Source organism: Hydrogenophaga sp. GW823-FHT04C09, assembly GCF_058796355.1.
In genome coordinates, this window is the sequence record NZ_JBXAIO010000010.1 from 1 (window position 1) to 54,559 (window position 54,559).

The window sequence follows — 54,559 nt, forward strand, 5'->3', positions numbered from 1 at the left end:
GAGCTGCTTTGCTCACAAAGCGGTGGGTCAGTATTCGATGGAAATCTCGGGTCAGAGATCGGCGGAATTCAACAGCGATGGTGCTGAAACTGCTTTTCCTTGGCCAAGTACTCATCAATCCCGTGCCTGAGAATGAGCATCGCCTTGAGGCACGTCTCAAGGCTGTAGCCAACCAGCATCAATGCAACCGCGCAATATTGGGTATCGCAAACGCCGCTCACGAGAGGTGGCATCGTTTCCCACTTGGGCTCTGCCCTCACAAGGATGGCCGCAGCTTCAGTCAGAGCTTGCGCCTGCGTGAGCCAAAGAACTGGGTGCTTGAGATCTTCCTTTGTCGGTGCATCGCGTGGCTGATAGCCAGGTTCGGCAATCATCCTGGCGGTTTCCCATTTGAGCCAGGCAAGACCACCATATCCGATTGGGTCGGCGTCGAATGCCTTGCGGTCTGGGCCAATCATCTTGTCGAGCATGTCCATGTAAGACGCCTAACGCAAAGTATTCCGCAGAATCGGCGGGAAGAGTTGGACGGGACGAGCCCTTCTGGTCACATTGCTTCTCTTAAAAAATGCAACTAGACCAAAGAGTCCCGCACCACGATCTGCTTTTATACAGGCAGAGATAAAGGCGGTCCGTCACGCACATCTGCCGCGACACCACAAGGCTCATCTCGTCGAGGAACTCGCGCTTGTGCATCCTCTTGACCCTTGCGCTCGAATCGGTCTGCCGCTGCAGGGTGGTGGGTGTGCCGGTGATGAGGCCAGTGCGGGTGTCCAGGCTCAGGCCGCCAGGCAAGGCGGGTGTGGCGGCAAAGGTGGCCGTGCCGCTGTCGCCGGTGAGGCGCGGTGTTGGGCGTGATGGATTCGCCCACCACATAGAGCGCCTGCTCGGTGTCGTAGCTAAGGGCGGTGGGGGCCGCAGGGATCACAGGGACCGCAGGGGCTACGGGCGTGTGGCTGCTGCCACCGCAGGCGGAAAGGAGCGCCAGAGCGCACACGGGCAAGGCCCATGACCATGGGTGGTGCAGCCGGGCGCGCGTGGCGTTGATGAAGGTGCAGTGGTCGCGTGGTCCATGCAATGATGCCTCGGGTCGGGTTGCTATGCAGAATCTAGCATTGATGGCTTAGCCAACAACCCCAAGGGCCTCACCCAGGCACCGACGACTCAGAACGGATAGTGCCTAGGCGTCGTCTGCATCGTGATCCACCGCAGCTCGGTGAATTCGTTGATGCCGGCCTTGCCGCCGAAGCGCCCGATCCCCGAGCCCTTCACGCCGCCGAAGGGCATCTGCGCCTCGTCGTGCACAGTGGGGCCGTTCACGTGGCAGATGCCGGAATCGATCTTGCGCGCCACGTTGAAGGCGCGCGCGATGTCGCCGCCGAACACGGCGGACGACAGGCCGTACTCGTTGTCGTTGGCGCAGGCAATGGCCTCTTCCACGCCGTTCACGCGCACCACGCATTTCACGGGGCCAAACGTTTCCTCGTGGTAGATGCGCATGGCGGGCGTCACGTGGTCGAGCACGGTGGCGGGCATGAGGGTGCTGTCGGCCTTGCCACCGCAGAGCAGCTTGGCGCCTTTGGCGAGGGCGTCGTCGATGAGGGCGTTGCAGTGGTCCACCGTGCCCTGGCCGATGACGGAGCCGAGCACCACGGGCTCGGGTTTGCGCGGGTCGCCGAGCGGCAGGGCCTTGGCCTTGTCGCTGAATTTCTTCACGAATTCGTCGGCGATTTTCTGGTCGACGATGAGGCGCTCGGTGCTCATGCAGATCTGGCCGCTGTTGGCGAAGCAGCCGAAGGCGGCACCGTTGACGGCGTCTTCGATGTTGGCATCGTCGAGGATGACCATGGGGGCCTTGCCGCCGAGTTCGAGCACCACGGGTTTCAGGTATTTCGCGCAGGTCATGGCGATGATCTTGCCGACCTTGGTGGAGCCGGTGAAGTTCACGCGGCGCACGGCGGGGTGGGCCACCATGGCTTCGACCACGGCGCCGGCGTCGGCGGGGGCGTTGGTGATGTAGTTCACCACGCCAGGGGGGAAGCCCGCGTCCTGGAAGGATTCGACGATGAGCTGGTGGGTGCGCGGGCAGTTTTCGCTGCCTTTGAAGATGACGGTGTTGCCGCAAGCCAGGGGCACGCAGATGGCGCGCACGCCGAGGATGATGGGCGCGTTCCACGGGGCGATGCCGAGCACCACGCCGGCGGGCTGGCGCACGCCCATGGCGAGCGAGCCGGGCACGTCGGACGGGATGACCTCGCCGGCCACTTGCGTGGTGAGGGACGCGGCCTCGCGGATCATGCTGGCGGCGAGCATGTTGTTGAAGCCGGCCCACATGCCGGTGGCGCCGGTCTCGGCGGCCACGGCTTCGATGAATTGGGGCAGCTTGGCTTCGAGCGCATCGGCGGCCTTGAGCAGCAGGGCGCGGCGCTCGTTGGGGCCGGTTTCGCTCCAGGTCTTGAAGGCTTCGGCGGCGGCTTCGACGGCCATCACGGCGTCGGCCGGGCTGGCGGCGGGGGCGCGGGTGGCCACGCTGCCATCCAGCGGGTTGCGGCGTTCGAAGGTGGCGCCCTTTTCGGCCGTGACTTTGAGGCCGTTGATGAGCATGGACAGGTCGGACATCGGGTTTTCTCCTGGGTGTTTGGGTTGTTCAATGGGTGGCGGCAGCCACGGCCACGGCCTTGCGGCGTTGCACGGCGTCGGCCGCGCTGGTGGTGCCGCTGGCGGGGTCCTTGTCGGCGCCGAGGTAGGCCTCGCGGATGACGGTGGAGCGCGCGAGCAGCTTGGCCGGGCCGCTGGCGACGAGCGTGCCGCGTTCGAGCACGTAGCCCCGGTCGGCGACGGCGAGGGCCTTCTTCACGTTCTGTTCGACCATGAGCACGGTGGTGCCGGCGTCGGCGATGCGGCGCACGATGGCGAGCAGTTCATCGACCATGCGCGGCGCGAGGCCGAGCGAGGGCTCGTCGAGCATGAGCAGGCGCGGCGCGCACATCATGGCGCGGGCCACGGCCACCATCTGCTGTTCGCCGCCGCTCATGGTGCCGGCGAGTTGCGTGGCGCGTTCCTTGAGTTTGGGGAAGTCGGCGAAGGCCTGTTCGAGCCGTTGGGCGCGCGCGGCCTTGGGCACGAGCCAGCCGCCGAGTTCGAGGTTTTCCGTCACGGTCATCTGCGGGAACAGCTGCCGGCCTTCGGGCACCAGGGCCACGCCGGCCTGCACGATCTCGTGGGTTTTTTCGGCGAGTTCCTGGCCGTCGAGCAGCACGGTGCCGCTGCGCGGGATCAGGCCGTTGAGGGCCTTGAGCAGCGTGGTCTTGCCCGCGCCGTTGGGGCCGAGCACGACGGTGAGGCCGGGCTGGATGTCGAGCTTGATGCCGCGCAGCACGAGGAAGGCGCCGTAGCCGGCGGACAGGCCGTCGACCTTGAGGCGCGCTCGCGCGCCGCCGCCGAGTTCGAAGGGGGTGGGTCGGTACCACATCATGCGGCGGCCTCTTCTTCTGCGGCTGCTTCGTTCATCTCGTCGCCCAGGTAGGCCTCGATCACTTCGGCGTTGCGCACCACTTCGGCCGGTGTGCCGTCGGCGATCTTGCGGCCCTGGTGCAGCACGATCACGCGCTCCACGTGGCGCAGCAGCGTGGTGACGGCGTGTTCGATCCAGACCACGGTGAGGTCGAGTTCGTCGCGCAGGCGGCGGATGAGGCGCGCCATTTCCTCCACCTCGTTTTCGGTGAGGCCGGCGGCCACTTCGTCGAGCAGCAGCAGGCGCGGGCGCGTGGCCAGGGCCATGCCGATTTCGAGCAGGCGCTGCTGCGAAGGCGTGATGGCGGCGGCGGGCAGATCGGCCTGCGCGCTCAGGCCGATGAGGCCGAGGATGCTTTCCGGCGTGCGCAGCACCCAGGGCACGGAGGCTTCTTCGCCCCACAGGATGTACTTGCGCGGGCGGCGGCCGGCGAACTTGAGGCCGAAGGCGATGTTGTCGCGCACGGCCATGTCGCCGAAGACGCGCGGCGTCTGGAAGGTGCGCGCCAGGCCGTTGGCGGCGAAGCGGTGCGGGCCCTGGCCGGCGAGTTCGCGCCCCTGCACCGAGAGCGCGCCGCTGGTGGGCTTGGTCACGCCCGAGATGGCGTTGAAGAAGGTGGTCTTGCCGGCGCCGTTGGGGCCGATGATGCCGACCAGCTCACCGGGCAGGAAGCGCGCGCTGACGGCGTCCACCGCCGTGAGGCCGCCGAAGCGCACGGTGACGTCGCGGGCGTCGAGCAGGGCTTGCCGTTCAGTAGACATGGCTGCGCTCCCGCTGGTCTTTCTCGCGCTGCTTGCGGCGTTTGGTTTCGCCGCTCAGGTCGTCCTTGATGTCTGCCCACCAGGCCTTGGCGCCGTCGCGCCAGCCGCGGAAGGTGTCGGCGCGCAGCGAGGCCAGGCCGCCGGGCAGGTAGAGCACGGCGAGGATGAGCAGCAGGCCGAGCGACATCATGTAGACCTGCGGCACCTGCAGGCGCAGGGTTTCGGCGAGCACGCTGAAGACGATGGCCGCGATGAGCGGGCCCCACAGCGTGGCCGCGCCGCCGATGAGGGCGATGAGCACGGTCTGGAAGCCGATGAAGGGGTTGAAGACGGTGTGGGGGTCGATGTAGGTCCAGCGCACCGACATGGCCGCGCCCACCGCGCCGGCCACGGCCGCCGTGAGCGCGAAGCCGGCGATCTTGACGAGGCGGGTGTTCACGCCCAGGGTCTGCGCGCGCTGTTCGTCGGCCCCGATGCCGAGCATGGCCAGGCCGAAGCGGGTGCGGCGGATGGCGATGGAGAGCGCCACCGTGCCCACCGCGAGCAGCAGCACGGTGAAGTAGATGGTGTCGCGCTCGGGCACGACCATGAGCACGCGGCCCACGGTGCCGGTGACGGATTTTTCGAAGTAGCTGATGGCGTGGCGGATGAGCTCGGTCATGCCGAAGGTGAGCACGGCGAAGTAGGTGCCGCGCAGGTGCAGCACGGCCGCGCCCATGACGATGGCCACGCCGGCCGCGATGAGCGCGCCCAGGCCGATGGCCTGCGCCCAGGACACTTTCTCGAGCAGGATGGCGCTGGCGTAGGCGCCGATGCCAAAGAAGGCCGAGGTGGCGAGCGAGAGGTAGCGCGTGGTGCCGCAGAAGAGCGCCCAGCTGGAGGAGAGCGCGACGTACATCAGGCAGGTGAGCGCCATGGAGACGACGAACTCGCTGGCGAAGCCGGGCAAGGCCACGGCCCAGCCGGCGAAGCCGAAGAGGACCAGCAGGTCGCGAATGAGGAACTGGCGGGAATTCATGCTTTGCGACTCTTTCGAGCGAAGAGTCCTTCGGGCCGAAGCAACAGCACGCCGATGAAGACGACGTAACTCAGCAAGGCCTTGAGTGAGGGGTTGGTGAAGTGCATGCCCAGGGCTTCGATGACGCCGAGCAGCAGGCCACCCGCGAGAGCGCCGCCCATGCTGCCGAAGCCGCCGAGGGTGATGACGATGAGCGCGGTGACGGTGTAGGGCTCGCCCATGGAGGGGCTGATGGTGTAGGCCATGGAGAGCAGGCAACCGGCCACGCCCGAGAGGCCCAGGCCGATGCCGAACATCATGGGGTGCAGGCGCTTGGTGTTGATGCCCATGAGCTGCGCGCCGGTGGGCGACTGCATGAGCGCGCGCACGCCCTTGCCCAGCAGCGTGGTGCGCAGCAGCAGGATGAGCGCGCCCGAGAACAGCAGGGCCAACCCGAACACCACCAGCTTGTTGACGGCGAACTGCGCGCTGCCGCCCGGCAGGGGAATGGCCAGCGGCTGCGTGAGGTAGTCGTAGCCGCGCAGGTCGCCGCCCCACACGTAGGAGATGAAGTTCTGCACCAGGAACATGAGGCCGAAAGCGACCATGAGGCCGCGGGCCTCGAACACGTCGAGGTTGGGCGAGGTGGCGGTGAGGCGGCGGAAGCACAGCCAGTGCACCGCCACGCCGAGCGCGAACAGCAGACCGAACGAGACCGGGATCATGAGCAGCGGCGAAAGGCCGAAGGAGGTTTGCACCATCCAGGTGAGGAAGGCCCCCACCATGAGGAACTCGCCGTGCGCGATGTTGAGGATGCGCATGAGCCCGTACTGAAGGTTCAGCCCGAGCGCGACGAGTGCGTAGATGCCTCCGGTGATGAGACCGGAGGCGATGAGTTCTAGCCAGACGGAAAAGGACATACAGAGGACAGAAGGACACGGTCAAGGATGCCGTGGGTCCGGCTTTGCCGGCCCACGGGCATCGCCCCTTGAGGGGAGACGCGCCGCAGGCGCGGCGCAGGGTGGGCCTATTTCCACGCGGGTTTGCTGGGGTTGAGCTTGGCGGTGGCGACCTTCTGCGGCCACACCACCTCGAACTCGCCGTTCTGCCACTGGCCCACGGTGCCGGGCGTGCCCACGTTCTCGCTGCCGCTGAACTTGATGTCGCCGATGATGGTTTTGTGGGTGGTGTTGGCCACGTAGTCGCGGATGGCCTTGCGGTCCAGGCCCTGCGCCTTCACGGCGTTGGTGAGGATTTCCAGGCCGGCCCAGCAGGCGCCGCTGGCCCAGCGATCGGGTTCCTTCTTCTGGCTGGCGACGTGGGCGTCGAAGTAGGCCTTGGCACCCGGGCTGGTCTTGCCGTTCCACGAGCCCATGCCGAGCACGCCTTCGGCGCCGGCGGGGGTCATGACGTTCTTGTAGAGCGGGAAGGCGGTGCCCACCGAGGCGTAGAAGAACTTGGGGTTGAAGCCGATTTCCTTGGCCTGGCGGCTGGCGAGGATGGTGTCGGGCGGGTAGGTGAAACCGACGAAGGCGTCGGGGTTCTTGTCCTTGATGCTGCGCAGCGTGGGCGAGAGGTCTTTCACGCCACCGGGGTAGCTGGTTTCCTGCACGAGGTTGATGCCGGTGCCTTGCAGCGCGACCTTGAGGGCGGAGTAGTTTTCGAGCCCGAAGAGGTCGTCCACGTAGACGACGGCCACGGTCTTCACGCCGTTGGCCTTGAACATCTCCACCAGCGCGTCGCACATGGGCTTGGGCTGCTGCAGCAGGAGGAAGAAGTAAGGCAACTTCATCTCGGCCAGGCGGCGCGAGAGCGCGGTGGGCGCGAGGAAGGGGTAACCCAGGCGGTTGGCCAGCGGGGCGACGGCGAAGTTGGCGTTGCTGCCCCAGGGCGGGAGGACGAGGTCGACCTTGTCGCTGCCCATGAGTTTTTCGTAGGTGCGCACGACGGTTTCCATGTCGCTGCGGTCGTCGCTGCTGATGAGCTCGATCTTGCGGCGCACGCCTTTCACATCGAGGCCGCCCGCGGCGTTCTGCTGTTCGGCCCACAGCAGGTAGTTGGGTTCCTGGCTGACCTGGGCACCGCCCGTCCACGGGCCGGTGCGCGACATGGAGTAGCCGACGCGCACGGGCGCGGATTGCGCGAGCAGCTGGGGCGCGAAGGACATGGCGCCCACCGTGGCGGCGGCGCTTTGAATGACCAGACGGCGATTGGGATGGGCCATGGTGTGTCTCCTGGAGTTGTGGTGGACCAAGCCGCATCGTAGGGAGAACCGGGGCGCGCCGCTATGCTGGCCGTGCACTGCCTGCTTGTCGGAATGTGCACGCCGATTCGGGTTAACCCTTGACCTCGCGCGCCGCGCCTGGGCGGACCGCGCCCGATAATCCGGCCCATGACCGCCCCCACCCCGTCATCCACCATGACCACCGATGCCGTCGCCCCGGGCGAGCGGGCGGCGATCTGGCGCGACTGGGTGTGGACGCATTTCGGGGGCCTGGAGTCGGACCTGTATGGCGACGTGGGTTTCGACGGCCACATGCATGCCTCGCACGCGGGCGACGTGGTGTTGACCAAGCTGGAGGCGAACCGGCACCGGGTGCTGCGCAGCCCGCAGTTGGCGCGGGGCAGCGAGCGGGCTTATCTGAAGATCGTGGCGCCATGGCAAGGCAGTGCGGGGGTGCAGCAGCACAACCGCGAGGCCTGGGTGCGGCCGGGTGGCTGGGCGATTTACGACACGACGGGCAGTTACGAGATCGCGAACCCGGAGCGGGTGGAGCATTTGATCGTGATGTTGCCGAAGGAGCAGCTGGCGGAGCGCGGTTTGCGGCTGGAGCCTTTGATGGCGCGGCATGTGGGCGGCGTGAGCGGGATCGCGCGGGTGGCGCTGGAGACGATGCGCACGACGTACCAGGAGTTGCCGGGGATGAGCGAGAACGCGGCGCGGGGGGCGGGTGAGCTGATCGTGGAGTTGGTGCGTTTGTCGTTGCAGGAGTTGTCGGGGCGCGAGAACGGCACGACGCAGCTGGAGGCGTTTCGCGATCGCATCCGTGAGCACATCGGGCAGCATTTGCGCGATCCGTCTTTGACGTTGGACCACATTGCGCAGGCGCTGAATTGCAGCAAGCGGCATCTGCACAAGGCGTTCAGCGCGGAGGACGATACGCTGGCGCATTACATCCAGCGGCAGCGCATCCAGGCTTGCATGCGGGAGCTGGCGCATCCTTCGCGGGCGCATCACACGATCACGGAGATCGCGTTTTCCTGGGGCTTCAACAATGGGGCCCACTTCAGCCGCGTGTTTCGCGAGCACACGGGGCAGTCGCCGAGCGATTTCCGGGAGTCGGCTTTGCGGTCCAGTGCTTCGGCTGCTTGAGGTTTGTCGCTCTCATTGCGTTTCTAACTGAGACCTCGCGTCAGGCCAGTGGCGGGATCCGACTGCTCCGGCCCTGCTCGCGGGCGTCTGCCTAGGTCCGCCCCCTCCCCTTCGTCAACACCGTTGTTGGCACGCCCCCTCTGCGGCAACCGCGAATGGGGGCCTGCGCATTCGGACGCCGCCACTGTCCTGCGAAACAACGTAGGCACACCCAGCTTGGTACGCCACCACTTCTTTGGGGCGGGTGGTTTGGTCATGAGGGCGCTGGCCCCATTCGCGGTTGCCACAAAAGCTTGCGCGCTCACCCGGTGTTGATGAAGTGATGTCTGCGCGCTCGGGCAGTCGCCCGCGAGCGGCCGGCGCCAGCATGACCGGACCACCCGACCTCGCCAACCCCTTGGAGTGAAAAACTACCGTACCGAGCAGGCCAAAGAAACCTTCATGGCCATCTGCTGCAAAGCCTGCCAGGGATCGGCCGGCCAGGTAGGCACCTTGAGGCCCTTGACGATGCCATCCACCGTGTGCGCATCGTCGAGCCAGCGCGAGAGGGTGGCGATGCTGAGCAGAGGAATCGCCCGCTCCATGAGCTTCTCCTTCACCCCCCACACCCGGTTCTCGCGCAAAGCCATCGGCAACGGCCGCCCCGCATCCATCGCGGTGCGGATGCGGTGCAGCGTGCGGATGTCTTCCGACAAAGCCCAATGCACCAACACCGGCGCCTCGCCCTCCGCCTGCAAACCGTCCAGCATGCGCTGCACCCGCTGCACCTGCCCCCCCAGCACCGCCTCGGCCAGCTTGAAGGCGTCGTAGCGGGCCACGTTGAGCACCGCCCCCTCCACCTGCTCGAAGCTGAGTTCACCCGCGGGATGCAACAGCGCGAGCTTCTGGATCTCCTGGTGCGCCGCCAGCAGGTTGCCCTCCACCCGGTCGGCGAAGAACTGCAGCGTGCGCTGCCCCTCCTCGCCCGAGGCCACGCGTTGCCCCTGCTGCTGCAGGCGCTGCGCGATCCACTGCGGCAAAGCCTTGCGGTCCACCGGGTCCAGCTTCACCGTGGCGCCAAAACTCTCCAGCGCGGCGAACCAGGCGCCCTTCTGCGTCGCCATGTCCAGGCGCGGCAACAGCACCAGCGTGAGTGTGCTGTCGTTGCCCTGCGAGGCCTCGGCAATCTGCTGCAACACCTGCGAGCCGTCCTTGCCCGGCTTGCCGGAAGGGATGCGGATTTCGATCAGCTGCTTGTCGGCGAACAGGCTCATCGAGCCGCCACTGGCCAGCACCTCGCCCCAATCGAAATGCGCGCCCGCCACGGTGTGCACCGTGCGCTCGGTGTAGCCCTGCTCGCGCGCCACCGCGCGAATCGCATCGGCCGCCTCCTGCACCAGCAAGGGCTCGTCGCCGTGCAGGGTGTACAGGCTCTTGAGCCCGCGCTGCAGTTGGGCGGTGAGTTGGGGTGCGGCGATCTGCATGGGTCTCGCGGGGCGCTGTTCGTCAGAGGGATTTCACCGCCGCCATGCGGCGCACGACCTGCTGCACGGCATCGCTCACCATGTCCCGATACAGCAGCTCTTCTTCGGCCGCCTTCGAGAGCACGACCGTTTCGTTGAAGCTCAGGTCGCGTTCGAGCAGCAGCTCCGTGTCCTCGATCAGTTCCTTGTCCATCGCCGTGCGCAAGCGGAAGGTGAAGCGCGTGCGCAGCTGCAGTTCGCGCACCTGGCCGGCGGCCGTCTGGCCCACGGCGATGCGCTCGCGCTGGTCGGCAACCACGGTCAACACCACGTCGGCGGGTGCCGCACCGCTCACCACCTGCAGGCCGTTGGTGAGCAGCGCCTTCCGCAACTCGTACGCCACGGGTGTGCTCGCGGCACTGGCGAAGCGCACGGTCTTGAAGGCGAAGGTGGGCGCCTGGCGCAGCTTGAAGCCGCAGCCGGCAACGCCGCCCGTCAGCACCACGGCGCCCGCCGCCAGTTGCAACAGCGCGCGGCGGCGCGTGGCGGAAGGGGACGAAGGGAGCGCGCGGTGGGTTGGCATGTATCGACTTTCAGATGACCACGTTGACCAGACGGCCGGGCACGACCACCACCTTTTTCGGCGCGGCGCCCGCGGCCTGCTTGATGAAGGCTTCGCTGGCCAGCGCCGCCGCCTCGATGGCGGCCTTGTCCGCGGCGGCGGGCACGGTCACGCTGCCGCGCAGCTTGCCGTTGATCTGCAGCATGAGTTCGATCTCATCGCGCTGCAGCGCGGCGGGGTCGGCTTCGGGCCAGGGCGCATCGAGCAGCTCGCCCGCGTAGCCCAGGTCGCTCCAGAGCGTGTGCGCGATGTGCGGCGTGGCCGGGTAGATCGAGCGCAGCAGGATGCCGAAGCCTTCGGCCAGCGCCGCGTTGTCGCCCGCGGAGCCGTCGGGCTTGAAGTCTTCCAGCGCGTTGAGCATCTTCATCGCGCCCGAGACCACGGTGTTGTATTGCATGCGCTGGTAGTCGTAGTCCACCTGCTTGAGCACGGTGTGAATTTCCAGCCGCAGCGCCTTGGCGGGCTTGGACAATGCCTGGCCCGCCACGCCGGCGGCGAGCGCGCCCAGGCCAGCGGTGGCCGAGAGCTTCACGCCGAAGGCCCACACACGGCGCAGGAAGCGGTAGCTGCCCTCCACCGCCGCGTCGTTCCACTCCAGCGTGGCTTCGGGCGGCGCGGTGAACATGGTGTACAGGCGCGCGGTGTCGGCGCCGTATTTCTCGATCAGGTCCTGCGGGTCCACGCCGTTGTTCTTGGACTTGGACATGGTGCCCACGCCCTCGTAGTCGATCGGCGTGCCCACGGGCAGCATGCCGTCGCCGCTGGTGGCGGGGTTCTTGAGCTTGGCGCCCACGACCTTGCCGGTGTCGTCGAGCACGTGCTCCACGTCGTGCGGCCAGAAGTAGTCCTTGCCGCCCTTGGCGGTGCGCCGGCTGTAGATGTGGTTGAGCACCATGCCCTGCGTGAGCAGGTGGGTGAAGGGCTCGTCCACCTTGACCAGGCCGAGGTCGCGCATGACCTTGGTCCAGAAGCGCGCGTACAGCAGGTGCAGGATGGCGTGTTCGATGCCGCCGATGTACTGGTCCATCGGCATCCAGTAGTCCGCGCCACCAGCGACCATCTGCTCGTCGTTGGTGGGGTCGCAGTAGCGCATGAAGTACCAGGACGAGTCCACGAAGGTGTCCATGGTGTCGGTCTCGCGGCGCGCGGGCGCACCGCACACGGGGCAGACCACGCCGGCGTGGAAGCCCTCGTGCTTGTGCAGCGGGTTGCCCGAACCGTCGGGAATGCAGTCCTGCGGCAGCACGACCGGCAGGTCCTGCTCGGGCACGGGCACGGCACCGTGTTCGGCGCAGTGGATGATGGGGATGGGGGTGCCCCAGTAGCGCTGGCGGCTCACGCCCCAGTCGCGCAGGCGGAAGGTGGTCTTCTTCTCGCCCATGCCCTTGCCGGCCAACAGCTCGGCGACCTTGTCGACGGCGGCCTTGTAGCCCAGGCCGTCGAGCACGTCGGAGTTCACGCACACGCCGCGCTGCTTGTCGCCGTACCAGTCGGCCCAGGTGTCGGTGCTGAAGGTTTCGCCATCCACCGCCACGACCTGCTGGATCGCGATGCCGTACTTGTTGGCGAACGCGAAGTCGCGCTCGTCGTGCGCGGGCACGCCCATCACGGCGCCGTCGCCGTAGCTCATGAGCACGTAGTTGCCGACCCACACGTCCACCTCCTTGCCGGTGAGCGGGTGGGTGACGGTCAGGCCCGTGGCCATGCCCTTCTTTTCCTGCGTGGCGAGTTCGGCTTCGGTGGTGCCGCCGGTTTTGCACTCTTCGATGAACGCGGCCAGGGCCTTGTTGCCTTCGGCCGCGTGCGTGGCCAAGGGGTGTTCGGGCGCCACGGCGCAGAAGGTCACGCCCATGATGGTGTCGGCGCGCGTGGTGAAGACGTACATCCGGCCGCCGCCGATGGGCGCGCCACCGGCGTCCTGGATCGTGTGGGGGAAAGCGAAGCGCACGCCCTCGCTCTTGCCGATCCAGTTTTCCTGCATCAGCCGCACCTTGTCGGGCCAGCCGTTGAGGGTGGCCTTGGGGTTGCCGATCTGCACGTGGTCGAGCAGCTCGTCGGCGTAGGCGGTGATGTTGAGGTAGTAGCCCGGGATCTCGCGCTTCTCGACCACGGCGCCGGTGCGCCAGCCCTTGCCGTCGATCACCTGCTCGTTGGCCAGCACGGTCTGGTCCACCGGGTCCCAGTTGACGACCTGGGTCTTGCGGTAGGCGATGCCCTTTTCCAGCATGCGAAGGAACAGCCACTGGTTCCACTTGTAGTAGCTCGGGTCGCAGGTGGCGACTTCGCGCGACCAGTCGATGGCCAGGCCCATGGCCTGCATCTGCTGCTTCATGTACGCGATGTTTTCGTAGGTCCACTTCGCGGGCGGCACGCCGTTCTTGAGCGCGGCGTTCTCGGCCGGCAGGCCGAAGGCATCCCAGCCCATGGGCATGAGGACGTTGTGGCCCTTCATGCGCAGGTGGCGCGCGAGCATGTCGTTGATGGTGTAGTTGCGCACATGCCCCATGTGCAGCTTGCCACTGGGGTAAGGCAGCATCGAGCAGGCGTAGAACTTCGACTTGCCCGCATCCTCGCTCACGCGGTAGGCGTCGATGGCGTTCCAGTGGGCGTGCGCGGCGCGCTCGACTTCCTTGTGGGCGTATTTGTCTTGCATGAACCAGGGGCCGGACCAGCCGGGGACGGGGTGAAAGGAGAGAGGGCGCGCGGTGGCGCGGGGAGATGCGGGATTTTAGGCCTTGGCCCGATCCGCACGCCCGTGCCCCGGCATTCAGCGCGCGGCGGGGGGCGCACTGTCGGCCACGAAGCCGATGCGAGAGAGGCCGGCGCTCTGCGCCAGGCCGATCAGCTGCACCACGCGGCCATAGGGCGCGGCGGCGTCGGCGCGCAGCTGCAGCTCGGTGGCGGGGTTGCGCCGGGCAGTCTCCTGCAGGCGCTGGCGCAAGGCGTCCTCGGCCAGGGGTTCGTCGTTCCAGTGCAGCTGACCCTGGGCGTCCAGGGCCAGGGAAACAAAGGCATCGGCCGCCGCCGGGGCGGTGGCGGGCACCTCGGCCTTGGGGAGTTCCAGGGCCAGCCGGCTGGCCATGAAGGGGGCGGCAATGATGAAGATCACCAACAGCACCAGCATCACGTCCACCAGGGGCGTGACGTTGATATCACTCATGGGCCGGTCGCCCGTGGGGCGCTCCAGCCTGCCGAAGCTCATGCCCCCACGCTCCGCCGCTGATGCGGGTCGCTGCCCCCCGAGGGGGCTGACCTGCCTTGGGGCAGCCCGGCGGCAGGTCTCACGATGGACTCCCTGAATGCGCCAGCAGCTCGCGCAGGTCGCGCGCGAAGCCTTCCAGGTCGGCCTCGATGCGGGCGATCTGGCGGCCCAGCACGTTGTAGGCAAGCACGGCGGGAATCGCCACCGCCAGGCCGGCGGCGGTCATCACCAGCGCCTCGCCCACCGGGCCGGACACCTGCTCGATGCGGAAGGGCCCGTCCAGCCCGATGCCGGTGAGCGCGTGGTAGATGCCCCAGACGGTGCCCAGCAGGCCCACGAAGGGCGCGGTGGAGCCCACGGTGGCCAGCAGCACCTGGCCGAACTGCAGGCGGTGCAGCACGCGGTGCAGGGCATCGCGCAGCACACGGGTGAGCTGCTGCGAGCGGTCGCCGGCAGCGGCCAGGGTGTGGGGTGCTGCGCTGTCCAGGCCGCGCGCGGCCTGCAGCAGGGGCAGCACGATCCGTTGCGGGTCGAACCGGCCCAGGCGCGCCTGGGCGTCGTCCAGGTCGCTGGCCTGCCAGAAGGCGGCGGTGCTCAGGCTCAGGTCGGCTGCGGCGCGGCGCAGCAGCCAGGCCTTCCAGAGAATGACCACCCAGCTCGCGACCGACATGGCCAGCAGCAGCAGGGCCACGGCACGGCCGAGCGCGTCGGCCTGGCTCAGGGTTTGCAAAAGCCCGACCGGGGCGCTGGCGTCCATGGCGCTGGGGTTCTTCTGCTGGGACCCGGGCTCAGCGCAGGCTGAGCACGTCGAACATGTCGTACAGCCCGGCCGGTTTGCCCGCCAGGAAGCGCACGGCGCGCAGGCTGCCCTGCGCGTAGGTGGTGCGGCTGCTGGACTTGTGCGTGATCTCGATGCGCTCGCCGGTGCCGGCGAACAGCACGGTGTGGTCGCCCACGATGTCGCCGCCGCGGATGGCCGCGAAACCAATGGTCGACGGGTCGCGCTCGCCGGTGACGCCTTCGCGCGCGTAGACCGCGCATTCCTTGAGGTCGCGGCCCAGCGCGTCGGCGATCACCTCGCCCATCTTGAGGGCGGTGCCGCTGGGCGCGTCCACCTTGTGGCGATGGTGCGCCTCGATGATCTCGATGTCGTAGCCCGTGGCCATGGCCTTGGCCGCCATCTCCAGCAGCTTGAGCGTGACGTTGACGCCCACGCTCATGTTGGGCGCCATGACGATGGGGATCTGCTTCGCGATCTGCGCGATCTCGGCCTTCTGCGCGTCGGTGAATCCGGTGGTGCCGATGACCACGGCCACGCCCAGCTTCGCGCATTCGCGCAAATGCGCCATCGTGCCCTCGGGGCGGGTGAAGTCGATCAGGAACTGGCTGCCCGAGAGGCCGGCGGTCAGGTCGGCGGTGATGGCCACACCACTGGCCTGCCCCGCAAAGCCGGCCGCGTCCTGGCCGATGGCCGGGCTGCCGGCGATGTCGAGCGCGCCGGTCAGGGTGCAGTCGCCGCTGTCGCGCACGGCTTCGACCAGCATTTGGCCCATGCGGCCGCTGGCGCCGGCCACACACACGCGCAGGGCGGCGTTCACGGCGGCGCTCAACGTGCCGCTCCCGAGCTCTCCAGCGGTGGGTAGACGGTGTCGGGCGATGGTGCCGGCGGCGTCGGCTCGGGCGCCAGGGGGGTGTTCTTGTCCTGGAAGGATTTCAGCTGGGCCTCGGTGGCCTGCAGCGGCGGCACCTTGCCGAACTTGCGCCGCGCGTCGAGCGAAGCCACGAATTCCACCTCGCTGGGCAGCTCGTCGCCTTCAAAACGTTCGAGCGTCTCGCCCTTGAAAAACGCCGTCAGCTTGCGCTGCTGGGGCTCCTGGCCCTGGCGGCGGAAGGTGAACACGTAGTCCCAGCGGTCGGCATGGAACACGCTGGACAGCAGGGGCGAGCCCAGGATGTCGCGCACCTCGGCCCGCGACATGCCGGGCTTGAGCGCCTGCGCCTGCTCACGCGTGACCACGTTGCCCTGCACGATGTCGATCTTGTAGGGGGTGATGATGGTCGGGACGTAGCTGCAGGCCGAGAGCGAAGCCACGGCCATCAGCGCGCACAGGGCGTGCGCCAGACGCGGGGACGGCTTCGTGGAACGGGCGCGGCGGGGTGAGAGGAAATGCATGTGGGCTGACCCTGGAGGCGTAACGCCGTGTGCCGCACAGGGAAAAATGCGGCAGCCGGCGGACGCTGGCGATATGATCCGGTCATTGTAGCCCCGGGGTCCTGCACCGGAGGGCACCCCACCCCAGGGGTCGGCGATGCCCGGTGGCGCTCATTTGCGCCTGTTTCAACCCCTTGCACCTGCCTGCCATGACCAACATCGAAGAACTCAAGAGCACGGGGCTCAAGGCCACCCTGCCCCGGCTGAAGATTCTGGAGGTGTTCCAGAACGCCAAGCAACGGCACATGACGGCCGAAGACGTGTTTCGCGTGCTGCTCGAAGAACGCTCGGACATCGGCCTGGCCACGGTCTACCGCGTGCTGATGCAGTTCGAGCAGGCGGGCCTGCTCACGCGCAGCAACTTCGAGTCGGGCAAATCGGTGTTCGAACTCAACGAAGGCCAGCACCACGATCACCTGGTCTGCCTGGACTGTGGCCGGGTCGAGGAGTTTTTCGACGCCGAGATCGAGAAACGCCAGCAGATGGTGGCCAAGGCCCGTGGCTTCGTGCTGCAAGAGCACGCGCTGTCGCTCTACGCCAATTGCAGCAAGACCGACTGCCCGCACCGGGGCAACGTGCACCGCGTCACCTGACGAACGCACCCGGGTTTTCTTCTCAAGAAGCGCCGCGGAACTGGCTTTGCCAGGCCGCAGGCACTGCCCCCTGGAGGGGGTGACGCCGCAGGCGGCGCGGGGGTGTTCCTTCTACTCACTGCGCGACATGGCCGCGCGGTGGCGTGAGACGAACTCCTGGTAGGTGTCGATGCCGCGCAGCTGCAGGATGGTGTTGCGCACGGCCGCTTCCACCAGCACGGCGATGTTGCGGCCGGCCACCACCTGGATCACCGCCTTGCGCACCGGCACGCCCAGCACGTCCTGGTACAGCGGCTCGTGGGGCATGCGCTCGTAGTCCCGCTCCATGGTTTCTCGGCGCACCAGGTGCACGATCAGCGAGAGCCGCATCTTGCGGCGCACCGCGGTCTCGCCAAAGATGGCCTTGATGTCGAGCAGGCCGATGCCGCGCACCTCGAGCAGGTTCTGCAACAGCTCGGGGCAACGGCCCTCGATGCTGGTCTGGTTGATGCGGTAGAGGTCCACCGCGTCATCGGCCACCAGGCCGTGGCCGCGCGAGATCAGTTCCAGGCCCAGTTCGCTCTTGCCCAGCCCGGATTCGCCGGTGATCAGCACGCCCATGCCCAGGATGTCCATGAACACACCGTGCATGGAGGAACGGTCGGCGAAGTGGCGCGAAAGATAGGCACGCAGCACGTCGATGACAAAAGCCGCCGACTCCTGCGTGGAGAACATCGGGATCTGGGCCCGCTCGCACATCGCGGTGAGGGCGTCGGGCGCGGTCTGCCCGTCGGCCACCACCAGCACCGGCGGCTCCAGCGTGACGATGCGCGCCACGCGGCGTCGGTTGTCGTCCTCACTGGGGCTGGTGAGGTAGGCGACTTCGCGCTCGCCGAACACCTGCACGCGGTAGGGGTGGATGTAGTTGAGGTACCCGACCAGATCGGCGCCGGAACGCGCGGCGCGAATGGCAACCTCGTCAAAACGGCGCTCGGAGGCCCCGAGGCCGGCGATCCACTGCCATTTCAGGGCGTCGCGATGGTCCTCGAACAGGACATCGGCGCTGACGACGGTGGGTTTCAAGGCGAGTGGCCAGCCGCAGGGCCGCCCCAAGGCTGGTCAGCCCCCTTGGGGGGCAGCGACCCGTGAAACGGTGAAGCGTGGCGGCTCAAAATTCAGGCGGCGGCGTGGGCCGACTGCCAGGACGTGATCAGCTTGTGCAGCTCGGCAGCATCGGTGGAGGTCTTCATCTGCTCGCGCAGGGCACTGTCGCTGAGCATCTCGGCGATCTCGGACAGGATTTCGAGGTGCTTCTGCGTGGCCACTTCGGGCACCAGCAGGAAGATCATGAACTGCACCGGCTGCTCGTCGGGCGCGTCGAAGCCGATCGGGCTGGCGAGCTGGAACACCGCGGCCAGCGGCTGCTTGAGACCCTTGATGCGCCCGTGGGGGATGGCCACGCCATGGCCGAGCCCGGTGGAACCGAGGCGCTCGCGCGCGAAGAGGCTGTCGGTGATCAGGGCGCGGTTGAGTCCGTGCTCGGTTTCAAACAGCAGGCCTGCCTCTTCGAATGCGCGTTTCTTGCTGGTGGCGTCAACGCCAACGAGCACTTGCACGGCGGGCAATATGGCGGAAAGTCGGTTCATGTGGGCCCTTTCGGACCGCAAATTATGCCGAGTTGGTGTCCCTTGGCTAGACTGCGGGCACAAAAAAGCCGCTTGACATATCAAGCGGCTTGCTGCAATGCAACATTCTTCACGCTCCCGGCGCCGGGAGCCGTGAGCGGGGTCACATCAAACGTTTGACCGTACCGTGGTGATGGTCTTGCGTCTTGTCCTTGTAGCGCAGCACCTGGCGGTCCAGTTTGTCGGCCAGTTCGTCCACCGCCGCATACAGATCGGCATGGACGCTTTCCGCAAACAGGTCGCGCCCTTTGACGTGGACATTGCACTCGGCCTTTTGTCGCAGGTCCTTCTCCTTGAGGTTGTCCACCGTCAACAGCACCTTGATGTCGACCACTTGATCGAAGTGTCGGGAGATGCGTTCCAGTTTGGTGGTGACGTAACCGCGCAAGGCGGGGGTGACCTCGAGGTGGTGACCGCTGATCGTCAGGTTCATAGATGAGCCTCCATTTGCTCCGGGTTGACACAAGCCGCCTGGGGCAAGACCTCCCGACGGCCACGGGGATGTCTTGAGACCACTATGCCCATGAATGCTCGCCGGCGCAAGCCACACGGGGCAACAAAGCGTGATAAACCGATGAAACGCCGCAGTGCCAGAAGCGTAAACTGGCAGCCACACGGGAGTTGGCACGCGACCGAGGGGTGGCCTCAGGTACGAATTTCTTCATGCCCGACACCGTCGACACGTTGAAGCTGGAACAGCGCCTGTTGCAGGAGCAGGTAAGCATTCTCTTGCGCCACCTGCCGGGCATGGCGGTGGGCACCGTGTTGCTGGCCAGTGGCGCCGCCTGGCTGCTGATCCTGCAGCATCAACCATCGAACTTGGTGCTGGGCTGGTGGGCAGGGATGGCGCTGTATTCGGCCTTGCGCCTGGTGCTGTACGGTGGCCGGCACCGATACCCCGTCACCGACGCCAACGCCCGCCGGTGGGCGCTCGTGCTGGTCGCGGCCTCGGGCGGCGCCGGCCTGATGTGGGGCTCGATCACGCTGCTTTTCTTCACCCCCGATGACCTGTACACGCAGGCCATCATCGCGATCGTGCTGTGCGGCATCCTCTCCAGCGCCACCCAGTCGATCGGATCGTACTGGCCCGCGCACCTGGCATTTGCCATTCCCTGTTCGTTGCCCTTTTCGATCCACTGCCTGATCGCGGGCGGTTCGGCCTTGACCATCCTGGGGCTGCTGTCGCTGCTCTTTCTGGTGTTCACCGCCTCGTTCGCGCGCAGCATTCCCCTGTCGCTGCGGCAATCGATCCACTTGCGCATGGAGAACGAGGCACTGATGGACCACCTCACCCGGGCCAAGGAGCATGCCGAAGCGTCCGAGCGCCGAAAGACGCGGTTTCTCGCCGCGGCCAGCCACGATCTGCGGCAACCCATCCACGCCATGGGCCTGTTTGTCCCCGCGCTCCAGCGCCTGGTGCGGCACGCTCGGCCGTCCCCTCAGGCGCTGGCCGATATCGCCGATCGCATGCATTCGGTGCTGGAGAGCATGGGCCAGTTGCTGCAGGTGCTGATGGAAATCTCCCGGCTGGACTCTGGCGCCGTCATGGTTCGAAGGGCCCCCTGTGCGATCAACCCCGTCCTGTTGCAGGTCGGCGAGGTCTTGCGCGGCCAGGCGAAGGCAAAGGGCCTTCGGCTTCGACTGATGGAAACCCCTCTGTGGGTGCAGGCCGATCCCGCGGTCTTGCACACGGTTCTGCTCAACCTCGTGGCCAACGCGGTGCGCTACAGCGAGCGCGGCGGGGTGCTGGTGGGTGCCCGGCGGCGGGGCGACGAGGTGGAAATTCAGGTCTGGGACACCGGCATCGGCATTCCGGAAAGCGACATGCCCCGGGTGTTCGACGAGTTCTACCAGGCCAGCAATGCGCGCCGGGCATCGGCGCAGTCGCGTGGCTTCGGCCTGGGCCTGTCGATCGTCCATCGCTCGGCGGAGTTGCTGGACGCGCGCCTCAACGTGCGCTCGCGCGTGGGCCGGGGCTCGGTGTTCTCGGTGTTCCTGCCACGCTGCGATCCCGTGATCGAGGCGCCCGCCCCCACCAGGACATCTGCACCGGCTGCGCCCACTCAGGTGGTGCTGGTGCTGGACAACGACGAGCAGGTGGTTCGCGCGCTCACGCATTTGCTGAGCGGCCTGGGCCATCGGGTGCTGGGCGCGCAGACGATGCGCGGCGCCCTCGTCCTGGCATGGAACAACAGCGCCTCGATTTCGCTGATCGTGGTCGACTACCACCTGAGCGAGACCTTCGATGGCCTTCAGGCCATCTCCCGGCTTCGGGGCATTCTCGAACGCGAGGTGCCGGCCCTGGTGATCACCGGCGACGCGAGCGTGCACTTGACAGACGAGGACCTGCGGCAGGACATCACCCTGCTGAACAAGCCCGTCGATCCGCGCGCGCTGCAGCGCTGGATGGCCGAGGCCGCCCCATCGGTCGCGGCGATTGATTAGGATGTGACGATTCACACCTTTCGACACCCCTTTGTCCCTCGACACCCTCATCACCCACAACACGCTGCTGCCTGCGTCACCCGAATACGGTGACGGCGCCTGCGCGCTGGTGCTCATGGGGGGCGGCGCGCGCACCGCGTACCAGGTGGGCGTGCTCAAGGCCGTGGGCGCCCTGCTGGCCACCCGAGCGACCGCGGGCTCGGCGGTGCCGGTCTTTCCCTTTCAGTGGCTGTTCGGCACCTCGGCCGGCGCGCTCAACGCGAGTTACCTGGGCAGCATCGCCACCCAGGGCCTGCCCGCGCTGTCGCAACTGGCCACGTTCTGGAGCGGCCTGCGCTCGGAACGCGTCTATCGGCTCGAAGCGCCCGGCTGGGTGCGAGCGAACCGCGTGGTGGCCGGGCTCACACTGGCGCGGCAGGTGCGCCGGCACCGAGCACTGCTCGACACGCTTCCGCTGGTGGACACCCTGCACCGCGCGATCGACCTGCAGGGCCTGGAACGCGCGCTGGAGCAACGGCTGATCCATGTGCTGGGCGTCACGGCATCGAGCTACACGACCGGCGAGCACTGGACCTTCTGCCAGACCCGGCTTGGCCACCCGGTGCAGCCCTGGCACCGGCCGGGGCGGCGCTCGGAGTTCCAGCCCATCACCATCGAGCACCTGATGGCTTCGAGCGCCATCCCCTTCCTGTTCCCGGCCGTGCCACTGTGGGTGGACGGGCACAAGGAGCATTTCGGCGACGGTTCGATGCGGCAGCTCTCGCCGCTCTCACCGGCGATCCAGTTCGGCGCGCGCCGCATCCTGGTGATCGGTGTCGGCCAACCCCAGCGCGCCGGCCTGGCCGCGCGCAACGGCAGCGAGCCCACCGCAGGCACCATCGCCGGCCACGCCATGGCCAGCGTGTTCCACGACACCCTGCAGGCCGACGTGGAGCAGACCCAGCGCGTGAGCCAGACCCTGGCGCGGCTGCCACCAGCCCTGGCCACCGCCTTGCCCTACCGGCCGGTGGAGGTGCTGGCGATCCAGCCCAGCTTCTCGCTGGACGAGCTCGCGAGCAAGCACATCCGCGAACTGCCCGCGCCCACCCGCAACACGCTGGCGGGCCTGGGCGCACTGGACACGCGGCGCGGCGCGGCCGGCAGCGCAGCCGCGCTGGCGAGCTACCTGCTCTTCGAACCGGGCTTCGTCAACGCCCTGATCGAGTTGGGCGAACATGACGCCTGGCGGCGAAAGGACGAACTGATGCGCTTTTTTGGCGCATCCGAAGACCTCGGGGCCGGCACCGCAGTGCCATAATTCGGCCTGTTTCACACATGGAGACCCGCATGGAAAGCACGCCCCCCAGTTGCGTGCTTTCAGCCACCCCCGCGACCGTCTGAGCGCCGCCCCCGAGCGGCTTTGGGTCAGGCGGCCGGACGGCTGAAAGCAGCACCCGAACCGCCCCCGAGGCCCGCGGAGCCGGCCTCGACCCTTTGCCAGACAGCACGAAACCGCCGGGAGCGCCGTCATGCTCAACGTATTCACCCTGGCCAATGGCCGCCTGTTCCAGGAAGAAATCGAGTCGCTCGAAGAGCTGGCCCGCTTCAAACCCATCTGGGTCGACCTGGAAGACCCCACCCCCGAAGAACGCCGCTGGGTCAAGCAGCACTTCGGCCTGTCGATTCCCGAAGACGCGATGGACGAGGACATCGAGGAATCGGCGCGTTTCTTCGAGGAAGACAACGGCGAGCTGCATGTGCGCTCGGACTTCCTGATCGACGACGACGAAGACCCGCGCGCAGTGCGCGTGGCCTTCATCCTGAACGAGCACAACGACACGCTCAAAAGCCGGGGCGTGCTGTTCTCCATCCACGACGAGGACGTGCCGGTGTTCCGCCTGCTGCGCATGCGCGCGCGCCGCATGCCGGGCCTGATCGAGGACGCCAAGGACGTGCTGCTGATGCTGTTCGACGCCGACGCCGAGTACTGCGCCGACACGCTCGAGGACATCTACGACGAGATCGAGACCGTGAGCAAGAAGGTGCTCGACAGCAACGCCTCGGACAACCTGCTGAGCGAGGCGCTCTCGGCCATCGCGCGGCACGAGGACATGTCGGGCCGCATCCGCCGCAACGTGATGGACACCCGCCGCGCGGTGAGTTTCATGATGCGCAGCCGCATGCTCAGCGTTGAACAGTTCGAGGATGCGCGCCAGATCCTGCGCGACCTGGACTCGCTCGACAGCCACACGGCCTTCCTGTTCGACAAGATCAACTTCCTGATGGACGCGACGGTCGGTTTCATCAACATCAACCAGAACAAGATCATCAAGATCTTCTCGGTGGCCAGCGTCTCGCTGCTGCCCCCGACGCTGGTGGCCAGCAGCTACGGCATGAACTTCGACTTCATGCCCGAGCTGAAGTGGCACTACGGCTACCCGCTGGCGCTGGCGCTGATGGTGCTGTCGGCGGTCTTGCCGATGCTCTACTTCCGCAAACGAGGCTGGTTGAGGTAGACCTGCTCAGCGCTGCGTCAGCAGCGCGTCGATGACCGCGCCGCTGTAGCGGCTCGCCACCTCGCGCAGGAAACGCGGGAAATCCACATGGGCCGCATCGTCGGCCCGGTCCGAGATGGTGCGCACCACGGCCAGCGGCACGCCGTAGTCGTGGCAGACCTGGGCGAACGCGGCGCCTTCCATTTCCACCGCGAGCGCATCGGGCAACGCCCCACGCAGGGCCAGGCTCTCGGCGGTGGTCGAGACGAACCGGTCGCCGCTGATCAGCAGGCCCTGGTGGCAGCGGGGCGTCTCCAGACCAAAGGCCTGCATCACCTCGGCACCGAGGCGTGCGGGCAATTCGTGCAGCACCCGCTCGCTCGCCTGCACGAGCTGCGTGGTCAGCGTGGGGTCGGCATCGAAGCGGGAGCGGCCATAACCCGGCACCTCGTGGCGCGGAAAGAGCGGCAAAGCGTCCATGTCGTGCTGCAGGAAGTGCCGGGCCACCACCACATCGCCCACGTTCACGCCCGGCGCCAGCCCGCCGGCCACGCCGGTGAACACGATGCGCTGCACGCCGAAGCGCTCGATGAGCACAGCGGCGGTGGTGGCCGCCGCCACCTTGCCGATGCCCGAAAGCACCGCCACCACGTCGTGCCCGTGCAGATGGCCACGCCAGAACGCGCGCCCGCCCACCACTTGCTGCTGTTCGTCGGGCATGAGCGCGAGCACGGCGGCCAGCTCTTCGTGCAGGGCGCTGACGATGGCGATGGTGGTCACGGAACGGTCCCTCCTGGACGGGCAAAAGAAAAGGCGGCCGAAGCCGCCTTGCATTGTGGCGCAGCGCGCCGGGGCGTCACTTCTTGTCGCGCAACTCGCGCCGCAGGATCTTGCCCACGGGTGTCTTGGGCAGTTCGGTGCGGAACTCCACCACCTTGGGCTGCTTGTAGCCGGTGAGGTTGGTCTTGCAGTACTCGCGCACCTGCGCCTCGGTGAGGCTCTCGTCCTTCTTGACGATCACGAGCTTGACCGCCTCGCCCGACTTCTCGTCCGGCACGCCGACCACGGCGCATTCCATCACGCCGGGCAACAGGGCCACCACGTCCTCCACCTCGTTGGGGTACACGTTGAAGCCGCTGACCAGCACCATGTCCTTCTTGCGGTCCACGATCTTGAAGTAGCCGCGCGCGTCCATCACGCCCACGTCGCCGCTCTTGAAGAAGCCGTCGGCCGTCATGACCTTGGCGGTCTCGTCGGGGCGCTGCCAGTAGCCCGCCATGACCTGCGGGCCCTTGATGGCGATCTCGCCCGGCTGGCCCATCGGCACCTCGTTGCCATCGTCGTCCAGGCACTTCATGTAGGTGTTGGGCAGGGGCACGCCGATGGTGCCGCTGTACTCGGTGCTGGTGGTCGGGTTGCAGCTGGCCGACGGGCTGGTCTCGCTCAGGCCATAACCTTCGCAGATCGGGCAGCCGGTCTTCTCCAGCCAGAGCTTGGCCACCGCGCTTTGCACCGCCATGCCACCACCCACCGAGACCTTGAGGTTGCTCCAGTTGACGGTGTTGAAGTCGGGGTGGTTGGCCAGGCCGTTGAACAGCGTGTTGACCGCCGGGAAGCTGTGGAAAGTGTGCTTGCTGAGCTCCTTGAGCACGGCCGGCAGGTCGCGCGGGTTGGGGATCAGGATGGTCTTGCCGCCCGTGCGCATGGCCAGCATCATGTTCACCGTGAACGCAAAGATGTGGTACAGCGGCAGGGCGCACACGCTGGTGGGCTGCTCGCCAGCCGGCACCTTCTTCATCACGGGGTCGTTCCAGGCCTCGGACTGCAGCACGTTGGCGATCACGTTGCGGTGCTGCAGCACCGCGCCCTTGCTCACGCCGGTGGTGCCGCCGGTGTACTGCAGCACGGCCATGTCGTCGGGCTTGATCTCGGGCCGCTTGAGCGTGCCACGCGTGCCCTTGGCAATGGCGTCGTTGAAGCGCACCGCCTGCGGCAGGCTGTAGGCCGGCACCATCTTCTTGACGTTGCGCACCACGTAGTTCACCAGCGCGCCCTTGAGCAGGCCCAGCTGGTCGCCCATGGCCGTGAGCACCACGTGCTTGGTCGGCGTGTTGGCGATGCACTGCTGCAGCGTGTGCGCGAAGTTCTCGATGATCACGATCGCCTTGGCGCCCGAGTCCTTGAGCTGGTGCTCGAGTTCGCGCGGCGTGTACAGCGGGTTGACGTTGACCACCACGAAGCCTGCGCGCAGGATGCCGGCCACCGCCACCGGGTACTGGGGCACGTTGGGCATCATGATGGCCACGCGGTCGCCCTTGACCAGTCCCAGGCCCTGCAGGTAGGCCGCAAAGGCCTGCGAGAGGCTGTCGGTCTGCGCGAAGCTGACGTCCTTGCCCATGAAGCTGTAGGCGGTGCGACCGGCGTGCTTCTGGAAGCTTTCCTCCATCAGGTGCACCAGCGAGGGATATTGCGCCACGTCGATGTCGGCAGGCACGCCGGCGGGATAAGCCCCCAGCCAGGGACGGTTGGCCGTCGGTTCGCTCATTCAGAATCTCCTCGTTCTTGTGGATACAACAACCGGGCATTGTCAGTGGGAAGCAAGGCACGGGGCCTCGTGTTTTTCCCTTACGCGGTTCTGACAGCCCACTCTAAAACCCGCGACTGGCTGCAAGCATGCTACAAAAACCGAAGGGCCGGTGTCGCCACGGGCCCTTCGGGTATCGCTCGGAAATGGACGCTTTCGATTTACTCGACGGCCTTGGTCATGTCCTCGACGACCTTCTTGGCGTCGCCGAAGACCATCATGGTCTTGTCCATGTAGAACAGCTCGTTGTCCAGGCCCGCGTAGCCGGCGGCCATGGAGCGCTTGTTCACGATCACCGTCTTGGCCTTGTAGGCCTCCAGGATCGGCATGCCGTAGATCGCGCTGCCCTTCTGCAGGGCGGCCGGGTTCACCACGTCGTTGGCGCCCAGGATGATGGCCACGTCGGCCTGGCCGAACTCGCCGTTGATGTCCTCCATCTCGAACACCTGGTCGTACGGCACCTCGGCCTCGGCCAGCAGCACGTTCATGTGCCCCGGCATGCGGCCGGCCACCGGGTGGATGGCGTACTTCACGGTGATGCCCTTCTCGGTGAGCTTGTGCGCCAGCTCCTTCACCGCGTGCTGAGCGCGTGCCACGGCCAGGCCGTAGCCGGGCACGATGACGACGGTCTCGGCGTTGCCCAGGATGAAGGCCGCGTCGTCGGCGCTGCCGCTCTTGGCCGTGCGCTGCACGCCGCCGCCGGCCGCGGCCGCCGTGGCGTCGCCACCGAAGCCGCCCAGGATCACGTTGAAGAACGAGCGGTTCATCGCCTTGCACATGATGTACGAGAGGATGGCACCGGAGGAGCCCACCAGCGAGCCGGCGATGATCAACATGGAGTTGTTCAGGCTGAAGCCGATGCCGGCGGCCGCCCAGCCCGAGTAGCTGTTGAGCATGGACACCACCACCGGCATGTCGGCGCCGCCGATGGGGATGATGATGAGCACGCCCAGGATGAAGCCCAGCGCGATCACCAGCACGATGTCCATCCAGCTCTGCGAATGCCAGAAGCCGAAGATGAAGAAGGCCGTGGCCAGGCCCAGCACCAGGTTGAGCTTGTGCTGGCCGGCGAAGGTGACCGGTGCGCCCTGGAACAGGCGGAACTTGTACTTGCCCGAGAGCTTGCCGAAGGCGATGACCGAGCCCGAGAAGGTGACGGCCCCGATGAAGGCGCCCAGCGCGAGTTCGATGCGGTTGCCGCCCGGGATCGCTTCGCCCTTGGCGACGATGGCGAAGGCCCAGGGCTCGGCCACCACGGCCACGGCGATGCAGACCGCGGCCAGGCCGATCATGCTGTGCATGAAGGCGACCAGCTCGGGCATCTTGGTCATCTCGACCCGGTTGGCCATGAGCGCGCCGATGGCGCCACCGACCACCAGGCCACCCAGCACCCAGACCATGCCCTGTGCCTTGCCGCCGGAGAGTTCGACGATGAGCGCGGCGGTGGTCAGCACGGCGATGGCCATGCCGGTCATGCCAAAGATGTTGCCCCGGATCGAGGTGGTGGGGTGCGACAGGCCCTTCAAGGCCTGGATGAAGCAGACGCTGGCGACCAGGTACAGCAGCGTGACGAGGTTCATGCTCATTTGTGCGCTCCCTCAGCTGCGGGCGCCTTGCGCTCTTTTTTCTTGAACATCTCCAGCATGCGCCGGGTGACCAGGAAGCCACCGAAGACGTTGACCGCGGCCAGCGCCACGGCCAGCACGCCCATGGTCTTGCCCAGGTGGGTTTCCGTGAGCGCGGCGGCCAGCATGGCACCCACGATCACGATGGCCGAGATGGCGTTGGTCACCGCCATCAGCGGCGTGTGCAGCGCGGGCGTGACGTTCCACACCACGTGGTAGCCCACGTAGATGGCCAGCACGAAGATGATGAGGTTGAGCACGGTGGGGGATACGGCGTCCATAGGAGTCTCCTCGCTTCAGGTTTTCTTGATCTCGTTGATGCGGTTGCCCTCGCCGAGCAACACGACACGCGGCTTCCACTGCGGCACGGCCGCGTCGTCCACCGGGGAGTAGGTGCAGATGATCAGCAGGTCGCCCACGTGCGCCTTGCGCGCGGCCGCGCCGTTGAGCGAGATGGCGCCCGAACCTCGCGCGGCCTTGATGATGTAGGTCGAGAAGCGCTCGCCGTTGTTGACGTTGTAGAGCTCGATCTTCTCGTACTCGCGCATGTCGGCGGCATCCATCAGGTCCTCGTCGATGCCGCAGGAGCCTTCGTAATGCAGGTCGGCCTCGGTCACGGTCGCGCGGTGCAGTTTCGCGCGCAGCATCACACGGCTCATTTGCGCTTGACCTCGCCGCCTTGCGCCATCAGGCAGGCCGCCACGATGTCGTCTTCCATGTCCACGTGCAGCGCACCGTCCTTGTTGACGATGAGCTTGAGGAAATCGAGCACGTTGCGCGCGTACAGCGCCGACGCATCGGCACCGACCATGGCCGCCAGGTTGGTCTCGCCGACCAGCGTCACGCCATGTTTGACCACCGTCTTGTCGGCCTCGGTCAGCGGGCAGTTGCCGCCCACGCCGTCCGCGCCCTTGCCGGCGGCGATGTCCACGATCACGCTGCCGGGCTTCATGGACTTGACCATGTCCTCGGTGATGAGCACCGGCGCGGCCCGGCCCGGGATGAGTGCGGTGGAGATGACCACGTCGGCCTGCGCCACGCGCTTGGCCACCTCGGCCTTCTGGCGCTCCAACCAGGACGGCGGCATCGGGCGGGCGTAGCCGCCCACGCCTTCGGCGGCTTCCTTCTCTTCGGCGGTCTCGTAGGGCACGTCGATGAACTTGCCGCCCAGCGACTCGACCTGCTCCTTCACGCTCGGGCGCACGTCGGAGGCCTCGATCACCGCGCCCAGGCGCTTGGCCGTGGCAATGGCCTGCAGGCCGGCCACGCCCACGCCCAGGATCACCACGCGCGCGGCCTTGACCGTGCCCGCCGCCGTCATGAGCATGGGGAAGAAGCGCTGGTAGTGGTGCGCGGCGACCATCACGGCCTTGTAGCCGGCGATGTTGGCCTGCGAGGAGAGCACGTCCATGCTCTGCGCGCGCGTGGTGCGCGGCGCGGCTTCAAGCGCGAAGGCGGTCAGGCCGGCCGTGGCCAGGCGCTGCAGGCCCACGGGATCGAAGGGGTTGAGCATGCCGACCACGGTGGCGCCGGGTTTCATCAGGGCCAGCTCGTTGTTGAACGGCGGGCGCACCTTGAGCACCAGGTCGGCGCCCAGGGCGCCGGCCGCATCGGTGATCTCCGCGCCCACGGCGGTGTAGGCCGCGTCGGTAACGCTGGCGGCCACGCCCGCGCCCGATTGCACGCGCACGGTGTGGCCTTGCGCCACGTACTTCTTCGCCGTCTCCGGGGTCACGGCCACTCGGGTCTCGCCCACTGTGGTCTCAGCGGGTACGCCTATCAGCATGAATATCTCCTCACCCACAAGTTGAATGTGAAAGTCGGGCGAGCTTACCCGAAAGCGCCCGATTCGGCCCATGCCGGCGCGCCGCAAAGCCCATAATGCGCGCCATGAACACCCGATGGAAACCCAGCGTCACCGTGGCCGCCGTCATCGAACGCGACGGGCGCTTCCTGCTGGTCGAGGAGCACACGGCCGACGGCCTGCGCCTGAACAACCCGGCCGGCCACCTCGATCCGGGCGAAGGCCCGCTCGAAGGCGTGGTGCGCGAAACGCTGGAAGAGACCACCCACGCGTTCACGCCCACGGCCCTGGTGGGCGTGTACCTCTCGCGCTTCCAGCGCCCGGGCCGCGCGGGCCAGCCGGACGAGGACATCACCTACCTGCGCTTCGCCTACAGCGGGGAACTGGGCGAGGCGCTGCCCGGCCGCGCGCTGGACGCCGGCATCGTGCGCACCCTGTGGATGACACCCGAGGAAATCCGCGCCAACGCCGCGCGCCTGCGCAGCCCGCTGGTGCTGCGCTGCATGGAAGACCACCTGTCGGGGCAGCGCTATCCCTTGTCGCTGGTGTTCACCGACCCCTCGGTCGCCCCCTCGGTTCGCTAGGGCCTGTCACCCCTCACGGGGCAGCGGGGGCCACGTCGCTTCGCATACAGTGAACGTCCATCGCCGATGCCCCGCCCATGAACGAATCCCCCGAAACGTCCGCTCCGACCGCCCTGCCCCAGGGCCTGCTGCCCGCCGACGACGCGCTGCGCGCCGAGTTGCACAACGAGGTGCACGCGCGGCCTTCCGCGCGCATCCGGCTGCCCGCGCTGGTGGTGTTCGTCGCCGTGCTCAACGAGGGCGTGAGCCGCGAGCAGGAACGTGAGCACCTGCGCCGGCTGCCGGGCCAGCAGGGCCTCTCGCCCGAGCAGATGCAAGGCAACTTCCTGCGGCTGCGCTTTGGAGAGCACACGCTGAAGTGGGAGCGCCACACCGAGTTCACGCGCTACTCCCTCGTGCAGGCCCTGCCCGCCGAAGCCGGGCTGGGCGCCAGCGATCCCGACCTGCTGGAGGCCCTGGTGACGCCACCGGGCTGGCTGCGCGACATTCCCGGCCGGACCATCGCGGCGATCCAGCTCGTGATGCTGCACGCCGAGCTGCCGGAGCAGACGCCGTCGGCCCAGGCCAGCCTCATGGGGCCGGCCCAGCGCTGGTTCGGCCACCGCACCGTGGTGGCCTCCCAGCTGGGCGGCGGCCACTCGTGGGCGGTGACCGACTTCCACCTGCAGCCCTCGGGCTTCGAACGCGTGCTGGTGATCGCGCCGCCCCACGTCAGCGAAACCCGGGCCGGGCGCATCTCGCAGCGCCTGCTGGAGCTGGAGACCTACCGGCTGATGGCGCTGCGCGGCCTGCCCGTCGCCAAGGCCCTGGGGCCCACGCTGACGCAGGCCGAAGCGCAGCTCGCCAGCATCACCGCGCAGCTGGAAAACAAGTCGGCCTCGGAACAGGATCTGCTCGATCAGCTGGTATCGCTCGCCGCGCGTGTGGAGCGCGCCACGGCCGAGAACACCTACCGCTTTGCCGCGACGCGCGCCTACGACGCCCTGGTCACACAGCGCATCGCCGAACTGCGCGAGCGGCCCATCCCGGGCACGCAGACCATAGGCGAGTTCATGCAGCGGCGCCTGTCACCGGCCATGGCCACCGTGGCCGCGAGCGCGCAGCGGCTCACGTCCCTCTCCGAGCGCGTCTCGCGCACCAGCGCCTTGCTGCGCACCCGGGTGGACATCGTGACCGAGGCGCAGAACCAGCAGCTGCTGGAGAAACTCACGCGCGGCCAGGAAATGCAGCTGCACCTGCAGACCACGGTGGAAGGCCTGTCGATCGCGGCGATCTCGTACTACGTGATCAGCCTGCTGCTCTACCTCGCCAAGGGCGCCAAGGCGGCGGGGCTGCCGATCCAGCCGGAAATGGCGGCGGGCGCCCTGATTCCCCTGGTGCTGTGGGCCGTGTGGCGCACCACGCGGCGGATTCACGCCCGGCTCGGGGCGTCGCACAAGGCCTAAGCCGTCACGGGCCGGGCATTCACCGGCGATGCCTGGAAAGACGCGGCGTCGGTCGTGATCACGCCACCACCCAGGCAGACCTCGCCGTCGTACAGCACCGCGCTCTGGCCCGGGGTCACGGCCCATTGCGGGTCGGTGAAGCCCAGCGCAAAGCCCTGATCGCCCTCGGCCTCGAAACGGCAGGGCGCATCGGCCTGGCGGTAGCGCGTCTTGGCGGCGAGGGTGGCGGCCTCGGGCGCATGGCCGGCCACCCAGCTCGCGTCCTGCGCGCGCAGGCGAGGCGTGAGCAGCCAGGGGTGGTCGTGGCCCTGCACCACCCACAGCGTGTTCTTCTCGACGTCCTTGCGCGCCACGAACCACGGCGCATGCTCGTTGCCGCCCTTCTGCGCGCCCTTCTCGCGCACACCGCCGATGCCCAGGCCCTGGCGCTGGCCCAGGGTGTAGAAGCTCAGGCCCACGTGCTGGCCGAGCACGCGGCCCTTGGCGTCCTTGATCGGGCCGGGCTCCTTGGCGATGTAGCGGTTGAGGAAGTCGCGGAACGGCCGTTCGCCGATGAAGCAGATGCCGGTGCTGTCCTTCTTCTTCGCGTTGGGCAGGTTGATCTCGGCCGCGATGCGGCGCACCTCGGTCTTGGGCAGCTCGCCCACGGGGAACAGCGTCTTGGCCAGCTGCGCCTGGTTCAGGCGGTGCAGGAAGTAGCTCTGGTCCTTGAGCGGGTCCCTGCCCTTGAGCAGCTCGAACGCCCCGGCGCGCTCACGCACCCGGGCGTAGTGGCCGGTCGCGATCTTCTCGGCACCCAGGCGCATGGCGTGGTCCAGGAAGGCCTTGAACTTGATCTCGGCGTTGCACAGGATGTCGGGATTGGGCGTGCGCCCGGCCTGGTACTCGCGCAGGAACTCGGCGAACACGCGGTCCTTGTACTCGGCGGCGAAGTTCACGTGTTCGATGTCGATGCCGAGCACGTCGGCCACGCTGGCGGCGTCCAGGAAGTCCTGCCGCGTCGAGCAGTATTCGCTGTCGTCGTCGTCTTCCCAGTTCTTCATGAAGATGCCGATGACCTCGTGCCCCTGCTGTTTGAGCAGGTACGCGCTCACCGCGGAGTCCACGCCCCCGCTCAATCCGACCACCACGCGCTGTTTGCTTGCCATGGGGCGATTATCCCAGCGTGGCCATCCACCCACGGGTTCCGGGGTGACTGGAGCCGCGCTTGGCCGTACAGTGGGGCGCATGGGTTTTCACCACAGCGTCGGCACACAGAGCCACCGGTTCGACGACCTGCGCACGCTGCTGGCGCGCGCCACGCCCCTGCGCTCGGGCGACCAGCTGGCCGGCGTGGCCGCGGCCAGCAGCCAGGAGCGCGTGGCCGCGCAGATGGCGCTGGCCGAACTCCCGCTCTCGCACTTCCTGCACGAGGCGGTGGTGCCGTACGAAGACGACGAGGTCACGCGGCTGATCGTGGACACGCACGACGCAGCCGCCTTCGCGCCGGTGGCGCACCTCACGGTGGGCGATTTCCGCAACTGGCTGCTGGGTGATGCGGCCAGCTCCGAGGCGCTTGCCGCGCTGGCCCCCGGCCTCACGCCCGAGATGGTGGCCGCGGTGAGCAAGCTCTGTCGCGTGCAGGACCTGGCCCTGATCGCGCGGAAATGCCGGGTGGTGACGCGCTTTCGCGGCACCATCGGCCTGCCGGGGCGGCTCGCCACGCGCCTGCAACCCAACCACCCGACCGACGACCTCGCCGGCATCGCGGCCAGCCTGCTCGACGGCATGCTGCACGGCAGCGGCGACGCGGTGATCGGCATCAACCCCGCGAGCGACAACCTGCCCCAGGTGATGCGCCTGTTGTCCATGCTCGACGAGCTCATCACCCGCTACGCCATGCCCACGCAGAGCTGCGTGCTCACCCACGTGACGAACACGCTGCAGGCGATCGAACGCGGCGCGCCGGTGGACCTGGTGTTCCAGTCCATCGCCGGCACCGAGGCCGCCAACCGCGGCTTCGGCATTCACCTCGCGCTGCTGGCCGAAGCGCGCGCCGCGGCGCTCTCGCTGCAACGCGGCGCGCTGTTCGACGACGGCCGGCGCGGCGAGCACGTGATGTATTTCGAGACCGGCCAGGGCAGCGCCCTCTCGGCCGGCGCGCACCACGGCTGCGACCAGCAGACCCTGGAGGCACGGGCCTACGCCGTGGCACGGCATTTCCAGCCCTTGCTGGTCAACACCGTGGTCGGCTTCATCGGCCCGGAGTACCTCTACAACGGCAAGCAGATCCTGCGCGCCGGGCTGGAAGACCATTTCTGCGGCAAGCTGCTGGGCCTGCCCATGGGCTGCGACGTGTGCTTCACCAACCACGCCGAGGCCGATGCCGACGACATGGACGCGCTGCTCACCCTGCTCTGCACGGCGGGCGTGCACTTCATCATGGGCGTGCCGGGCGCCGACGACATCATGCTCAACTACCAGAGCACCTCGTTCCACGACGCGCTGGCCATGCGGCAGCTGCTGGGCCTGCGGCCGGCGCCCGAGTTCGAGGCCTGGCTGCGGCGCATGGGCGTCACCGAAGCCGGCGACGTGCTGCGCCTGAGCCCCACCCTGCCGGCCGCGTTCGCGCCGGCCATCGCCCGGCTGGGCCGCAGCGCATGAGCGCGCCGGTGATCCCCGCTACCTGGGCGCGTTTGCAAGGCTTCACCGACGCGCGCATCGCGCTCGGCCGCGCGGGTCACAGCCAGCCCACCGCCGCGCACCTCGCCTTCCAGCTGGCGCACGCCCAGGCGCGCGATGCGGTGCACCTGGCCTTCGACCCCGGCGACCTGGCCGGCGCGCTGCAGGCGCTCGACCTCACCAGCCTGCACCTGCACAGCGCCGCGCCGGACCGCGCCGCCTACCTGCAGCGCCCCGACCTCGGGCGGCGGCTGGACGCCGCCTCGCGGGAGACCTTGCAGCGCTGGCACGCCGACCACGCCAAGATCGAAACACCCGACCTGGCCTTCGTGATCGCCGACGGCCTCTCGGCGCTGGCCGTGATGCGCCACGCCGCGCCCCTGATGGCCGCGCTCCTGCCCCGGCTGCGCGCCGACCCCGCCCACCGCTGGACGGTGGCGCCCGTGGCCCTGGTCGAACAAGGCCGCGTGGCCATCGGCGACGATATCGGCGAAGCCCTGGGCGCGCGCACCGTGGTCGTGCTGATCGGTGAGCGCCCCGGCCTGAGTTCGCCCGACAGCCTGGGCATCTACTTCACCTGGGCACCCCGGCCCGGCCGCCGCGACGCCGAGCGCAACTGCATCTCCAACGTGCGCGACGCCGGCCTGCCACCCGCGCGCGCCGCCGCGAAACTGCACGCGCTGCTCGCGCAGGCCCGCCAGCGCCAGCTCACCGGCATCGGGCTCAAGGACGAGACGGACGACGGCCCCGCGACCCTGCCGCCCGGCTGAGTGCGGCATGTGGCGCGTGGCACACTGCGCCGATGCCGATCACCATCGATCCCGCCGAGGTCGAGTTCACCGCCATCCGCGCCCAGGGCGCGGGCGGACAGAACGTGAACAAGGTCTCCAACGCGGTGCACCTGCGCTTCGCGGTGCACGGCTCCTCCCTGCCCGAAGCGGTGAAGGAGCGCCTGCTCGCGCTGAGCGACCAGCGCATCACCACCGAAGGCGTGGTGGTCATCAAGGCGCAGACCAGCCGCAGCCTGGAGCAGAACAAGGCCGAGGCGCTGGAGCGGCTGCAGGCCCTGGTGGACAGCGTGGCCACGGTGCCCAAGGCACGCAAGGCCACGAAACCCAGCTTCGGCGCCAAGCAGCGGCGGCTGGAAGGCAAGGCGGCCCGCTCCGGCGTCAAACAATTGCGCGGTCGCGTGCGCGGTTTGGACTGATGGCGGCCCGTTTTTGACGGGTTAAGGTTTTTTTACGATTCCTTTAAGCGCTATTTAGCGGCGCGGCGAAGCGCGGATTCCTAGACTGACGCTCCATGATTCGCCGCACATGGGGTGCGGCGGTCATCCCGAGACAAGGCCGGGCCATTCGCCTGCCAAAGGAATCCACACCATGCAATCCCACGCCCTCGAAATGGCGCACGTCGCCGCCACCGCCCGCACCGGCCTTGGCCGCTTCAACCTCTATGCCGGCATCCACAAGGCCTTGCGCGCCTTCATGGCCGACACCCTGCTCACGGTCGGCCGCACCGACCCCACCGACGGCGCGGAGTTGGCGCGCACCGTCGCGCAGGTGGTCGAGCTGATGGCGCTGTGCGCCAACCACGTGGCGCACGAGAACGGCTTCGTGCACCCGGCGCTGGAGGCGCGCTGCCCCGGCGTCTGCGCCCGCGTGGCGCGAGAGCACGATGGGCACCTGCACCACATCCAGCACTTGAGCGACGCCGCCCAGGCCCTGTCAGGCTGCGACGCGGACGAGCGCGAAGCCGGCCTGCACGCGCTGTACCTCGCGCTCGCCCTGTTCGTGGCCGACAACCTGCAGCACATGCACACCGAAGAGACCGCGCACAACGCCGCGCTCTGGGCCGCCTACACCGACGCCGAACTGGTGGACGTGCACAACGCCCTGGTGGCGACCATCCCGCAAGCCGAGATGATGCTCGTGATGCGCTGGATGCTGCCCAACCTGAACGCGCCCGAACGCCTGGGTGTGATGCAGGAGATGCGGGCGGGCGCACCGGCACCGGTGTTCGAAGGCATGCTCGACGCCACGCGCGGCATGCTCAACGCGCACAACGCGATGAAGCTCGCGCGCGGGCTCGGCCTGCCGCCCGTGCCCGGCCTGGCCACGGTCTAGGCCGCCACCTCTTCCAGCTCGACCGGGCGCAGCGCCTCGAAGCGGAAACACCCCCGCCCCGTCTTCTGGATGCGCAACTGCGGGCACTGCTCGGCCAGCCGGCGGTGCAGCAACAGCAGGCGGGCCTCCAGGTTGTCGGCCACATCGGGCAGGCGCAGCGAGGCATCGAGCCGCAGCTCGCGGTTGGTGAACTCGCTGCGACCCTGGCGCTGGCCGTCCTGCAGCAGTTTCCACAGGATCGCCCCCGCCACGCCCTTGATCAGGTAGCTGTTGTTGACGAACACGCTGTCGTTGCTGCGGTAGTGCCGCACGCGCAGCGCGGGACCGGCCGGCACCGGTGCCGCGGTGGCGGCGGCGCTCGGGGTCTCCTCTTCGGTGCAGGCCGCTTCAGACGCCTGCATCAGGTCGATCACGGCGCCGAGCTGCCCACCCAGCGCCACCAGCAGGTCCTCGTCTTCGTAGCTGAACCGCAGGTCCAACGGGCTTTCGACGAACAGCACGCCGGTCACGCGGCCGGCCGACAACAGGGGCACGGCCAGCTGGCTGTGCGGCTCGGACAGGCCGGGGTACGGGATGTCGGTGCCGGCCGGGACGCTGCCGTCGCCGCTCACCAGGCTGTCGCGCATGGCCCGGCTGTAGAGGTAGGCGCTGGCCATGTGGCCGATGCGCACCGGCGTGCGCTCGCGCGCGGCGACGCCGATCACGCCGTCGCCCAGGGCGATCTCCGACCCCACGCCCGAGGTGGCGTAACCCCGGCTGGCCACGGTGTAGAGGCGCTGAGAGGCCGCATCGAGGATCAGCAGCATCGCGTGCGGCATGGCCAGCTCGTTCTCCAACACGTCCAGCGTGGCTTCCAGCACCGCGCCCAGGCTGCGCGCGCTCGACAGGCGCGCACTGGCCCGGCGCAGCACCGCGAGCGCCGCCGGCGGGGGAGGCGGCAGCGGCAGCGGTTCGGCCAGCGGCTCCTGCGGCAGCCGCTCCACCTCGATCACCTCATGGATGTCCGAGCCACGCAGGCGGAACACCTCGGCCATGCCGGTGTGGGAGGCGATGCCGGCGAGCTGCGCCTTCATGCTCTCGAACACCGGCCCCTCCTCTTCGGTGCGCAGGTAGCGCAGGTGCAGGCGGTAGAACACCGCGTTGAGCGGGTTGAGCACCAGCAGCGTCGAGCGCGGGTGGGCCAGCAGGTTCTGGCGCGTCTTGTTGAAGAACTGGAACGACAGCGCGACGTGGCCCTCGTCCACGTAATAGACCTGCGAGATGTAGGCCACGTTGGGCGTGCCGTCGGCCGCCGTGGTCGCCACCATGGCGGGAATCACCCCTTCCAGACAAGGCCTCACCTCGGCCAGGTCCACCGCCGTCATGCGCGCCCCGCGATCGGCTGGCCGGCCTTGCTGCCCGGCGTCTGGTCGAAGGCTTGTTCGGGCTCGAACTCGATCGCCACCACGTCGTCGAGGCGGTGCGTGAGCATGGCCCGTGCGTAGGCGCGGTCGAAGCCGAGCAGGGCCAATTCGTGCTCCATGCCGCGCAGGTAACGCTGCAGCACCGCCGCTTCGTCCTCGCGCGCCTCGCGCAGGCGGGCGGTGCGCGTCTTGAGCTGCACGGTCTTGTGGGTGCTGGGCTGGCTGAACACCGCGGCCAGGCGCCCGCTGCGGGCGATGTCGCGCAACAGTTGCGCGGACTGGCTGCGGCACAGGTACACCGTGATGAGGCGGCCTTGCGGCCCGACCTGGCTGCCCACGGCCCGCATGACGCTGGGCGTGAGGTCCGGCCCGCAGCTGCTGACGATGACGGAAACCCCGGCATCCATCATGGCCAGGTGTTCCAGCGTCAGCAGGGGGGAGTGGGGGGGTTCCAAGGGCGGCCACCAAGGGTGCACAGGACGCCGCGATCATAGCGACGGCGGCGGGCCGCGCCAAGCGGGTCAGGGCCTTGTTATTTCGCACGATCGTGCTAAAGTCGCGCCATGGACGCCCGGACCCAGAAGAGTGAAATGACGCGCGCCGCCATCGTGGGCGCGGCGCTGGACCTGGCCGCGTCCGACGGGCTGGAGGCCATCACCCTGCAGGCGGTGGCCGACCGCATCGGCATCTCCAAGAGCGGCGTGTTCTCGCGCGTGGGTTCGCGCGAGGCCTTGCAGAAGGCGGTGATCGAAGAGTTCGGCCGCCGCTTCATCGGCGACGTGTTCGTGCCCGCCATGCAGGCGCCCAAGGGGCTGCCGCGCCTGAGCGAGATCGTGCGGCGCTGGCTCATCCGCCTGCGCGACGTGGAGGCGCACACCGGCTGCCTCTACACCTCCGGCGCCTTTGAACTCGACGACCGCGAAGGCGAGCTGCGTGACCTGCTGCTGGGCGAGGTCACGCGCTGGCGGGCCGCGCTGCGGCGCACCGTGCTGCAGGCGATCGAGCTCGGCCACCTCCAACCCGACACCGACCCCGAACAACTGGTGGGCGAGATCTGCAGCCTGGCGATCGGGTTGGTCCACGACGTGCGCTTCCTGCGCGATCCGCGCGCCGCCGAACGCGCCCAGGCGACCTGGGCCCGCCTGGTCAAGACCTACGAACACTGACCGCTTCTCTTTTTTTGCCTCAATTTCGCACGATTGTGCGATTTACCGGAGAACGCCATGAGCACCACCCCCTTGCAAACCGCTTCCACCTACTACCAGGCCAACCCGGGCACGCGCTGGCTGCGCTGGGCGCTGGGCCTGTCCGAAAAGCTCTGGCCGGCGCTGGCGGTGCGAGGCGCCTACCGCGTGTTCGGCACGCCACTGCCGCCCAAATGGCTGCACCGCCGCCAGCCCGCGCTGGCCGCCTGGCGGGCCACGCCCTGGCCCTTCGAGCAGGCCAGCATCACGCTGTACGAGCCGCCCGGCGCGCCCGGCCCCGTGGTGCTCCTGCTGCATGGCTGGGGCGGCCACGCCGCGCAGATGCTGCCCCTGGCGCAGGCCTTGATGAACCAGGGCCTGCGGCCCGTGCTGGTGGACCTGCCCGCGCACGGGCGCAGCCAAGGCAGCACCAGCAACCTGCCGCAGTTCGCGCGCGCCATCGAGTACCTCACCGCGCGCCTGCAGCAGCAGGGCCACGAGGTGCGTGCCGTGGCAGCGCATTCGCTCGCCGCCAACGCCCTGGCCTATGCGGCCGCGCGCGGCCTGCCCGTGGCCCGGCTCGCGCTGCTCGCGCCCCCGGCCTCGCCCCATGCGTACACCCGCCTGTTCGCGAAGGTCTTCGGCCTGAGCGAGGACACGCGGGAGCGCCTGCAGCAGCGGGTGGAGGCGCGCGAGGGCATCCTGATGCGCCAGTTCGAGCCGGCGGCGGTCGGCCCGCGCGTGGCCGTGGCCACGCTGATCGTGCACGACCGGGAGGACCGCATCAACCGGTTTGCCGACGCCGAGGCCTACCGCGATGCGATCGCCGGCGCGCGCCTGATGGCGACCGACGGCCTGGGCCACACGCGGCTGTTGCGCGACGAGCAGGTGGTGAACGCCGTCGTGGCGCACCTGCGGGGCTGAGCCGCCCCGCCGCGCGGCTCACTTCATCGCTTCGCTGGGTGCGCGGCTGTGCGCGTTGTTGGTGTCCACCAGCAGGCGCAGCAGCTTCATGAACTCGCCGCGCTGGCGCTCGGACAACGGCGCCAGGATGTGCTCCTGCACCTGCAGCATGGCCGGCACGGCCTCGGCCAGCAGCGCGTTGCCCGCGTCGGTCAACACCAGCTGGCGCGAGCGCCGGTCTTCGGGTGAGGTGCGCCGCTCCAGCCAGCCGCGCGACTCCATGCGGTCGACCACGCCACCCGTGGTGGACGCGTCCAGCGCGATGGTGCGCGCCAGCGTGCGCTGGTCGATCCCGGGGTGGTTGGCCACGGTCTGCAGCGCCGCGTACTGGACCGGCGTGAGTTCAAGTTCGCCCAGCTCCCGAAGAAAGATGCCGACCGAAATCTGGTGCAGCCGCCGGATGTTGTGGCCGGGCTGATCGTCGATGTCGATGGCCGGAGGCTGGCAGCGCTTCATGAGAGGGGGGGCGGAAGAGAGTCGGGCAGTCGGAGGACGGGAGGGGCTTGCCGGAATCCTAGCATCGCCCATACAATAAGTACACTTATCGTCAGCATGCCTTGCATGTGAAGGAGACAACCCATGACTTCGCCCTCCCAGGAACTCCCCGTGCTGGTGGCCGGTGGTGGCATCGGCGGCCTGGCCGCCGCGCTCGCCCTGGTGCGCCAGGGTTTTCGCGTCAAGGTGCTGGAGCAGGCGCCCGAGATCGGCGAGATCGGCGCCGGCATGCAGCTGGGCCCCAACGCCTTTCACGCCTTCGACGCGCTCGGCGTGGGGGAGCAGGCGCGCAGCCGGGCGGTCTACACCGACTTCATGGTGATGCACGACGCGCTCGACGAGTACCAGGTCGGCAAGATCCCCACCGGCGAGGCTTTCCGCCAGCGTTTTGGCAACCCCTATGCGGTGATCCACCGCGCCGACGCCCACGGCTCGCTGCTTGAAGGCGTGCAGGCCAGCGGCCAGATTCAGTTCCTCACCTCCACGCGTGTGGAGCGCATCGAGCAGGACGCCGCGGGCGTGACGGTGCACGACCAGCACGGCACGGCCCACCGCGGCTTGGCGCTGATCGGGGCCGACGGCGTGAAGTCCGTGGTGCGACAGCAGTTCGTGGGCGACGAGGCCCGCGTGACCGGCCACGTGGTCTACCGCGCGGTGGTGGACAAGGCCGACTTCCCCGAAGACCTGCGCTGGAACGCGGCCAGCATCTGGGTCGGCCCGAACTGCCACCTGGTGCACTACCCGCTGCGCGGCGGCGAGCAGTACAACGTGGTCGTGACCTTCCACAGCCGCGAGGCCGAAGAATGGGGCGTGAAGGAAGGCAGCAAGGAAGAGGTGCAGAGCTACTTCCAGGGCATCTGCCCCAAGGCGCGCCAGTTGATCGACCTGCCCAAGAGCTGGAAGCGCTGGGCCACGGCCGACCGCGAACCGATCGGCCAATGGAGCTATGGCCGCGTCACGCTGCTGGGCGACGCCGCCCACCCGACCACGCAGTACATGGCGCAGGGCGCCTGCATGGCGATCGAGGACGCGGTGACGCTGGGCGAGGCCCTGCGCGTGAACCACAATGACTTCGAGAAGGCCTTCGACCTGTACCAGCGTTCGCGCGTGGCGCGCACCGCGCGCATCGTGCTGAGCTCGCGCGAGATGGGCCGCATCTACCACGCCAGCGGGGTGGAGCGCCTGGTGCGCAACGACCTCTGGCGCGGCCGTTCGCCGGAGCGCTTCTACGATGCGATGGAGTGGCTGTACGGCTGGAACGTCGAGAACTGTCTGGCCCCTCACTGAACCCAGGAGACCCCATGAACGACCTCGGACGACTCGAAGACCTGCCCGCCGACTACGTGGCCGAGCTGCGCGCGCTCAACCTGGTGCCGCTGTGGCCCAGCCTGCGTGGCGTGCTGCCGCCGAAGATGCCGTCGCGCCAGACGCAGGCCACGCACTGGGCCTACCAGTCGATCAAGCCGCTGCTGCTCAAGGCCGGCGAACTCACGCCGATCGAGAAGGCCGAGCGCCGCGTGCTGGTGCTGGCCAACCCGGGCCACACGCTGGAGAAGATGCAGGCCAGCGCGGCCATGTACCTGGGCATGCAGCTGCTGATGCCGGGCGAATGGGCGCCCAGCCACCGCCACACGCCCAACGCGGTGCGCATGGTCGTGGAAGGCGAAGGCGCCTGGACCACGGTGGACGGCGAGAAGTGCCCGATGTCGCGCGGCGACCTGATCCTCACGCCCACGGGCCGCTGGCACGAGCACGGCCACGACGGCGACCAGCCCGTGATCTGGCTCGACGTGCTCGACCTGCCGCTGATGTATTACCTGGAGGTGAGCTACCACCTCAACGGCGGGCGCCAGGAAACCCTGCCGGGCCGCGGCGACCGGGCCTATGCGCGGCCGGGCGTGGTGCCCACGCCGGTGTTCGGCCGCAGCGGCAAGCGCTACCCCATGCTGCGTTATCCCTGGGTCGATGCCAAGGCCGCGCTGGAATCGATGGCGGCCGACCGGCCCGACCTCGACGCCGTGCAGGTGACCTACACCAACCCCGAGTCCGGCGAGGACGCCGAGAACGTGCTGGGCTTTCATGCCCTGATGCTGCGTCCGGGCCAGGCGCTCACGCTGCCCGCGCGCTCGCCCGCGGTGATCTACCACGTGATCGAAGGTGCGGCCCGCGTGGCCACCGACGCGCAGGGCTTCGACCTGGTGGTGGCCGACACCTGCTGCATTCCCGGCTACACCGCCACCACGCTCACCAATGCCTCGGCCAGCGCCCCGGCTTTCCTGTTCATCGCCGACGAGTCGCCGCTGCACCGCAAGCTCGGCGTCTACGAAGTGCGCCCCGACAACCAACCCGCCATGCCCTGACCCGGCCTTGAAGACCCATGACCACCTACCTCTTCCCCCCGCCCCCCGTCGCTTCGGTTCCCGTGCGCGGCAAGACCGAACAATTCCCCGTCAACCGCCTGTTCTTCGTCGGCCGCAACTACCACGCGCACGCGGTGGAAATGGGCAAGCCGGTGGACAAGACGGCCGAGCGGCCGTTCTACTTCACCAAGGCCCCGCAGACGCTGGCGCTCTCGGGCGCGACCACGCCCTACCCCAGCGAGACGAACAACTACCACTTCGAGATGGAGCTGGTGCTGGCGGTGGGCAAGGCGGGCTTCCGCGTGAAGGCGGAGGACGCGCAGGACATCATCTACGGCTACGCCTGCGGCCTGGACATGACGCGGCGCGACCTGCAGCTGGTGGCGCGCGACAAGGGCCGCCCCTGGGACCTGGGCAAGGACGTGGAGCACTCGTCCGTGTGCAGCGAGATCGTGCCCATGCCGGGCGTGGTGATCGAGCGCGGCGGCATCGAGCTGGCCGTCAACGGCGCCGTGAAGCAGAAGTCCGATGTGGACAAGCTGATCTGGAACATCCGCGAGATCATTGCCGACCTCTCGCTGTTCTACCACCTGCAACCCGGCGACCTGATCTACACCGGCACGCCCGAAGGCGTGGGCGCGGTGCAACCGGGCGACAAGATCACGGGCAGCGTCGAAGGCGTGGGCGAGATCGCGCTCACCGTCGGCCAAAAATCTTGACATCCCCCCGCGCCGCCTTCGGCGTCACCCCCTGAGGGGGCGCACCTGGCGGCCCGGCAAAGCCGGTTCCGCGGGTGCTCTGGCTGCGGTCCCTGGCGCTGGCTAAGATGCTGGCGTCATGCCCTCTTCTCCCTCGTCCTCCCGCACCGTGCGCTGGCTGCTCTGGCTGGCCGGCACGGTGTCGCTGGCGCTGGGCCTCATCGGCGTGGTGCTGCCGGGCCTGCCCACCACGCCTTTCGTGCTGCTGGCCGCGGCCTGTTACGCCAAGGCCTCGCCCCGCCTGCACGGCTGGCTGCTCAACCACCGCTTCCTCGGCCCCATGGTGCGCGACTGGGAGCAGCACCGCAGCCTGACCCGGCGCACCAAGACGGTGGCGATCGGCTCCATGGTGGTGATGGTGAGCCTCTCGGCCTGGGGCTTTCGCCACCAGCCCTGGGTGCTGGCCGCGCTGCTGGCCGCCGCCGCCATCGGCCTGGTCGTGGTGGCGCGCATCCCCACGCGCGAACGCCCCACCTCCTGAGCCGCCTCAGACCGGCTGGCGCGGCGGCAGGCCCCAGACCTGGCGCAGCACCGACAGCGCCGCGACGATGGCCGGGTCGTGCTCGGCGGTCTTGGGGTAGATGAAGCTCAACAGGGCGGCCACGCGCGTGTGCGGCCAGATCACCAGCTCCTCGCGCTCGGCGGCGGGCACGGCCATGTCCTCGCGCAGCAGCGCCAGCCCCAGGCCCGCGCGCACCAGGCTGTAAGGCGCCGACGCATCGTCGGACTCCACCACCTGGTTGGGCAGCAGGCCCTGGCGCGAGAACAGGTCGCGCAGCAGCGTCTGCACATGGCCGGCGTGCGGCGTGCCGATCCAGGGCAGGTCGGCGATCTCGCGCCAGCCCGCGTGCAACAGCCGATCGCGGTAGGCCACCGGCGCCACCACCCGGTAGTGCAGCGTCTGCAGGGGCAGCCCGAGCACGTCGCGCGGGATGTGGGGACCGATGTAGAACGCCGCCTGCAGCGTGGAGGTCGCCACGCCCTCGCGCAGCGTCTCGGCGTCGCCCGAGCGGGTCTTGATGTCCAGCAGGGGCAGCGCCGCCACCAGGCCGCCGAGCAAGGAACCCAGCCGCAAGGCGTCCGGGTCGCCCAGCGTGCCGATGATCAGCGAGCCGGCCACCTCGCCCTGCAACTCCTTGGCGCGGCCGATCAGCGAGCCGGCGGCGGCCAGCACCTTCTCGGCCTCGGGCAGCAGGCGCTCGCCGGCGCGCGTGAGCGCGATGCGCCCGGGCCGCCGGTCGAACAGCGAGACGCCCAGCTCTTCCTCCAGCGCCTTGATCTGCCCGGTGACGGCGGGCTGCGTGACGTGCAGGGCCTCGGCCGCTCGCGTGAGCTGGCCGATCTTGGCCACCGTGACGAAGGCACGCAGCTGGTAGATCTCCATGCGGGCGGGCGCTCAGTGCGTCAGGAAGCGCGCCTGCGAAGGCTCGATGCCCAGCCGCACCTCGGCCCCGGGCGGGAACAGCGAGAGGCCCGAGAAGTGCGCCTGGTTGGCGACGATCAGGGTCTCGCCCACGCGCACGCGGTAGCGCGAGGTCTCGCCCAGGAACTCGGAGCTTTCCACCCGGCCGTCGAGCCAGATGCGCGAGGCGTCGCCATGTTCGTCGCGCACGCGGATGTGCACGGTGTGCGGCCGGAACGACAGCGACGCCGGCCCGGTGCCCGGGCTCTCCTGGTTGCGCGGCAGCACCATCTCGCCCAGGCCGTCGGCCTGGAAATGCAGGGTCTCGCCGTTGACGTGCGTCACCCGGCCCTGCACGAGGTTGGCCGTGCCCACGAAGCTGGCCACGAAGCGGTTGGCCGGGAAGTCGAACAGCGCGGCGGCCGTGCCCACCTGCTGCAGCACGCCCTTGTCGAGCACGGCCATGCGGTCGGCGGTGGTCATGGCCTCTTCCTGGTCGTGCGTCACGAAGATGGTGGTCAGGCCCAGCGTGCGCTGCAGGTTCTTGAGCTCCTCGCGCATCTGCACGCGCAGGTTCTTGTCGAGGTTGGACAGGGGTTCGTCGAGCAGCAGCAGCTTGGGCTCGATCACCACCGTGCGCGCCAGCGCCACGCGCTGCTGCTGCCCGCCCGAGAGCTGGCTCGGCCGGCGCTGCGCGTAGTCCTGCAGACCCACCAGTTCGAGCGCGGCCCCGACCTTGCGGCGCAGCGAGTCCTTGGGCTCCTTGCGCTCCACCAGACCGAAGGCCACGTTGTCCCACACCGTCATGTGGGGCCACAGCGCGTAGTTCTGGAACACCATGCCCACGTTGCGCAGGTGCGGCGGCGTGCCGGTGATGTCCTTGCCGTCGATCAGCAGTTCGCCGCGCTGGTGCTGGTTGAAGCCGGCGATGAGGCGCAGCAGCGTGGACTTGCCGGAGCCCGAGGGGCCGAGCAGGGCGAAGAACTCGCCCGGCTCGATGCGGATGTTGACGTCCTTGAGCACCTCGGTGCTGCCGTAGCTCAGGCTGATGTGGCGCGCTTCGAGGGAGACCTTGTTCAGATGCATGGCTGTCTTTCGATGTGTCTGTCGTTCAGGGCTGCGCGGCGCGGGTGGGGGCGCGCGATTTCTCCACCACGCGGTGCGAGAGGTAGGTGCCGATGGCCACCACCACCACCGCCACCACGCCGAGGGCGGCGCCCGGTCCGCGCCCGGCGATGCTCTGCATGTAGAGGTAGATGCCATAGCTCATGGGCGCCTGGCTCTGCGCCGAGGTGAGCAGGATGGTGGCCGAGAGCTCCACCGCGGCGGTGATGAAGCTGGTGACGAAGCCGGCCAGGATGCCGCCCATCATGAGCGGCACCATGATGCGCCGCACCGTGCTGACCTTGCCCGCGCCCAGGCTCTGCCCGGCCTCTTCGAGCGAGATGTGCACCTGCTGCAGCGCGGCCATGCAGGAGCGCAGCGCGTACGGCAGGCGGCGCACCGCGTAGGCGATCATGATCAGCACCCAGGTGCTGATCACCGGCGTGTCGGTGAACGGGATGTCCACGCCCTTGAACATGCGCAGGTAGCCGATGGCCAGCACCAGGCCGGGGATGGCCAGCGCGATCGAGGCGATGTAGTCGAGCCAGCGGCGCGCGGGCAGCTCGGTGCGGAAGATCAGGTAGGCGATGAGCGTGCCCAGCACCACGTCCAGGCTCGCGGCCATCAGGCAGTACTTGAGGGTGTTGACCACCATCAGCTTGGAGTCGGTGAAGATGGTGGCGTAGTGCTCCAGGGTATAGCTGTCGGGCAGCACCGAGAAACTCCAGACCTTGGAGAAAGACATCAGCAGGATGCCGATGTGCGGCGCCAGCGTGACCAGCAGCACGAAGCCCACCCAGGCGTAGGCCAGCACCGAGGCCCAGCCGCGCAGCGTGCGGCGCTGCAGCGAATTGCCGCCCTTTTGCAGCGTGGAGTAGTCCTTGCCCTTCATGACGCGCGAGGCCATCCACAGCGCCAGGATGGACAGCACGATCATGATCACGCTGATGACGTAACCCAGCGGGTCCTCGATGCCCACCGAGGTGATGCGCAGGTAGGCCTGCGGCGCGAGCATGTTGGTCACGCCCATCACCAGCGGCGTGCCCAGGTCGTCGAACACCTTCACGAACACCAGCGCCGCGCCGGCCAGGTAACCCGGCAGCGAGAGCGGGAAGATGATGCGCCAGAACAGGCGCCAGCCCTTGGCGCCGAGGTTCTGCGCCGACTCTTCCATGGCGCCGTCGATGTTGCGCATCGCGGCCACGAGGTTGAGCAGGATGAAGGGGAAGTAGTGGATGCTCTCGACGAAGGTCACGCCGACCAGGCCGTCCATGATGGGCACGGTGAAGCCGAACGCGTCGTTGAGCAGCAGGTTGACCGAGCCGCTGCGCCCGAAGATGAGCTGCAGCGCGACCGCGCCCACGAAGGGCGGCATGATCAGCGGCAGCACGCCCAGCGTCTGGATCAGCAGGGCGCCGCGGAACTCGAAGCGCACCGTGAGGTAGGCCAGCGGGATCGCGATCACCGAGGCGAAGAACACCGAGGCCAGCGCCACCACCAGGCTGTTGATGAGCGATTCGCGCAGCAGGCTCTGGCCGAAGAAGTTGCTGAAATGCCCCAGCGTGGGCGCGCCGGTTTCCGTCACGAAGGCGGTGTAGATCACCTCCGCGATCGGCAGCAGCAGAAACAGGAACAGGAAGGCAAACACCAGGCCGGCGAGCAGCCAGTGGCCCCACACGGTGGGGGGGCGCAGCCGGCGCGGCGCGGGCGCGGCGGAACCTGTCAGGACAGCGGACATGGGCAATCTTTCCGGGAAGGGAGGGACCCGCGCGCGGCAGGCCGGCGCGCGGGCATCACGGGGCGTTCAGGCGCTCACTTGGCCAGCGCGCCGGCCTGGTTGGCCAGGTCGCGCGCGCGCTCGTAGTTGGCCTTGGCTTTTGAGCTCCACAGCTCTTCGAGCCCGGTGAGCTGCTTGGCCACTTCCACGTCGCGCTTGTTCTGGCGGAACAGGTTGAGGAATTTTTCGTCCTTGACCATGCTCTCGGGCACCAGCGACGAGTAGGCGAAGCTGCGGGCCTGGCGCAGCAGCTCGCTGCCGTGCGCGTTGGGTTTGGCGTGCAGCTTGCGGTCGGCCTCGTGGATGGCGCGCGTGGCGGCCTGCAGCTCCTTGAGGCGGAAGGTCACCATCTGGTCGAACAGGCTCACCACCACCTGGTAGCGGTTGCTCGAGAGGTCGGTGTTGAACTGCACCTTGGCGCGCTTGGCGATTTCCTGTGCGTCGGGATAACCGGCCGGCGCCTTGTTGCCGAACGAGGCGTTGGGCAGCACCGGCAGGCGGCTGATCTTCGGGTCGAACAGCAATTCCTGGCCTTCGCGCGAGAGCGTGTAGGCGATGAACTTCTTGGCCTCGTCGGCGTTCTTGCCGCCGCTGATGAGCGCGATGTTGGCCGGCACCACCGCCGTCACCGAGGGGTAGTGGAACTCCACCGGGTAGCCCGAGTACTTGCCGGCCAGGCCGAAGAAGTCGATCACCATGCCGACGCCGTACTGGCCGTTGTTCACGCCATCGGGCACCGCGAAGCTGCGGTCGGTCACGGCCGCGCAGTTGCCCGCGATCTGCAGCATCTGCGTCCAGCCCTTTTCCCAGCCTTCGCCCTGCAGGATGGTCTCGACCGTGAGGTGGGTGGTGCCCGAACGCGAGGGCGAGGAGATGGCCACGTGGCCGAAGTAGGCGGGCTTGGTCAGGTCGGCCCACTCGCGCGGCGCGGGCACCTTGTTGGCCTGCATGTAGCGCGTGTTCCACATCAGGCCGTAGCCCGCGAGCGCCTGGCCGTAGTACAGGCCGTTGGGGTCGTTGATGGGGTAGTTGCCCACCTTGGCTGGCACCTGCGCGTTCTTGACTTCGGGCGCGGCCTGCAGCAGCTTGTCGCGCGCCAGCACTTCGAAGGCATCGGGCGCCGAGGCCCACATCACGTCGGGCCGCTGGCCCACCGCCAGCTCCTTGATGTAGGCGATGCTGGCCGTGGTGTTCTTGTTGAGGATCTCGATCTTGATGCCGGGGTTGGCGGCTTCAAACGCCTTCTTGTAGGCCTCCGTCAGTTCCTTGGGAAACGAGGTGAGCACGGAGACCGTGCCGGCTTGCGCCGCGGACCATGCCGTCACCAAGGAAAGAACCACCACCTTCAGTGCTGCTGTCTGTCGTGCCATGCCTGTCTCCATCGTTGTGTTTGCGACGGGACCAATTTAGCAACAGAAAGCGCGCGCGACCAATCATGGTTTCTGATAGGCCGCATAAACCGCGGCGAGAGTCGGGTAAACCCCGAGCGTTCCGCAGAGGCTTATGCCTTGGCTCGGCGCTCCAGCACTTCAAACGCCGGCAGGGTCTTGCCTTCGAGCACCTCGAGGAAGGCGCCACCGCCGGTGGAGATGTAGCCCACGTCCTTCTCGATGCCGTACTTGGCGATGGCCGCCAACGTGTCGCCACCACCGGCGATGCTGAACGCGCTGCTCTTCGCAATGGCGTCCGCAATCGTCTTGGTGCCGCCCTCGAAGGCCGCGAACTCGAACACGCCCACCGGGCCGTTCCACACGATGGTGCCGGCCTGCATCAGCTGCGCCGCCAGCTTGGCTGCCGTCTCCGGGCCAATGTCCAGGATCAGGTCGTCGTCGGCCACCTCCGTGGCCTTCTTCACCGTGGCCGGTGCGTCCGCCGCGAAGGCCTTGGCCGTCACCACGTCGGTGGGGATCGGCACCTCGGCGCCGCGCGCCTTCATGGCCTCGATCACCGCCTTGGCTTCGTTCACCAGGTCGGCCTCGGCCAGGCTCTTGCCGATCTTCAGGCCCGCGGCCAGCATGAAGGTGTTGGCGATGCCACCACCCACGATCAGGTTGTCCACGTTGTTGGCCAGGCTCTTGAGGATGGTCAGCTTGGTGCTGACCTTGCTGCCGGCCACGATGGCCACCAAAGGCCGTTTGGGGGCCGCGAGGGCCTTGGCAATCGCATCCATCTCGGCGGCCAGCAGCGGGCCGGCCGAGGCGATGGGCGCGGTCTCGGCGATGCCGTAGGTCGTGCCTTCGGCGCGGTGGGCGGTGCCGAAGGCGTCGTGCACGAAGATGTCGCACAGGGCGCCGAGCTTCTTCGCCAGTTCGGGGCTGTTCTTCTTCTCGCCCACGTTGAGGCGGCAGTTCTCCAGCAGCACGACTTCGCCGGGGGCGACCGAGAAGTCGCCGTCGATCCAGTTGGCGACCAGGCGCACCGGGCGGTCCAGCAGTTCGCCCAGGCGCGCGGCCACGGGGGCCAGCGAGTCCTCGGGCTTGAAGGCGCCTTCGGTGGGGCGGCCCAGGTGGCTGGTGACCATCACGGCCGCGCCGGCGTCCAGCGCCATCTGGATGGCCGGCAGGCTCGCGCGGATGCGCGTGTCTTCGGTGATGCGGCCGGCGTCGTCCTGCGGCACATTGAGGTCGGCGCGGATGAAGACGCGCTGGCCCTTGGCTTGGCCGCTGGAGCAGAGGTCGGAGAAACGGATGAAGGACATGGTGGGCGGGTGGGTCGTCAGAAAGAAGCCCGCATTGTAGGAAACGCGGCCCCCCATGCCCGTCGGCCGCTCAACCCGTGTGCACGAGCGCGACCGGTGGCTCGCCGGGCGAGCGGGCCTGCGACGCCGCGCTGCAGGGCATCAGCGCGTCCAGCGCGGGCTGGTAGGCGCGCGTCTGCACGTCCATCAACCCCAGCACGGAATGGAAGACATGGTCGTGCGAGATCGGCGCCGCCGCGTGCCCGCGCAGGCAGCCCATCGACAGGCCGGTGCGGCGCTGCAGGCCGGGCGAGAACCAGCTCACCATGGGCACCTGGGTCTGCTGCGTCGGCGCCAGGGCGTAGGGCACGCCATGCAGGTAGATCCCGTTCTCGCCCAGCGACTCGCCGTGGTCGGACACGTAGATCAGCCCCGTGTCCTCGCTGCCGCGATCGGCGCGCGCCTTCAGCCATTGCAGGGTCTGGCCCAGGAAATGATCGGTGTAGGCGATGGAGTTGTCGTAGGCGTTGACCAGCTGCTCGTGCGGGCAGTCGGACAGCGTGACGCTCTGGCACTCGGGCTGGAACGGCTTCTGGTCGGCGGGCGCGCGTTTCGCGTACGCCGGACCATGGCTGCCCATCTGGTGCATCACCACCACCACGCCGCGCGCGCGGCGCTGCGGATCCAGCGCGGCGAGGCGCTGGTCCAGGCCGTCCAGCATGGCGGCGTCGTAACACTCACTGCCCTCGCACAGGCCGGGCACGGCGTGGTCGCCCGCGTAGGCGTTGGGCACGCGGTCGCACACGCCCTTGCAGCCGGCCTGGTTGTCGATCCACAGCACGGCCAGGCCGGCGCGCTGCAGCACGTCGAGCAGGTTCTCGTGTTCGGGGGTCTTGTCGCCGCCCTGCGCGCGCGTGAGCGGCGAGAAGATGCAGGGCAGCGAGACCTGGGTGTTGGTGCCGCAGGAACTCACCTGGGCGAAGTTCACCAGATCACCTTGCGCCTGCCAGCGCGCGAGCGTGGGCGTGGTGTTGCGCGCGTAGCCGTTGAGCCCGAAGTTCTGCGCGCGCGCGGTCTCGCCGATCACCAGCACCAGCAACGGTGGCCGCGGCTGGTGCGCATAGCTCGCGCCCAGGGCCGCGTCCTGACCCACCGGTTGCAGCGGGCGCACCTGGCGCGGCAGCTGGTCCACCGCCAGGCGGGCGCCGGCGTACACGGTGTTGAGCGGGTTGGCCATGTAGCGCAGGTCCTTGTGGTTGCGCATGAGCGAGGCCAGACCCTGGTAGCTCATCAGCGCGGCCGCCACCAGCAAGGCGAGCGCGGCCAGGGCCCCCATGAGGTTGCGCACGGCTTGCGGCCCCAGGCTGCGCAGGGCCAGCGGCCGGCGCCAGAGCGCCCACAGGGGCAGCCCGGCCACCAGCAACACCGTTCCCGGCAAGGCCCACGAGAGCAGGTCGCGCACCTCGCGCACGTCGGTGTGCACCACATTGGCGAGCATGGTGGGGTCGATCACCACCCCGTACTGCCACATGAAGTGGGTGTTGAACGCGGCCACCAGCAACAGCGCGCTGGCGGCGGGCCGAAACACGCACGGCCAGGCCAGCAGCGAGAGCAGCGCCGCCAGGGCACCCACCAGCAACAGGCCCAGCCCGACGATCAGCGCCAGGCGCTGGGTGGGTGTGCCGCCGAGTCCATCGATGCGCTGCCACAGCGGCAGGTTGCCCAGGCTGGCCAGCCACAGGGCCAGGCCCCACACCGCCACCCTGGGGCGTGTGCGCGCGCCGGGCGGGGAGAGATGGAACGTGGGGAAAAAGCGGGGAAACGCAAAGGGCAACGAGAGCTGCATGGCCGGCATCCGAATGCCAGCACATGCCGGCCCCGCCACTGTGCGCAGCCGACGTTAAATCAACCTTATGCGCGCGGCCAGCGCAGCGTGAAGCGCGTCGTCATCGGCGCTTCGCCCTGGTCGCGCTCCAGCCGCGCGCCCATCTGTTCGGCGATGCGCTCCACCAGGCGCAGGCCCAGCCCCAGGCCACCGCGCTCGGCGGCCAGGGGGGCCGCGTCGGCGCGCTGGCCGTCGTCACTCACCGAAACACCCAGGTCCGCGCCGGTCCGCCACACCGCCACCGCCACCTGCGAGCCGCTGGGCGTGTGGCGCAGCGCGTTCTCGATCAGGTTGCGCAGCGCGAGTTCCAGCAGCATGGGCTGGGCCTGCACCACCACCGGCTCGTCGGGCTGCGACAGGGAAAGCTCGTGGCCGCTCTCGTAGGCCGAGGGGGCGTGGGCCGCGATCAGCCGCGCCGCGAGTTCGCCCAGCGCCACCTGCCCCGCGACCAGGGGCCCCGCACCCGCGATGGCGTTGCGCTGGGCGCGCGCCAGTTCCAGCAACTGCGAAAGGATGCGGCCCGCGCGCAAGGCCTCCTGCTCCAGTTGCGCCAACCGCTCGGGGGACGGGTCGTGCTGCGCCGCGCCGGCCTGCAAGGCGAGCGCGGCCAGCGGCGTGCGCAGTTCGTGCGCCACGTCGGACGCGAACTCGCGCTCGCGCTGGGCGCGCGTCTGCAAGGTGTCGACCAGCGCGTTGATCGCGGCCACCGTGCTCGCGAACTCGCGATGGCGGTGCTGCGTGCCCAGGCGCTGGCCCGCGAAGCCGTCGAGCGCGGCCACCTCGCTCGAGAGCTGGTCGAGCGGGCGCAGGCCGCGGCGGATCGCCCACCACAGCAGCAGGCTCACCAGCGGCAGCACCAGCAAAGCGGGCAGGGCCACGTGCTCCGCGATGTCCTTGCCCAGTTCGTAGCGCTGCTTCAGGTCCATGAGCACGATCACGCGCCGCACCCGCCCTTCCTGCGTGGCCTGGGCCGAGTAGGCGCGCCACTCGGGCACCAGGCCCGGGACCTTCACGCGCACCGTGGCGAAGCCCTGCGCGGGCAGGGCCACCACGTCCAGCCCGCCCACCATGCCATGGGTGTCGGCGACCAGGCGGCCGTCGTCCCAGGCCACCACGGCCACGTCCTGCAGGTACTCGTGCTGCAGGTCGGGCACCTCGGCCGCGGCATGGGGTTCGAGCCGGTAGGGCGTGGCGCTGAGCCAGAGCTTGGCCACGGCCGTCATCTGCCCGTCGGAGAACTGGCGGGCCTCGCGGAAGGCGGTGGACCAGGCGAAGGCGATCAGCGCCAGCCACACCACCACCAGCACCCCGAGCGCCCAGGCCAGCAGGTAGTGGCGCAGGGTCTTCGCGCGCGCGGCCACGGCCTTGTTCATCGCCGCGCCGCTTTCGCGGGCGGCGCGGGCGCGTCCAAGGGCACGAAGTAGCCCACGCCGCGCACCGTCTTGATCAGGGACTCGCCGAGCTTGCGGCGCAGGTGGTGGATGTGCACCTCGATCGCGTTGCTCTCCAGGCCTTCGTCGAAGCCGTACAGCGCCGATTCCAGCCGCGCCTTGGACAGCACCTGCGGCCGCGCCTGCAGCAGCGTGAGCAGCAGCGCGAACTCCTTGCCGCCCAGCGGCACCGGCTCGCCCGCGCGCCGCACGGTGTGGGCCGCCGGATCGACCACCAGCTCGCCGTGCTGGATCAGCGGGCTGCTGCGCCCGCCGGCGCGCCGCAGCATGGCACGCAGCCGGGCGAGCAGTTCGTTCGCGTCGAAGGGTTTGACGATGTAGTCGTCGGCGCCGCTGTCCAGGCCGCTGATGCGGTCGCTCACGCCGTCGCGCGCGGTCATGATCAGCACCGGCATGTCGTGGCGTGGCAGGTCGTCCCGCCCCGGCGCGGGCGCGGGCCGGCGGCGCAGCCGGGCCAGCAGGTCCAGGCCTTCGCCGTCGGGCAGGCCGAGGTCGAGCAGCATGACGTCGAAGGGTTCCACGGCGAGGGCCAGCCAGGCCGCGTCGAGCGAGGGGCAGGTGTCCACCGCATAGCCCGCCTGGCGCAGCGAAGCCTGCAGGCCGCTGGCAATGCCGGGGTCGTCTTCCACCACGAGAGCGCGCATGTGTTTGAAGGGGACGCGGGGTCCGTTGAGGCTGAACCCGTTCATTATGGGTTCGCGCCTTAGCACCGCCTTAAGGCGCATTTAACCTGGGGCTTCCACAGTGCCGCGCCATGCACGCACTGTCTCGCCCCCGCTGGGTCACCGGCCCCTTCCGATCGTCCCCCGCCACCTGGCTGCTCGGCCTGTTCACCCTCACCCTGCTCTGGGACCTGGGCGGCCTGGACATGGCGGTGATGCGCGCCATCGGCACGCCGCGCGGCTTTGCGCTGCAGGACAGCTGGTGGCTCTCTCGCGTGCTGCACGACGGCCTGCGGCAGGCCATGACGGGTGGCTG

The 54,559-nt window shown here is 68.5% G+C and carries 54 protein-coding genes (1 of these 54 cut by a window edge); 18 read left to right on the forward strand and 36 right to left on the reverse strand.

What is annotated here, in order from left to right:
- Positions 1–68: 68 nt before the first annotated feature.
- The 8 genes from AC1Q9M_RS22630 to AC1Q9M_RS22665 form a co-directional block, all read right to left on the reverse strand.
- Complete coding sequence (locus tag AC1Q9M_RS22630; RefSeq protein ID WP_492435870.1) at positions 69–476, reverse strand: hypothetical protein; 408 nt, start codon at positions 474–476, stop codon at positions 69–71.
- 82 nt (positions 477–558) lie between these two features.
- Positions 559–873, reverse strand: coding sequence for an Ig domain-containing protein (locus AC1Q9M_RS22635; RefSeq protein WP_492435872.1), 315 nt, complete (start codon positions 871–873; stop codon positions 559–561).
- 288 nt (positions 874–1,161) lie between these two features.
- Positions 1,162–2,616: an aldehyde dehydrogenase gene (locus tag AC1Q9M_RS22640; protein ID WP_382328058.1), complete on the reverse strand. Its 1,455-nt coding sequence runs from the start codon at positions 2,614–2,616 to the stop codon at positions 1,162–1,164.
- 28 nt (positions 2,617–2,644) lie between these two features.
- On the reverse strand, positions 2,645–3,472 hold the full coding sequence (locus tag AC1Q9M_RS22645) for an ABC transporter ATP-binding protein (protein WP_492435874.1): 828 nt from the start codon (positions 3,470–3,472) through the stop codon (positions 2,645–2,647).
- A complete protein-coding gene (locus tag AC1Q9M_RS22650; protein ID WP_444687673.1) occupies positions 3,469–4,272 on the reverse strand; it encodes an ABC transporter ATP-binding protein in 804 nt (267 codons plus the stop codon). The genes AC1Q9M_RS22645 and AC1Q9M_RS22650 overlap by 4 nt, the downstream gene beginning before the upstream one ends.
- Positions 4,262–5,290, reverse strand: a complete 1,029-nt coding sequence (locus AC1Q9M_RS22655; RefSeq protein WP_444687674.1) for a branched-chain amino acid ABC transporter permease — start codon at positions 5,288–5,290, stop codon at positions 4,262–4,264. Before AC1Q9M_RS22655 ends, AC1Q9M_RS22650 begins: the two co-directional genes overlap by 11 nt.
- Positions 5,287–6,189, reverse strand: a complete 903-nt coding sequence (locus AC1Q9M_RS22660; RefSeq protein WP_492435876.1) for a branched-chain amino acid ABC transporter permease — start codon at positions 6,187–6,189, stop codon at positions 5,287–5,289. Before AC1Q9M_RS22660 ends, AC1Q9M_RS22655 begins: the two co-directional genes overlap by 4 nt.
- A gap of 107 nt (positions 6,190–6,296) precedes the next feature.
- Positions 6,297–7,493 carry an amino acid ABC transporter substrate-binding protein gene (locus AC1Q9M_RS22665; protein ID WP_382328054.1) on the reverse strand — a complete coding sequence of 399 codons (1,197 nt, stop codon included), beginning with the start codon at positions 7,491–7,493 and terminating at the stop codon, positions 6,297–6,299.
- 168 nt (positions 7,494–7,661) lie between these two features.
- On the opposite strand from AC1Q9M_RS22665, the gene AC1Q9M_RS22670 reads away from it, so the two are divergent.
- The gene (locus AC1Q9M_RS22670; protein WP_492435878.1) at positions 7,662–8,642 is read left to right on the forward strand and encodes an AraC-like ligand-binding domain-containing protein; all 981 of its coding nucleotides are present in this window, start codon (positions 7,662–7,664) and stop codon (positions 8,640–8,642) included.
- Between the two features lie 410 nt (positions 8,643–9,052).
- Here AC1Q9M_RS22670 and holA read toward each other — a convergent pair whose 3' ends face one another.
- The 7 genes from holA to AC1Q9M_RS22705 all read right to left on the reverse strand — a co-directional run bounded on the left by holA (position 9,053) and on the right by AC1Q9M_RS22705 (position 16,081).
- Positions 9,053–10,105, reverse strand: coding sequence for a DNA polymerase III subunit delta (gene holA, locus AC1Q9M_RS22675; protein ID WP_444687676.1), 1,053 nt, complete (start codon positions 10,103–10,105; stop codon positions 9,053–9,055).
- Positions 10,106–10,127: 22 nt separating this feature from the next.
- Positions 10,128–10,667: an LPS-assembly lipoprotein LptE gene (locus AC1Q9M_RS22680; RefSeq protein WP_382322240.1), complete on the reverse strand. Its 540-nt coding sequence runs from the start codon at positions 10,665–10,667 to the stop codon at positions 10,128–10,130.
- 10 nt (positions 10,668–10,677) lie between these two features.
- On the reverse strand, positions 10,678–13,359 hold the full coding sequence (gene leuS / locus AC1Q9M_RS22685; RefSeq protein ID WP_492435881.1) for a leucine--tRNA ligase: 2,682 nt from the start codon (positions 13,357–13,359) through the stop codon (positions 10,678–10,680).
- 114 nt (positions 13,360–13,473) lie between these two features.
- Positions 13,474–13,908 carry an ExbD/TolR family protein gene (locus AC1Q9M_RS22690; protein ID WP_382153181.1) on the reverse strand — a complete coding sequence of 145 codons (435 nt, stop codon included), beginning with the start codon at positions 13,906–13,908 and terminating at the stop codon, positions 13,474–13,476.
- Positions 13,909–13,987: 79 nt separating this feature from the next.
- The gene (locus tag AC1Q9M_RS22695; protein WP_382153179.1) at positions 13,988–14,665 is read right to left on the reverse strand and encodes a MotA/TolQ/ExbB proton channel family protein; all 678 of its coding nucleotides are present in this window, start codon (positions 14,663–14,665) and stop codon (positions 13,988–13,990) included.
- Positions 14,666–14,696: 31 nt separating this feature from the next.
- The gene (gene dapB / locus AC1Q9M_RS22700; RefSeq protein ID WP_444691245.1) at positions 14,697–15,518 is read right to left on the reverse strand and encodes a 4-hydroxy-tetrahydrodipicolinate reductase; all 822 of its coding nucleotides are present in this window, start codon (positions 15,516–15,518) and stop codon (positions 14,697–14,699) included.
- Positions 15,515–16,081, reverse strand: a complete 567-nt coding sequence (locus tag AC1Q9M_RS22705; protein ID WP_382153176.1) for an outer membrane protein assembly factor BamE — start codon at positions 16,079–16,081, stop codon at positions 15,515–15,517. The genes dapB and AC1Q9M_RS22705 overlap by 4 nt, the downstream gene beginning before the upstream one ends.
- A gap of 188 nt (positions 16,082–16,269) precedes the next feature.
- On the opposite strand from AC1Q9M_RS22705, the gene fur reads away from it, so the two are divergent.
- Positions 16,270–16,713, forward strand: a complete 444-nt coding sequence (fur, locus tag AC1Q9M_RS22710) for a ferric iron uptake transcriptional regulator (protein WP_291113688.1) — start codon at positions 16,270–16,272, stop codon at positions 16,711–16,713.
- 111 nt (positions 16,714–16,824) lie between these two features.
- Here fur and hprK read toward each other — a convergent pair whose 3' ends face one another.
- The 3 genes from hprK to hpf all read right to left on the reverse strand — a co-directional run bounded on the left by hprK (position 16,825) and on the right by hpf (position 18,810).
- Positions 16,825–17,775 carry an HPr(Ser) kinase/phosphatase gene (hprK, locus tag AC1Q9M_RS22715; RefSeq protein ID WP_291113686.1) on the reverse strand — a complete coding sequence of 317 codons (951 nt, stop codon included), beginning with the start codon at positions 17,773–17,775 and terminating at the stop codon, positions 16,825–16,827.
- A gap of 92 nt (positions 17,776–17,867) precedes the next feature.
- Positions 17,868–18,338, reverse strand: a complete 471-nt coding sequence (locus AC1Q9M_RS22720; protein ID WP_382153173.1) for a PTS sugar transporter subunit IIA — start codon at positions 18,336–18,338, stop codon at positions 17,868–17,870.
- Between the two features lie 142 nt (positions 18,339–18,480).
- The gene (gene hpf, locus AC1Q9M_RS22725; RefSeq protein ID WP_291113681.1) at positions 18,481–18,810 is read right to left on the reverse strand and encodes a ribosome hibernation-promoting factor, HPF/YfiA family; all 330 of its coding nucleotides are present in this window, start codon (positions 18,808–18,810) and stop codon (positions 18,481–18,483) included.
- A 230-nt stretch (positions 18,811–19,040) separates the two neighbouring features.
- Here hpf and AC1Q9M_RS22730 point away from each other — a divergent pair, with 230 nt between their 5' ends.
- The 3 genes from AC1Q9M_RS22730 (at position 19,041) to corA (ending at position 23,317) form a co-directional block, all read left to right on the forward strand.
- The gene (locus AC1Q9M_RS22730; protein WP_492435886.1) at positions 19,041–20,822 is read left to right on the forward strand and encodes a sensor histidine kinase; all 1,782 of its coding nucleotides are present in this window, start codon (positions 19,041–19,043) and stop codon (positions 20,820–20,822) included.
- Positions 20,823–20,853: 31 nt separating this feature from the next.
- A complete protein-coding gene (locus AC1Q9M_RS22735; protein ID WP_444687681.1) occupies positions 20,854–22,119 on the forward strand; it encodes a patatin-like phospholipase family protein in 1,266 nt (421 codons plus the stop codon).
- Positions 22,120–22,330: 211 nt separating this feature from the next.
- The gene (gene corA / locus AC1Q9M_RS22740) at positions 22,331–23,317 is read left to right on the forward strand and encodes a magnesium/cobalt transporter CorA (RefSeq protein WP_382153164.1); all 987 of its coding nucleotides are present in this window, start codon (positions 22,331–22,333) and stop codon (positions 23,315–23,317) included.
- 6 nt (positions 23,318–23,323) lie between these two features.
- Here the strand turns inward: corA and AC1Q9M_RS22745 are convergent, their stop codons facing one another.
- The 6 genes from AC1Q9M_RS22745 to AC1Q9M_RS22770 form a co-directional block, all read right to left on the reverse strand.
- Entirely contained in the window at positions 23,324–24,016 is a 693-nt protein-coding gene (locus AC1Q9M_RS22745) for a 5'-methylthioadenosine/adenosylhomocysteine nucleosidase (protein ID WP_492436014.1), read from the reverse strand.
- A 136-nt stretch (positions 24,017–24,152) separates the two neighbouring features.
- Positions 24,153–25,841 (reverse strand): long-chain-fatty-acid--CoA ligase, encoded by a 1,689-nt coding sequence (locus AC1Q9M_RS22750; RefSeq protein WP_382153161.1) that lies wholly within the window; start codon positions 25,839–25,841, stop codon positions 24,153–24,155.
- 200 nt (positions 25,842–26,041) lie between these two features.
- Positions 26,042–27,466, reverse strand: a complete 1,425-nt coding sequence (locus AC1Q9M_RS22755; RefSeq protein ID WP_444687682.1) for an NAD(P)(+) transhydrogenase (Re/Si-specific) subunit beta — start codon at positions 27,464–27,466, stop codon at positions 26,042–26,044.
- On the reverse strand, positions 27,463–27,786 hold the full coding sequence (locus tag AC1Q9M_RS22760; protein ID WP_382322245.1) for an NAD(P) transhydrogenase subunit alpha part 2: 324 nt from the start codon (positions 27,784–27,786) through the stop codon (positions 27,463–27,465). Before AC1Q9M_RS22760 ends, AC1Q9M_RS22755 begins: the two co-directional genes overlap by 4 nt.
- A 15-nt stretch (positions 27,787–27,801) precedes the next feature.
- Positions 27,802–28,164: an aspartate 1-decarboxylase gene (gene panD, locus AC1Q9M_RS22765; RefSeq protein WP_291113658.1), complete on the reverse strand. Its 363-nt coding sequence runs from the start codon at positions 28,162–28,164 to the stop codon at positions 27,802–27,804.
- Entirely contained in the window at positions 28,161–29,291 is a 1,131-nt protein-coding gene (locus tag AC1Q9M_RS22770; RefSeq protein ID WP_492435890.1) for a Re/Si-specific NAD(P)(+) transhydrogenase subunit alpha, read from the reverse strand. The genes panD and AC1Q9M_RS22770 overlap by 4 nt, the downstream gene beginning before the upstream one ends.
- A 104-nt stretch (positions 29,292–29,395) precedes the next feature.
- Between AC1Q9M_RS22770 and AC1Q9M_RS22775 the strand changes: the two genes are divergently transcribed.
- Complete coding sequence (locus AC1Q9M_RS22775) at positions 29,396–29,893, forward strand: NUDIX hydrolase (RefSeq protein WP_291113652.1); 498 nt, start codon at positions 29,396–29,398, stop codon at positions 29,891–29,893.
- A gap of 77 nt (positions 29,894–29,970) precedes the next feature.
- Complete coding sequence (locus AC1Q9M_RS22780) at positions 29,971–31,338, forward strand: DUF3422 family protein (protein WP_382322247.1); 1,368 nt, start codon at positions 29,971–29,973, stop codon at positions 31,336–31,338.
- Here the strand turns inward: AC1Q9M_RS22780 and mnmA are convergent.
- Positions 31,335–32,486, reverse strand: a complete 1,152-nt coding sequence (mnmA, locus tag AC1Q9M_RS22785) for a tRNA 2-thiouridine(34) synthase MnmA (RefSeq protein WP_492435892.1) — start codon at positions 32,484–32,486, stop codon at positions 31,335–31,337. The two genes, AC1Q9M_RS22780 and mnmA, sit on opposite strands and share 4 nt — an antisense overlap.
- A gap of 79 nt (positions 32,487–32,565) precedes the next feature.
- On the opposite strand from mnmA, the gene AC1Q9M_RS22790 reads away from it, so the two are divergent.
- From AC1Q9M_RS22790 to AC1Q9M_RS22805, 4 genes are all read left to right on the forward strand, one after another.
- Positions 32,566–33,981 carry an ethanolamine ammonia-lyase subunit EutB gene (locus tag AC1Q9M_RS22790; protein ID WP_492435894.1) on the forward strand — a complete coding sequence of 472 codons (1,416 nt, stop codon included), beginning with the start codon at positions 32,566–32,568 and terminating at the stop codon, positions 33,979–33,981.
- Positions 33,978–34,769: an ethanolamine ammonia-lyase subunit EutC gene (gene eutC / locus AC1Q9M_RS22795; protein WP_492435896.1), complete on the forward strand. Its 792-nt coding sequence runs from the start codon at positions 33,978–33,980 to the stop codon at positions 34,767–34,769. The genes AC1Q9M_RS22790 and eutC overlap by 4 nt, the downstream gene beginning before the upstream one ends.
- A 32-nt stretch (positions 34,770–34,801) precedes the next feature.
- Positions 34,802–35,206 carry an alternative ribosome rescue aminoacyl-tRNA hydrolase ArfB gene (arfB, locus tag AC1Q9M_RS22800; protein ID WP_382153132.1) on the forward strand — a complete coding sequence of 135 codons (405 nt, stop codon included), beginning with the start codon at positions 34,802–34,804 and terminating at the stop codon, positions 35,204–35,206.
- Positions 35,207–35,378: 172 nt separating this feature from the next.
- Positions 35,379–36,122 carry a hemerythrin domain-containing protein gene (locus tag AC1Q9M_RS22805; RefSeq protein ID WP_492435898.1) on the forward strand — a complete coding sequence of 248 codons (744 nt, stop codon included), beginning with the start codon at positions 35,379–35,381 and terminating at the stop codon, positions 36,120–36,122.
- Here AC1Q9M_RS22805 and AC1Q9M_RS22810 read toward each other — a convergent pair.
- The gene (locus AC1Q9M_RS22810) at positions 36,119–37,486 is read right to left on the reverse strand and encodes a GAF domain-containing protein (RefSeq protein WP_492435900.1); all 1,368 of its coding nucleotides are present in this window, start codon (positions 37,484–37,486) and stop codon (positions 36,119–36,121) included. The two genes, AC1Q9M_RS22805 and AC1Q9M_RS22810, sit on opposite strands and share 4 nt — an antisense overlap.
- Positions 37,483–37,980, reverse strand: coding sequence for a hypothetical protein (locus AC1Q9M_RS22815; protein ID WP_492435902.1), 498 nt, complete (start codon positions 37,978–37,980; stop codon positions 37,483–37,485). The genes AC1Q9M_RS22810 and AC1Q9M_RS22815 overlap by 4 nt, the downstream gene beginning before the upstream one ends.
- A 108-nt stretch (positions 37,981–38,088) precedes the next feature.
- Here AC1Q9M_RS22815 and AC1Q9M_RS22820 point away from each other — a divergent pair, with 108 nt between their 5' ends.
- A complete protein-coding gene (locus tag AC1Q9M_RS22820; protein WP_291113625.1) occupies positions 38,089–38,691 on the forward strand; it encodes a TetR/AcrR family transcriptional regulator in 603 nt (200 codons plus the stop codon).
- Between the two features lie 57 nt (positions 38,692–38,748).
- Entirely contained in the window at positions 38,749–39,633 is an 885-nt protein-coding gene (locus tag AC1Q9M_RS22825) for an alpha/beta hydrolase (RefSeq protein ID WP_382322254.1), read from the forward strand.
- Between the two features lie 18 nt (positions 39,634–39,651).
- Here AC1Q9M_RS22825 and AC1Q9M_RS22830 read toward each other — a convergent pair whose 3' ends face one another.
- Positions 39,652–40,128 (reverse strand): MarR family winged helix-turn-helix transcriptional regulator, encoded by a 477-nt coding sequence (locus AC1Q9M_RS22830; protein WP_291113619.1) that lies wholly within the window; start codon positions 40,126–40,128, stop codon positions 39,652–39,654.
- Between the two features lie 123 nt (positions 40,129–40,251).
- On the opposite strand from AC1Q9M_RS22830, the gene AC1Q9M_RS22835 reads away from it, so the two are divergent.
- The 4 genes from AC1Q9M_RS22835 (at position 40,252) to AC1Q9M_RS22850 (ending at position 43,766) form a co-directional block, all read left to right on the forward strand.
- A complete protein-coding gene (locus tag AC1Q9M_RS22835) occupies positions 40,252–41,454 on the forward strand; it encodes a 3-hydroxybenzoate 6-monooxygenase (protein ID WP_382322256.1) in 1,203 nt (400 codons plus the stop codon).
- Between the two features lie 14 nt (positions 41,455–41,468).
- A complete protein-coding gene (locus tag AC1Q9M_RS22840) occupies positions 41,469–42,527 on the forward strand; it encodes a cupin domain-containing protein (RefSeq protein ID WP_444687692.1) in 1,059 nt (352 codons plus the stop codon).
- Between the two features lie 17 nt (positions 42,528–42,544).
- Positions 42,545–43,246, forward strand: a complete 702-nt coding sequence (locus AC1Q9M_RS22845) for a fumarylacetoacetate hydrolase family protein (RefSeq protein ID WP_492435907.1) — start codon at positions 42,545–42,547, stop codon at positions 43,244–43,246.
- A gap of 118 nt (positions 43,247–43,364) precedes the next feature.
- Entirely contained in the window at positions 43,365–43,766 is a 402-nt protein-coding gene (locus AC1Q9M_RS22850) for a YbaN family protein (protein ID WP_382322259.1), read from the forward strand.
- 6 nt (positions 43,767–43,772) lie between these two features.
- Here the strand turns inward: AC1Q9M_RS22850 and AC1Q9M_RS22855 are convergent, their stop codons facing one another.
- The 8 genes from AC1Q9M_RS22855 to AC1Q9M_RS22890 form a co-directional block, all read right to left on the reverse strand.
- The gene (locus tag AC1Q9M_RS22855; protein ID WP_382328042.1) at positions 43,773–44,669 is read right to left on the reverse strand and encodes a LysR family transcriptional regulator; all 897 of its coding nucleotides are present in this window, start codon (positions 44,667–44,669) and stop codon (positions 43,773–43,775) included.
- A 12-nt stretch (positions 44,670–44,681) separates the two neighbouring features.
- Positions 44,682–45,767, reverse strand: a complete 1,086-nt coding sequence (locus tag AC1Q9M_RS22860; RefSeq protein WP_382325771.1) for an ABC transporter ATP-binding protein — start codon at positions 45,765–45,767, stop codon at positions 44,682–44,684.
- Between the two features lie 31 nt (positions 45,768–45,798).
- Positions 45,799–47,529 carry an ABC transporter permease gene (locus tag AC1Q9M_RS22865; RefSeq protein WP_382328040.1) on the reverse strand — a complete coding sequence of 577 codons (1,731 nt, stop codon included), beginning with the start codon at positions 47,527–47,529 and terminating at the stop codon, positions 45,799–45,801.
- A 74-nt stretch (positions 47,530–47,603) separates the two neighbouring features.
- Complete coding sequence (locus AC1Q9M_RS22870; protein WP_492435910.1) at positions 47,604–48,938, reverse strand: ABC transporter substrate-binding protein; 1,335 nt, start codon at positions 48,936–48,938, stop codon at positions 47,604–47,606.
- A gap of 131 nt (positions 48,939–49,069) precedes the next feature.
- The gene (locus tag AC1Q9M_RS22875) at positions 49,070–50,266 is read right to left on the reverse strand and encodes a phosphoglycerate kinase (protein WP_492435912.1); all 1,197 of its coding nucleotides are present in this window, start codon (positions 50,264–50,266) and stop codon (positions 49,070–49,072) included.
- A gap of 70 nt (positions 50,267–50,336) precedes the next feature.
- Positions 50,337–52,091, reverse strand: a complete 1,755-nt coding sequence (locus AC1Q9M_RS22880) for a phosphoethanolamine transferase (RefSeq protein ID WP_492435914.1) — start codon at positions 52,089–52,091, stop codon at positions 50,337–50,339.
- Between the two features lie 65 nt (positions 52,092–52,156).
- Positions 52,157–53,503, reverse strand: coding sequence for a sensor histidine kinase (locus AC1Q9M_RS22885; protein WP_444687696.1), 1,347 nt, complete (start codon positions 53,501–53,503; stop codon positions 52,157–52,159).
- Positions 53,500–54,225, reverse strand: coding sequence for a response regulator (locus AC1Q9M_RS22890; protein ID WP_492435916.1), 726 nt, complete (start codon positions 54,223–54,225; stop codon positions 53,500–53,502). Before AC1Q9M_RS22890 ends, AC1Q9M_RS22885 begins: the two co-directional genes overlap by 4 nt.
- A 110-nt stretch (positions 54,226–54,335) precedes the next feature.
- Here AC1Q9M_RS22890 and AC1Q9M_RS22895 point away from each other — a divergent pair, with 110 nt between their 5' ends.
- Positions 54,336–54,559, forward strand: the 5' portion of a protein-coding gene (locus AC1Q9M_RS22895) for a sulfatase-like hydrolase/transferase (protein ID WP_492435918.1). The gene runs 2,473 nt beyond the window's last position; 224 of the gene's 2,697 nt are visible here — the first part of the coding sequence; its start codon is at positions 54,336–54,338; its stop codon lies off the right edge, out of view.

Excerpts from the sequence above, each read along its gene's own strand:
- AC1Q9M_RS22630 (WP_492435870.1), bottom strand. The coding sequence starts at position 476 with ATGGACATGCTCGACAAGATGATTGGCCCAGACCGCAAGGCATTCGAC.
- AC1Q9M_RS22635 (WP_492435872.1), bottom strand. The coding sequence starts at position 873 with ATGTGGTGGGCGAATCCATCACGCCCAACACCGCGCCTCACCGGCGAC.
- AC1Q9M_RS22640 (WP_382328058.1), bottom strand. The coding sequence starts at position 2,616 with ATGTCCGACCTGTCCATGCTCATCAACGGCCTCAAAGTCACGGCCGAA.
- AC1Q9M_RS22645 (WP_492435874.1), bottom strand. The coding sequence starts at position 3,472 with ATGATGTGGTACCGACCCACCCCCTTCGAACTCGGCGGCGGCGCGCGA.
- AC1Q9M_RS22650 (WP_444687673.1), bottom strand. The coding sequence starts at position 4,272 with ATGTCTACTGAACGGCAAGCCCTGCTCGACGCCCGCGACGTCACCGTG.
- AC1Q9M_RS22655 (WP_444687674.1), bottom strand. The coding sequence starts at position 5,290 with ATGAATTCCCGCCAGTTCCTCATTCGCGACCTGCTGGTCCTCTTCGGC.
- AC1Q9M_RS22660 (WP_492435876.1), bottom strand. The coding sequence starts at position 6,189 with ATGTCCTTTTCCGTCTGGCTAGAACTCATCGCCTCCGGTCTCATCACC.
- AC1Q9M_RS22665 (WP_382328054.1), bottom strand. The coding sequence starts at position 7,493 with ATGGCCCATCCCAATCGCCGTCTGGTCATTCAAAGCGCCGCCGCCACG.
- AC1Q9M_RS22670 (WP_492435878.1), top strand. The coding sequence starts at position 7,662 with ATGACCGCCCCCACCCCGTCATCCACCATGACCACCGATGCCGTCGCC.
- holA (WP_444687676.1), bottom strand. The coding sequence starts at position 10,105 with ATGCAGATCGCCGCACCCCAACTCACCGCCCAACTGCAGCGCGGGCTC.
- AC1Q9M_RS22680 (WP_382322240.1), bottom strand. The coding sequence starts at position 10,667 with ATGCCAACCCACCGCGCGCTCCCTTCGTCCCCTTCCGCCACGCGCCGC.
- leuS (WP_492435881.1), bottom strand. The coding sequence starts at position 13,359 with ATGCAAGACAAATACGCCCACAAGGAAGTCGAGCGCGCCGCGCACGCC.
- AC1Q9M_RS22690 (WP_382153181.1), bottom strand. The coding sequence starts at position 13,908 with ATGAGCTTCGGCAGGCTGGAGCGCCCCACGGGCGACCGGCCCATGAGT.
- AC1Q9M_RS22695 (WP_382153179.1), bottom strand. The coding sequence starts at position 14,665 with ATGGACGCCAGCGCCCCGGTCGGGCTTTTGCAAACCCTGAGCCAGGCC.
- AC1Q9M_RS22705 (WP_382153176.1), bottom strand. The coding sequence starts at position 16,081 with ATGCATTTCCTCTCACCCCGCCGCGCCCGTTCCACGAAGCCGTCCCCG.
- fur (WP_291113688.1), top strand. The coding sequence starts at position 16,270 with ATGACCAACATCGAAGAACTCAAGAGCACGGGGCTCAAGGCCACCCTG.
- AC1Q9M_RS22720 (WP_382153173.1), bottom strand. The coding sequence starts at position 18,338 with ATGAACCGACTTTCCGCCATATTGCCCGCCGTGCAAGTGCTCGTTGGC.
- hpf (WP_291113681.1), bottom strand. The coding sequence starts at position 18,810 with ATGAACCTGACGATCAGCGGTCACCACCTCGAGGTCACCCCCGCCTTG.
- AC1Q9M_RS22730 (WP_492435886.1), top strand. The coding sequence starts at position 19,041 with ATGCCCGACACCGTCGACACGTTGAAGCTGGAACAGCGCCTGTTGCAG.
- corA (WP_382153164.1), top strand. The coding sequence starts at position 22,331 with ATGCTCAACGTATTCACCCTGGCCAATGGCCGCCTGTTCCAGGAAGAA.
- AC1Q9M_RS22745 (WP_492436014.1), bottom strand. The coding sequence starts at position 24,016 with ATGCCCGACGAACAGCAGCAAGTGGTGGGCGGGCGCGCGTTCTGGCGT.
- AC1Q9M_RS22750 (WP_382153161.1), bottom strand. The coding sequence starts at position 25,841 with ATGAGCGAACCGACGGCCAACCGTCCCTGGCTGGGGGCTTATCCCGCC.
- AC1Q9M_RS22755 (WP_444687682.1), bottom strand. The coding sequence starts at position 27,466 with ATGAGCATGAACCTCGTCACGCTGCTGTACCTGGTCGCCAGCGTCTGC.
- AC1Q9M_RS22760 (WP_382322245.1), bottom strand. The coding sequence starts at position 27,786 with ATGGACGCCGTATCCCCCACCGTGCTCAACCTCATCATCTTCGTGCTG.
- panD (WP_291113658.1), bottom strand. The coding sequence starts at position 28,164 with ATGAGCCGTGTGATGCTGCGCGCGAAACTGCACCGCGCGACCGTGACC.
- AC1Q9M_RS22770 (WP_492435890.1), bottom strand. The coding sequence starts at position 29,291 with ATGCTGATAGGCGTACCCGCTGAGACCACAGTGGGCGAGACCCGAGTG.
- AC1Q9M_RS22775 (WP_291113652.1), top strand. The coding sequence starts at position 29,396 with ATGAACACCCGATGGAAACCCAGCGTCACCGTGGCCGCCGTCATCGAA.
- AC1Q9M_RS22780 (WP_382322247.1), top strand. The coding sequence starts at position 29,971 with ATGAACGAATCCCCCGAAACGTCCGCTCCGACCGCCCTGCCCCAGGGC.
- mnmA (WP_492435892.1), bottom strand. The coding sequence starts at position 32,486 with ATGGCAAGCAAACAGCGCGTGGTGGTCGGATTGAGCGGGGGCGTGGAC.
- AC1Q9M_RS22790 (WP_492435894.1), top strand. The coding sequence starts at position 32,566 with ATGGGTTTTCACCACAGCGTCGGCACACAGAGCCACCGGTTCGACGAC.
- eutC (WP_492435896.1), top strand. The coding sequence starts at position 33,978 with ATGAGCGCGCCGGTGATCCCCGCTACCTGGGCGCGTTTGCAAGGCTTC.
- arfB (WP_382153132.1), top strand. The coding sequence starts at position 34,802 with ATGCCGATCACCATCGATCCCGCCGAGGTCGAGTTCACCGCCATCCGC.
- AC1Q9M_RS22805 (WP_492435898.1), top strand. The coding sequence starts at position 35,379 with ATGCAATCCCACGCCCTCGAAATGGCGCACGTCGCCGCCACCGCCCGC.
- AC1Q9M_RS22810 (WP_492435900.1), bottom strand. The coding sequence starts at position 37,486 with ATGACGGCGGTGGACCTGGCCGAGGTGAGGCCTTGTCTGGAAGGGGTG.
- AC1Q9M_RS22820 (WP_291113625.1), top strand. The coding sequence starts at position 38,089 with ATGGACGCCCGGACCCAGAAGAGTGAAATGACGCGCGCCGCCATCGTG.
- AC1Q9M_RS22825 (WP_382322254.1), top strand. The coding sequence starts at position 38,749 with ATGAGCACCACCCCCTTGCAAACCGCTTCCACCTACTACCAGGCCAAC.
- AC1Q9M_RS22830 (WP_291113619.1), bottom strand. The coding sequence starts at position 40,128 with ATGAAGCGCTGCCAGCCTCCGGCCATCGACATCGACGATCAGCCCGGC.
- AC1Q9M_RS22835 (WP_382322256.1), top strand. The coding sequence starts at position 40,252 with ATGACTTCGCCCTCCCAGGAACTCCCCGTGCTGGTGGCCGGTGGTGGC.
- AC1Q9M_RS22840 (WP_444687692.1), top strand. The coding sequence starts at position 41,469 with ATGAACGACCTCGGACGACTCGAAGACCTGCCCGCCGACTACGTGGCC.
- AC1Q9M_RS22845 (WP_492435907.1), top strand. The coding sequence starts at position 42,545 with ATGACCACCTACCTCTTCCCCCCGCCCCCCGTCGCTTCGGTTCCCGTG.
- AC1Q9M_RS22850 (WP_382322259.1), top strand. The coding sequence starts at position 43,365 with ATGCCCTCTTCTCCCTCGTCCTCCCGCACCGTGCGCTGGCTGCTCTGG.
- AC1Q9M_RS22855 (WP_382328042.1), bottom strand. The coding sequence starts at position 44,669 with ATGGAGATCTACCAGCTGCGTGCCTTCGTCACGGTGGCCAAGATCGGC.
- AC1Q9M_RS22865 (WP_382328040.1), bottom strand. The coding sequence starts at position 47,529 with ATGTCCGCTGTCCTGACAGGTTCCGCCGCGCCCGCGCCGCGCCGGCTG.
- AC1Q9M_RS22870 (WP_492435910.1), bottom strand. The coding sequence starts at position 48,938 with ATGGCACGACAGACAGCAGCACTGAAGGTGGTGGTTCTTTCCTTGGTG.
- AC1Q9M_RS22875 (WP_492435912.1), bottom strand. The coding sequence starts at position 50,266 with ATGTCCTTCATCCGTTTCTCCGACCTCTGCTCCAGCGGCCAAGCCAAG.
- AC1Q9M_RS22880 (WP_492435914.1), bottom strand. The coding sequence starts at position 52,091 with ATGCAGCTCTCGTTGCCCTTTGCGTTTCCCCGCTTTTTCCCCACGTTC.
- AC1Q9M_RS22885 (WP_444687696.1), bottom strand. The coding sequence starts at position 53,503 with ATGAACAAGGCCGTGGCCGCGCGCGCGAAGACCCTGCGCCACTACCTG.
- AC1Q9M_RS22890 (WP_492435916.1), bottom strand. The coding sequence starts at position 54,225 with ATGCGCGCTCTCGTGGTGGAAGACGACCCCGGCATTGCCAGCGGCCTG.